Origin of the sequence: Catonella morbi ATCC 51271 (genome assembly GCF_000160035.2) — a bacterium.
In the GTDB taxonomy this organism is placed as follows: Bacteria; Bacillota; Clostridia; order Lachnospirales; family Lachnospiraceae; genus Catonella; species Catonella morbi.
The window spans coordinates 207,242-264,912 of the sequence record NZ_KI535366.1 but is presented as its reverse complement, the minus strand read 5'-3'; the positions used below and the strand labels follow the sequence as shown (position 1 = coordinate 264,912).

At 35.2% G+C, this 57,671-nt stretch carries 50 protein-coding genes and 1 riboswitch (2 of these 51 running past the window's edge); of the genes, 18 read left to right on the top strand and 32 right to left on the bottom strand.

Translation table 11 applies throughout. From position 1 onward, the window contains the following. The 10 genes from GCWU000282_RS01215 to rsfS form a co-directional block, all read left to right on the top strand. Positions 1 to 86 carry the end of an L-lactate dehydrogenase gene (locus GCWU000282_RS01215; protein WP_023353152.1) on the top strand. The gene continues 859 nt to the left of window position 1, outside the view, so the window shows 86 of its 945 coding nt (coding positions 860-945); its start codon lies beyond the left edge, outside the window; its stop codon occupies positions 84 to 86. 453 nt (positions 87 to 539) lie between these two features. After that, the gene (locus tag GCWU000282_RS01210; RefSeq protein WP_023353150.1) at positions 540 to 1,739 is read left to right on the top strand and encodes a Gfo/Idh/MocA family protein; all 1,200 of its coding nucleotides are present in this window, start codon (positions 540 to 542) and stop codon (positions 1,737 to 1,739) included. A 219-nt stretch (positions 1,740 to 1,958) separates the two neighbouring features. Further along, a complete protein-coding gene (rplU, locus tag GCWU000282_RS01205) occupies positions 1,959 to 2,267 on the top strand; it encodes a 50S ribosomal protein L21 (protein ID WP_023353149.1) in 309 nt (102 codons plus the stop codon). A gap of 17 nt (positions 2,268 to 2,284) precedes the next feature. Beyond that, positions 2,285 to 2,599, top strand: a complete 315-nt coding sequence (locus tag GCWU000282_RS01200) for a ribosomal-processing cysteine protease Prp (protein WP_207637268.1) — start codon at positions 2,285 to 2,287, stop codon at positions 2,597 to 2,599. Between the two features lie 4 nt (positions 2,600 to 2,603). Next, a complete protein-coding gene (gene rpmA, locus GCWU000282_RS01195) occupies positions 2,604 to 2,894 on the top strand; it encodes a 50S ribosomal protein L27 (protein WP_023353147.1) in 291 nt (96 codons plus the stop codon). Positions 2,895 to 2,965: 71 nt separating this feature from the next. After that, entirely contained in the window at positions 2,966 to 4,252 is a 1,287-nt protein-coding gene (gene obgE, locus GCWU000282_RS01190) for a GTPase ObgE (protein WP_023353146.1), read from the top strand. Positions 4,253 to 4,268: 16 nt separating this feature from the next. Further along, the gene (gene yhbY / locus GCWU000282_RS01185) at positions 4,269 to 4,562 is read left to right on the top strand and encodes a ribosome assembly RNA-binding protein YhbY (protein WP_035039316.1); all 294 of its coding nucleotides are present in this window, start codon (positions 4,269 to 4,271) and stop codon (positions 4,560 to 4,562) included. An 11-nt stretch (positions 4,563 to 4,573) separates the two neighbouring features. Continuing rightward, positions 4,574 to 5,194 carry a nicotinate-nucleotide adenylyltransferase gene (gene nadD / locus GCWU000282_RS01180; RefSeq protein WP_035038953.1) on the top strand — a complete coding sequence of 207 codons (621 nt, stop codon included), beginning with the start codon at positions 4,574 to 4,576 and terminating at the stop codon, positions 5,192 to 5,194. Position 5,195: 1 nt separating this feature from the next. Beyond that, positions 5,196 to 5,780 (top strand): bis(5'-nucleosyl)-tetraphosphatase (symmetrical) YqeK, encoded by a 585-nt coding sequence (yqeK, locus tag GCWU000282_RS01175; RefSeq protein ID WP_023353143.1) that lies wholly within the window; start codon positions 5,196 to 5,198, stop codon positions 5,778 to 5,780. Then, a complete protein-coding gene (rsfS, locus tag GCWU000282_RS01170; RefSeq protein WP_023353142.1) occupies positions 5,780 to 6,136 on the top strand; it encodes a ribosome silencing factor in 357 nt (118 codons plus the stop codon). The genes yqeK and rsfS overlap by 1 nt, the downstream gene beginning before the upstream one ends. Before the next feature lie 494 nt (positions 6,137 to 6,630). Here the strand turns inward: rsfS and lexA are convergent, their stop codons facing one another. Next, complete coding sequence (lexA, locus tag GCWU000282_RS01165) at positions 6,631 to 7,245, bottom strand: transcriptional repressor LexA (RefSeq protein WP_023353141.1); 615 nt, start codon at positions 7,243 to 7,245, stop codon at positions 6,631 to 6,633. A gap of 188 nt (positions 7,246 to 7,433) precedes the next feature. Between lexA and yneA the strand changes: the two genes are divergently transcribed. Continuing rightward, positions 7,434 to 7,787: a cell division suppressor protein YneA gene (gene yneA, locus GCWU000282_RS15680; RefSeq protein ID WP_023353140.1), complete on the top strand. Its 354-nt coding sequence runs from the start codon at positions 7,434 to 7,436 to the stop codon at positions 7,785 to 7,787. Positions 7,788 to 7,981: 194 nt separating this feature from the next. Here yneA and GCWU000282_RS01155 read toward each other — a convergent pair whose 3' ends face one another. Beyond that, positions 7,982 to 9,031: a tyrosine-type recombinase/integrase gene (locus tag GCWU000282_RS01155; RefSeq protein WP_023353139.1), complete on the bottom strand. Its 1,050-nt coding sequence runs from the start codon at positions 9,029 to 9,031 to the stop codon at positions 7,982 to 7,984. 312 nt (positions 9,032 to 9,343) lie between these two features. Here GCWU000282_RS01155 and GCWU000282_RS15675 point away from each other — a divergent pair, with 312 nt between their 5' ends. From GCWU000282_RS15675 to GCWU000282_RS01130, 5 genes are all read left to right on the top strand, one after another. Then, positions 9,344 to 12,061, top strand: coding sequence for an N-acetylmuramoyl-L-alanine amidase (locus GCWU000282_RS15675; protein WP_051384099.1), 2,718 nt, complete (start codon positions 9,344 to 9,346; stop codon positions 12,059 to 12,061). A 10-nt stretch (positions 12,062 to 12,071) separates the two neighbouring features. Continuing rightward, complete coding sequence (locus tag GCWU000282_RS15670; protein WP_051384098.1) at positions 12,072 to 13,724, top strand: glycoside hydrolase family 10 protein; 1,653 nt, start codon at positions 12,072 to 12,074, stop codon at positions 13,722 to 13,724. Positions 13,725 to 14,074: 350 nt separating this feature from the next. Further along, positions 14,075 to 17,239: an ABC transporter permease gene (locus tag GCWU000282_RS01140; RefSeq protein ID WP_023353136.1), complete on the top strand. Its 3,165-nt coding sequence runs from the start codon at positions 14,075 to 14,077 to the stop codon at positions 17,237 to 17,239. Positions 17,240 to 17,248: 9 nt separating this feature from the next. Beyond that, positions 17,249 to 17,914: an ABC transporter ATP-binding protein gene (locus tag GCWU000282_RS01135; RefSeq protein ID WP_023353135.1), complete on the top strand. Its 666-nt coding sequence runs from the start codon at positions 17,249 to 17,251 to the stop codon at positions 17,912 to 17,914. Positions 17,915 to 18,315: 401 nt separating this feature from the next. Next, positions 18,316 to 18,849 carry a hypothetical protein gene (locus GCWU000282_RS01130; RefSeq protein ID WP_156913097.1) on the top strand — a complete coding sequence of 178 codons (534 nt, stop codon included), beginning with the start codon at positions 18,316 to 18,318 and terminating at the stop codon, positions 18,847 to 18,849. A 94-nt stretch (positions 18,850 to 18,943) separates the two neighbouring features. Here GCWU000282_RS01130 and GCWU000282_RS01125 read toward each other — a convergent pair whose 3' ends face one another. From GCWU000282_RS01125 to GCWU000282_RS01000, 26 genes are all read right to left on the bottom strand, one after another. Further along, positions 18,944 to 19,315, bottom strand: a complete 372-nt coding sequence (locus GCWU000282_RS01125) for a BlaI/MecI/CopY family transcriptional regulator (protein WP_023353133.1) — start codon at positions 19,313 to 19,315, stop codon at positions 18,944 to 18,946. Positions 19,316 to 19,400: 85 nt separating this feature from the next. Beyond that, positions 19,401 to 19,985 carry a thymidine kinase gene (locus GCWU000282_RS01120; protein ID WP_023353132.1) on the bottom strand — a complete coding sequence of 195 codons (585 nt, stop codon included), beginning with the start codon at positions 19,983 to 19,985 and terminating at the stop codon, positions 19,401 to 19,403. 119 nt (positions 19,986 to 20,104) lie between these two features. Further along, positions 20,105 to 21,418, bottom strand: coding sequence for a phosphomethylpyrimidine synthase ThiC (gene thiC / locus GCWU000282_RS01115; protein ID WP_023353131.1), 1,314 nt, complete (start codon positions 21,416 to 21,418; stop codon positions 20,105 to 20,107). Position 21,419: 1 nt separating this feature from the next. Continuing rightward, positions 21,420 to 22,238 carry a bifunctional hydroxymethylpyrimidine kinase/phosphomethylpyrimidine kinase gene (gene thiD / locus GCWU000282_RS01110; RefSeq protein ID WP_023353130.1) on the bottom strand — a complete coding sequence of 273 codons (819 nt, stop codon included), beginning with the start codon at positions 22,236 to 22,238 and terminating at the stop codon, positions 21,420 to 21,422. 7 nt (positions 22,239 to 22,245) lie between these two features. Continuing rightward, complete coding sequence (gene thiW, locus GCWU000282_RS01105; protein ID WP_023353129.1) at positions 22,246 to 22,755, bottom strand: energy coupling factor transporter S component ThiW; 510 nt, start codon at positions 22,753 to 22,755, stop codon at positions 22,246 to 22,248. A 28-nt stretch (positions 22,756 to 22,783) separates the two neighbouring features. Next, on the bottom strand, positions 22,784 to 23,431 hold the full coding sequence (gene thiE, locus GCWU000282_RS01100; RefSeq protein WP_169730258.1) for a thiamine phosphate synthase: 648 nt from the start codon (positions 23,429 to 23,431) through the stop codon (positions 22,784 to 22,786). 4 nt (positions 23,432 to 23,435) lie between these two features. Further along, positions 23,436 to 24,176 carry a hydroxyethylthiazole kinase gene (gene thiM, locus GCWU000282_RS01095; protein WP_023353127.1) on the bottom strand — a complete coding sequence of 247 codons (741 nt, stop codon included), beginning with the start codon at positions 24,174 to 24,176 and terminating at the stop codon, positions 23,436 to 23,438. A gap of 61 nt (positions 24,177 to 24,237) precedes the next feature. Continuing rightward, positions 24,238 to 24,345, bottom strand: a riboswitch (TPP riboswitch). A gap of 124 nt (positions 24,346 to 24,469) precedes the next feature. Further along, positions 24,470 to 25,405 carry a CehA/McbA family metallohydrolase gene (locus tag GCWU000282_RS01090; RefSeq protein ID WP_023353126.1) on the bottom strand — a complete coding sequence of 312 codons (936 nt, stop codon included), beginning with the start codon at positions 25,403 to 25,405 and terminating at the stop codon, positions 24,470 to 24,472. Then, the gene (locus GCWU000282_RS01085; protein WP_023353125.1) at positions 25,402 to 25,872 is read right to left on the bottom strand and encodes a DUF6669 family protein; all 471 of its coding nucleotides are present in this window, start codon (positions 25,870 to 25,872) and stop codon (positions 25,402 to 25,404) included. The genes GCWU000282_RS01090 and GCWU000282_RS01085 overlap by 4 nt, the downstream gene beginning before the upstream one ends. Before the next feature lie 6 nt (positions 25,873 to 25,878). Further along, positions 25,879 to 27,486: a response regulator transcription factor gene (locus GCWU000282_RS01080; protein ID WP_023353124.1), complete on the bottom strand. Its 1,608-nt coding sequence runs from the start codon at positions 27,484 to 27,486 to the stop codon at positions 25,879 to 25,881. 7 nt (positions 27,487 to 27,493) lie between these two features. After that, positions 27,494 to 29,302, bottom strand: coding sequence for a sensor histidine kinase (locus GCWU000282_RS15665; protein WP_051384097.1), 1,809 nt, complete (start codon positions 29,300 to 29,302; stop codon positions 27,494 to 27,496). 145 nt (positions 29,303 to 29,447) lie between these two features. Beyond that, positions 29,448 to 32,543 (bottom strand): alpha-mannosidase, encoded by a 3,096-nt coding sequence (locus tag GCWU000282_RS01070; RefSeq protein ID WP_023353122.1) that lies wholly within the window; start codon positions 32,541 to 32,543, stop codon positions 29,448 to 29,450. Positions 32,544 to 32,554: 11 nt separating this feature from the next. After that, positions 32,555 to 33,919 carry a family 4 glycosyl hydrolase gene (locus GCWU000282_RS01065; RefSeq protein WP_023353121.1) on the bottom strand — a complete coding sequence of 455 codons (1,365 nt, stop codon included), beginning with the start codon at positions 33,917 to 33,919 and terminating at the stop codon, positions 32,555 to 32,557. Between the two features lie 3 nt (positions 33,920 to 33,922). Next, positions 33,923 to 34,849 carry a carbohydrate kinase family protein gene (locus GCWU000282_RS01060; protein WP_023353120.1) on the bottom strand — a complete coding sequence of 309 codons (927 nt, stop codon included), beginning with the start codon at positions 34,847 to 34,849 and terminating at the stop codon, positions 33,923 to 33,925. Between the two features lie 65 nt (positions 34,850 to 34,914). Then, entirely contained in the window at positions 34,915 to 35,847 is a 933-nt protein-coding gene (locus GCWU000282_RS01055; RefSeq protein WP_023353119.1) for a carbohydrate ABC transporter permease, read from the bottom strand. A 34-nt stretch (positions 35,848 to 35,881) separates the two neighbouring features. Next, positions 35,882 to 37,681 carry an extracellular solute-binding protein gene (locus GCWU000282_RS01050; RefSeq protein ID WP_023353118.1) on the bottom strand — a complete coding sequence of 600 codons (1,800 nt, stop codon included), beginning with the start codon at positions 37,679 to 37,681 and terminating at the stop codon, positions 35,882 to 35,884. Between the two features lie 39 nt (positions 37,682 to 37,720). Beyond that, positions 37,721 to 38,656, bottom strand: coding sequence for an ABC transporter permease (locus tag GCWU000282_RS01045; RefSeq protein ID WP_023353117.1), 936 nt, complete (start codon positions 38,654 to 38,656; stop codon positions 37,721 to 37,723). After that, positions 38,653 to 39,429, bottom strand: coding sequence for an endonuclease/exonuclease/phosphatase family protein (locus GCWU000282_RS01040; RefSeq protein WP_023353116.1), 777 nt, complete (start codon positions 39,427 to 39,429; stop codon positions 38,653 to 38,655). The genes GCWU000282_RS01045 and GCWU000282_RS01040 overlap by 4 nt, the downstream gene beginning before the upstream one ends. A 3-nt stretch (positions 39,430 to 39,432) precedes the next feature. After that, positions 39,433 to 40,365: a metallophosphoesterase family protein gene (locus GCWU000282_RS01035; RefSeq protein WP_023353115.1), complete on the bottom strand. Its 933-nt coding sequence runs from the start codon at positions 40,363 to 40,365 to the stop codon at positions 39,433 to 39,435. Positions 40,366 to 40,639: 274 nt separating this feature from the next. Next, on the bottom strand, positions 40,640 to 42,307 hold the full coding sequence (locus GCWU000282_RS01030) for a DUF4091 domain-containing protein (protein ID WP_023353114.1): 1,668 nt from the start codon (positions 42,305 to 42,307) through the stop codon (positions 40,640 to 40,642). Positions 42,308 to 42,627: 320 nt separating this feature from the next. Next, positions 42,628 to 44,604: an FtsX-like permease family protein gene (locus GCWU000282_RS01025; RefSeq protein ID WP_023353113.1), complete on the bottom strand. Its 1,977-nt coding sequence runs from the start codon at positions 44,602 to 44,604 to the stop codon at positions 42,628 to 42,630. A gap of 68 nt (positions 44,605 to 44,672) precedes the next feature. Next, on the bottom strand, positions 44,673 to 45,443 hold the full coding sequence (locus GCWU000282_RS01020; protein WP_035038941.1) for an ABC transporter ATP-binding protein: 771 nt from the start codon (positions 45,441 to 45,443) through the stop codon (positions 44,673 to 44,675). Positions 45,444 to 45,628: 185 nt separating this feature from the next. Beyond that, positions 45,629 to 46,537: a sensor histidine kinase gene (locus tag GCWU000282_RS01015; protein ID WP_023353111.1), complete on the bottom strand. Its 909-nt coding sequence runs from the start codon at positions 46,535 to 46,537 to the stop codon at positions 45,629 to 45,631. A gap of 48 nt (positions 46,538 to 46,585) precedes the next feature. Further along, complete coding sequence (locus GCWU000282_RS01010) at positions 46,586 to 47,266, bottom strand: response regulator transcription factor (protein ID WP_023353110.1); 681 nt, start codon at positions 47,264 to 47,266, stop codon at positions 46,586 to 46,588. A gap of 70 nt (positions 47,267 to 47,336) precedes the next feature. Next, entirely contained in the window at positions 47,337 to 47,657 is a 321-nt protein-coding gene (locus GCWU000282_RS01005) for a type II toxin-antitoxin system RelE family toxin (protein WP_023353109.1), read from the bottom strand. Then, complete coding sequence (locus tag GCWU000282_RS01000) at positions 47,654 to 47,977, bottom strand: type II toxin-antitoxin system Phd/YefM family antitoxin (protein WP_035038937.1); 324 nt, start codon at positions 47,975 to 47,977, stop codon at positions 47,654 to 47,656. Before GCWU000282_RS01000 ends, GCWU000282_RS01005 begins: the two co-directional genes overlap by 4 nt. A gap of 401 nt (positions 47,978 to 48,378) precedes the next feature. Between GCWU000282_RS01000 and GCWU000282_RS00995 the strand changes: the two genes are divergently transcribed. Next, a complete protein-coding gene (locus tag GCWU000282_RS00995) occupies positions 48,379 to 49,296 on the top strand; it encodes an Abi family protein (RefSeq protein WP_023353107.1) in 918 nt (305 codons plus the stop codon). On the opposite strand, the gene GCWU000282_RS00990 is transcribed toward GCWU000282_RS00995, so the two are convergent. From GCWU000282_RS00990 to alaS, 3 genes are all read right to left on the bottom strand, one after another. Next, entirely contained in the window at positions 49,289 to 50,758 is a 1,470-nt protein-coding gene (locus tag GCWU000282_RS00990) for a DHHW family protein (RefSeq protein WP_023353106.1), read from the bottom strand. The two genes, GCWU000282_RS00995 and GCWU000282_RS00990, sit on opposite strands and share 8 nt — an antisense overlap. 20 nt (positions 50,759 to 50,778) lie before the next feature. Beyond that, positions 50,779 to 52,209, bottom strand: a complete 1,431-nt coding sequence (locus tag GCWU000282_RS00985; protein ID WP_023353105.1) for an MBOAT family O-acyltransferase — start codon at positions 52,207 to 52,209, stop codon at positions 50,779 to 50,781. A 159-nt stretch (positions 52,210 to 52,368) separates the two neighbouring features. After that, entirely contained in the window at positions 52,369 to 55,035 is a 2,667-nt protein-coding gene (gene alaS, locus GCWU000282_RS00980) for an alanine--tRNA ligase (RefSeq protein WP_023353104.1), read from the bottom strand. 355 nt (positions 55,036 to 55,390) lie between these two features. Here alaS and GCWU000282_RS00975 point away from each other — a divergent pair, with 355 nt between their 5' ends. Next, entirely contained in the window at positions 55,391 to 57,070 is a 1,680-nt protein-coding gene (locus GCWU000282_RS00975) for an alpha-glucosidase (RefSeq protein ID WP_023353103.1), read from the top strand. Between the two features lie 120 nt (positions 57,071 to 57,190). Here the strand turns inward: GCWU000282_RS00975 and GCWU000282_RS00970 are convergent, their stop codons facing one another. Next, positions 57,191 to 57,671 carry the 3' portion of a DUF4127 family protein gene (locus tag GCWU000282_RS00970; protein ID WP_023353102.1) on the bottom strand. 1,019 nt of this gene lie beyond the right edge of the window, so only the last 481 of its 1,500 coding nucleotides appear in the window; its start codon lies off the right edge, out of view; the stop codon is at positions 57,191 to 57,193.

The following is a 57,671-nucleotide window of genomic DNA, read 5'->3' as shown; positions in this document are numbered from 1 at the left end:
CTATTAAGCTTGATGAGGATGAACTTAAGAGGCTTAGGGATTCAGCCGGTATTCTTAAGGGAATTATTGAAGAATTGGATATTTAAAACTTTAATTAATCTTATTTATTATCAATTTAAGACTGTCTGAGAAAAATATTTTCAGATGGTCTTTTTATAGTTAAATAGTTTCAATTAATGATGAAATAACTAATATTTTATGATAGAATTATTTTAGTTTTTGTATCAAAATATAAATGATGTGGGTGTCAAAAGTATTTGACACCCATTGATACAGGATTGCTACAGCTTCGCTTCTCGCAATCCTTGCAAAAATATTCGTAATCCGCTCATTTTTTTGCAAAAAATGGCTACTTACTCATATTTTTTGCGTGTCAAAAGATAATAAATTCTTTTGCAAGCAAGCTTGCACAGAATTTTTATACTTTTGACACTTGTATCATATAAATAATTTATTTGCAATTTTTAAAAGTTGCTATTGAATGAATTGTATTATCAGGGGTTAAAGGCTAATATATAATACAGAATAGGAGAAGTGAGATGAACAAATTAAGATTAGCTATGATTGGTCTTGGAAGCAGAGGGAAAGGACTTCTTGAAACAGCGTATCTTGAACATCCTTTGGCTGAGTTTACAGCTGTTTGTGATAAGTATGAGGACAGATGTAAGGAAGGTGCTGATGTTATTGAAAAAGCAGGATTTATCCGCCCTACAACAACAACAAATTATAAAGAAATACTTGAAATGAGAGATGTAGATGCTGTGATTCTCTGTACTTCATGGGATAAGCATATAGATATATGTATAGAAGCAATGCACAAGGGAAAGGCTGTAGGCTGTGAGGTGGGCGGAGCTTATTCGCTTAGAGAATGCTGGAAAATAGTTGAAGCCTATGAAGAAACAAAAGTTCCTGTAATGCTGCTTGAAAACTGTGTATACGGCAGGGATGAAATGCTTGTAAGCCATATGAAAGAACTTGGTCTTCTTGGAAGGATAGTTCATTGTGAGGGCGGTTACAAACACGATCTAAGAGGCGAAATTGCTTTTGGCAAAGAAAATCGCCATTATAGGCTAAATAACTACATACATAGAAATACAGAGAACTACCCGACCCATGAATTGGGACCGATAGCAAAACTGCTAAATATTAATAAGGGAAATCGTATGTTAAGCCTTACGTCTGTTGCTTCAGGTTCATTTGGACTTAATGAGTATATTAAAGAAAAAAAGAGTGATGATGAAGAACTGATGAATACAACATTCAATCAGGCTGATATTGTAAATACAATAATAAAATGTGCAAACGGTGAAACTATTCTTCTCAGCCTTGATACCACTTTACCACGTTACTATTCAAGAGGGTACACAATTCATGGCACAAAAGGCATATACACGGAAGATAATCATTCTATTTTTTTGGATAATGAGTATACGGAGAACGATCATTTTGAGTGGAGCAAGCATTGGAACAATGTTGAGGAGTATCGCAAAAAATATGAGCATCCACTTTGGAAAGAATACCTTGAAAATGGCGTAAAAAAAGGTCATGATGGTATGGATTATTTAGTATTTTCAGATTTTATTGATTGTGTATTAAATAGAAAAGAACCTAATATAGATGTATATGATATGGCTGCCTGGATGAGTATATCAGTGCTTGCAGAACAGTCAATAAATATGGGCGGAGCACCTGTTGCCATACCTGATTTTACAAATGGAGCCTGGATAAACAGAAGATAGGATATAATTATGGGAAAATTTAACCTAAGCTATAATGAAGCAGCAAAGTTTCGTTACGATAGACTTCCGCTTTCCGCTTGGAAGCGGTGAAAGACTAAAAAAACAGTTGACATCTTTTCAAACACATGCTAAACTATATTTTGTGCCGCACTGTATGGGTATAAGTTTGTCCAAATGGATGACACCTAGGCAGGCGAGAATTATAATAGGAGGAGCCATATGTACGCAATTATTGCAACAGGTGGTAAGCAGTATAAGGTAGCTGAAGGTGATGTTATTCAGGTTGAAAAGCTTGGTGTAGCAGCCGGAGAGTCTTATACCTTTGATCAGGTTCTTGCAATCGGTGGTGACAAGTTCGTTCTTGGAAACCCTGTAGTAGCTGGTGCTACTGTAACAGCTACAGTTGAAAAAGAAGGCAAGGGACCTAAGATTGTTGTCTACAAGTATAAACGCAAGAGTGGATACCACAAGAAAAACGGACATAGACAGTTATATACTAAGCTTAAGATTGAAAAAATCAACGCTTAATTATGATTAAGGTTGTTGTGTCTGTAGACAAAAACGGCGATTATAAGAGTATTGAATTTTCAGGGCATGCTTTATTTGCGGATTATGGCAATGATATAGTGTGTGCTGCAGTTTCTATATTAGCTCTGAATACGCTGAACTCTATTGAGGCATTGTGCGGAGATGAATTCAATGCTATAGATAACGCTGCTAAGGGTTATCTGAAGGCTGAATTTAAGGGTAAATTAAGTGAAAAAGCTGATTTACTTATGAAATCTCTGATGTTAGGTCTTGATGGAATATCACATGAATACGGTAAAAAGTTCATTACTATACTAAGGCAGGAGGTGTAATGCGATGTTAAGATTGAACCTTCAGTTTTTTGCTCATAAGAAGGGTGTTGGTTCTACAAAGAACGGCAGAGATTCTGAGTCCAAAAGACTTGGTGCTAAGAGAGCAGATGGTCAGTTCGTATTAGCTGGAAATATTCTTTATAGACAGCGTGGAACTCATATCCATCCCGGCACAAATGTAGGAATCGGTAAAGATGATACATTATTTGCAACAGTTGATGGAAAAGTTAAATTTGAGAGATTAGGCAGAGACAGAAAGCAGGTTTCTGTTTATCCTGTAGCTGTAGCGGAATAATAACTGGTAATTAGCTCCAAATCTTTGTGTAGCATAGATTTGGAGCATTTTTTATAAAAAGGAAATGAAAAATGTTTGCAGATAGTGCAAAAATATATGTAAAATCAGGTAATGGCGGTAACGGCCATGTAAGTTTCAGACGCGAGCTTTTTGTAGCGGCCGGTGGTCCGGATGGCGGAGACGGCGGAGACGGCGGAGATGTAATCATTGAAGTTGATAAAAATATAAATACACTCAATGAATTCAGATTTGTAAGAAAATATTATGCCAAAGATGGCGATGAAGGCGGAAAAAAACGTTGTCATGGAAAAGACGGCGAGGATATAATTATAAAAGTACCTGAGGGTACCGTGGTAAAAGAGGCAGAATCCGGAAAAGTTATAGTGGATATGTCAGGTGAGAACAAAAGGGAAGTTATTCTCAAAGGCGGCAGAGGCGGCAAGGGCAATATGAACTATGCCACACCTACAATGCAGGTTCCTACCTATGCGCAGCCGGGAAAACCGGGAATAGAGCTTACTCTGATATTAGAGCTTAAACTTATTGCGGATGTGGGGCTCGTAGGTTACCCAAATGTAGGAAAGTCAACCATACTTTCTCGTTGTACTAATGCCAAGCCTAAGATTGCAAACTATCACTTTACAACTTTACATCCGAACCTTGGTGTAGTAGACCTTGGCGGAGGTACAGGTTTTGTAATTGCCGATATTCCGGGACTTATAGAAGGAGCAGCTGACGGAGTAGGGCTTGGACATCAGTTCTTAAGACATATAGAGAGAACAAGAGTTATTGTTCATGTGGTTGATATCTCAGGCTCAGAGGGCAGAGATCCTATTGAAGATATAAAAAATATCAATAAAGAGCTTGGAAACTATAATCCTGAGTTATTGAAAATTCCTCAAATAATTGCTGCCAATAAAACAGACTTATTCTATGGTAATGAGGCAAAGGAAAAGCTTAAGGAATTTCATGAAGCCTTCGATAATGAAAATATTGCTATTTATCCTATTTCTGCGGTTTCAGGAAAAGGCATAAAAGAACTTTTGTATGCTGTGAATGATATACTTAAGACTCTGGACAGAAGTCCTGTGGTTTTCCATAAGGAATTTGATGCTTCTGACCTTGTAATAGAAGAGAGTCCTCTTGAAATCACCAAGGTGAAAGAAGGAGAATATCTTGTTAAGGGCTCAAAAATTGATAAGATGCTTGGTTACACCAATCTTGATGATGAAAAAGGCTTTGCATTCTTCCAGAAATTCCTTCGTGACCAGGGGATTATTGATAGGTTGGAAGAACTTGGTATAGAGGAAGGTGACCTTGTAAATTTAGGTGACTTAAGTTTTGATTATTATAAATAATAAAATAGGAGACAACATGACCAGTAAACAGAGAGCATATTTGAAAAGCCTTGCAATGAAGTTAGATCCTGTATTCAATGTGGGAAAAGCAAGTATAACACCTGAATTTACAACAGCAATTGCAGAAGTTCTTGAAACAAGAGAGCTTATTAAAATTGCAGTGCTTAAGAATTGCTTAGATGAACCAAAGGAAATAGCCAAGGTTTTGGCTGAACGCACCCATTCACAGGTTGTTCAGGTAATAGGAAAAAAGATAGTACTTTATAAGGAATCAAAAGATAATAAGAAGATTGAGCTTCCTAAGAAATAATGAGTGACAAAATGAAGAAAATAGGTATTTTAGGCGGTACTTTTAATCCGATTCATAACACGCATGTTGAGATTGCAAGGGCGGCTTTAGCTGATTATAATCTATCTGAAGTCTGGGTAATGCCTGCAAAGATTCCACCCAATAAACTTGGAATGGAAATTGTGGCTGACAGTCACAGATATGAAATGATTAAGTTAGCTCTTGAAGGTGAAAAAAATATATTCCCGTCTGATTTTGAGCTGCTAAGAAATGATATAAGCTACACCTCCGATACTCTTATTTTATTAAAAGAGAAATATCCAAATTCAGAATTTTACCTGATTATAGGAGGAGATTCTGTACTTTATCTTGAAGACTGGCACGAACCTCAGACTATATTTGACAATGCAGTCATATTGTATGCTTCAAGAATTGGAAGCGAGGCTGATAAATGCAAGGAACATATTGAAAATGTCTTGAAAAAAGCCTTTGTAAATGTACGATTAGCTGAAATTAATTTTGCAGTTAATTCTGTTTCCTCAACAGAAATAAGGAAACATATATCTGAGGGCATAAAGGATGCAAAGAAGCTCGAAATCAATGAAAAGGTTATGAATTATATTCTAAAAAACGGACTGTATAAGGAGAGCTGACATGGATGAAACCATAAGAATTTTAGATTTACAGAATAAACTTAGGGAAGTCTTGCCTGAATACAGATTCTACCATACTTTAGGTGTATCCTATACAGCAGCTTCTCTTGCAATGAGCCATGGTGCAGATATTTATAAGGCAGAACTCGCAGGACTGTTACATGATTGTGCTAAATACTTAAAAAGCTCTGAAATGATAGCTGAATGTGAAAAGTATGGAATAGAAGTGTCCGAGGCGGAAAGACTCTCACCGGGCTTGCTGCATACCAAGCTTGGAGCTTATTTTGCTAAAAATGTATATGGTGTAGATGATGAAGATGTGCTTTCGGCTATTTTATATCATACTACAGGAAGACCTGATATGAGCCTTTTAGAGGAAATTATTTATGTGGCTGATTATATAGAGCCCGGCAGACCGGCTTTGCCTTATATAGATGAGATGAGGGCTTGTGCATTTACCGATTTACACAAAGCAACCTTATATGAACTAAAATCAGTTATAGCAATGATAAATAATCATAATGGTGTGATGGATAAAAGAACCGAAGAAGCCTTTGAATTTTACAGAAAAATCGTGGAGGGATAATGGATAATATTTTAGATGCGGTAAGAATAACCTGCAAAGCTTTGGATGAACATTTAGCAAATGATATTAAAGTAATAGATATTGGGCATCTTACAACTATTTCTGAGTATTTTGTAATAGCCGATGCTAAAAATGATAATCAGATGAAAGCTCTGCAGGAGGCAGTAGAAGAAAGTCTCGGAAAAGCAGGAATTAACCCTGAAAGAATTGAAGGAAACAGATCAGAGCACTGGATTCTTATGGATTTTGGCGAATTTGTAGTTCATATTTTCTCGAGAGAAGACAGAGAGTTTTACAATATAGAAAGAATTTGGTCTGACGGTAAAATGCTTGATGTAGATATGCTTATTAAGTAAAGATACAAGCTGCTAAAAAGTGTGTAATTGTGAATATTTTGTACGAAGTAGGGTAAACTGCGTTGCTGCAAAATGTGTTTCTGTCAGAGAGATTCTTTATTAAAAGCGGCTGTCGAATTAAAAGTGAATTATACAGGATTGCTTCGGCTTCACCTCCCGCAATCCTTGCAAAAATATTCGTAATCCGCTCATTTTTTTGCAAAAAATGGCTACTTACTCATATTTTTTGCGTGTCAAAAGATAATAAATTCTCTTGCAAGCAAGCTTGCATCGAATTTTTATACTTTTGACACTTGTATCATAAAATAAAAAGCTATCATAAACAATATTTTATATTCTATACTGATTAGAAAATATATTATTTGTGATAGCTTTTAATAATTTAACCAAATTTATTTATAAAACTTAAGTAAATGCATAATTAAACAAAATATCTGAAATTACTCTTTTATGCTGATGCTTTTCAATAACTGTCTATGGTCAAAGATTGAAGATTAGTACATTCTTATAAGTCCGATAACCTTGCCTATAATATCTACATGATCTACAATAATCGGCTCCATAGAATCATTTTCCGGTTGTAATCTGAAATATCCTTTTTCTTTATAAAAAGTCTTAACAGTAGCGGAATCATCAACCATAGCTACAACCATATCTCCGTTTGAAGCCGTAGAGCATTTTTTAACAATGATTTTGTCGCCGCTGTATACTCCGACATTAATCATACTGTCACCCTTTACAACGAGCATAAAGGTCTCATCAGCAGGCATATATTCAGCCGGAATAGGAAAATATTCTGAGATATTTTCAACAGCAAAAATAGGCTCTCCTGCAGCCACAGTACCTATTACCGGAACACTTATAAGTTCACGTCTTGTAATGTTAAATTCATCATCTACAATTTCTATAGCACGTGGTTTGGTAGGATCACGTTTAATATAGCCGTTCTTTTCCAAAGTCTCAAGATGAGAATGTACTGAAGAAGTAGACTTTAATCGAACTGCCTCACAAATTTCCCTTACTGAAGGCGGATATCCTTTAGATAATACCTGAGTTTTTAAATAATCTAATATTTCTTGTTGTTTAGCACTGATTTTACCGTATGCCATAATAAACCTCCGAGAGCAAATAAATATTTGAACACAGTATAACTCATTTTATTTATAATGTCAAACGAATGTTCCAAAAATTTGTTCGATTTTCTATTGACAAAAGAATATCTGTTCGATATAATGAGAAACATAAGAACGGTTGTTCGCAAACATTTGTTTAAGTATTCCGGATATGGGGGTATAAAATGAGAAGAAGAGATTATCAAAAATCATCAAATGTAAGAAAAAATACAACTAAAAAAAGAACTAAAAGGTTACGTACCGGCTTTATTTTTAGTTTTTATCTGGTGACTATGCTGTTTACTTATATTTTAAGTTCATCTGATAACTTTGTTAAAGCAGATTCAGAGATAAAAACTGTTTATGTAGACAGCAGGGTAGTGAAACAGGGTGAAACTTTGTGGAGCATTGCTAAAAGTTATAACTCCGTATACTATAGAAATACCAAAGAATATGTTGAAGCTATCAAGGAGTGTAACAACTTATACAATGATGAAATATATGCAGGAACAAGTTTGATTATTCCTTATACAAAATAATTTAACCCAAATCATTCACAAAACATCTTGTAAAATATCGTAATCAAGCCTCCGGCTCCCAATTAGCATATTTTACAGATATTTGGTAATTTTACCCCATAGTAACAGTCCGAAAACAGATTATCCTACTGTACTATGTTTAATAAAAGATCTGTGCCTATGGTGTGAATAATTTGGGTATAATTATAAGATATTTATTCATTTCTGAGTTTTACTATATTTGCAGCCTTTCTTCGCCTGTCTTCCTCAATGGCAGCATAATGTTTTTTGGTGGTATTTACATCTTTATGCCCCAACACATCAGCAACCAGGTAAATATCCCCGGTTTCTCTGTAAAGACTGGTTCCATAGGTACTTCTTAGCTTATGCGGGGTTATCTTTTTTATTGTAGTAACGAGACTTGAGTATTTTTTTACAAGAATTTCAACAGCTCTTACACTTATACGCTTTTTTTGTATAGAAAGGAAAAAAGCATTTTTGTGACCGTCAGCAGCCTCTATAGTTTGTCTTTCCTTAAGATAATTTTTAAGTGCTGTTTCAGCTTCATCACCAAAATACACTACAGTTTCATAGCCACCTTTTCTATGGACTTTGATACCGTTAGTTTTAAAATCTATGTCATTAAGGTCAATACCTACACATTCAGACACTCGTATACCCGTAGAAAGCAGGAGAGTAACTATAGCCAAATCTCTGACAGAAGTTTTTTCATGGTATTTTGCCTGTGATGAGGAAAGCCCATCCCCCGATTCGATATTATCCAAAAGATTTGCTACTTCTTCCGGCTCTAAACGAACTATAGCTTTGTCATGCAGTTTGGGAGTGTCTACAAGGACACTTGGATTACTTTTAATTCGTTCTTTTTTATAATAATACTTGTAAAAAGTTCTGAGAGCTACAAGTTTACGTTTAATTCCTTTTTCCTTGTTACCATGCCCCTCTCCATCTTTTATATAATACCTTATGTAAGAAATGTATTCCTCTATATCTACAGCTTTCAGATTATCCAAAATACTGATATCAATATTTTGTATATCAGTACCGGAAAGAGACGGGTTAGCTTCTTTAAGCCAATTAAAAAAAACTATAAGATCATAGGCATAGGCAATTCTGGTTCTGGAAGATGTTGTTGATTCTATGCCTCTAAAAAATTCGGATGCAAATCTCGGAAGTCTAAGCAGCAAATTTCTTAGTTTTAATTCATTGTCAATGTCAATTTTTTGACTGTAAGTATGCTCTGCCATTTTAACTCCTTATATGGAAAATATTATAATATCAGTTTTAAATACTAAACAAACTATGCAGTACATAAGTTTGTATGTGAAGTATAGCATATAAGAAATGGATAGTCAAAACAGCTTATAGTATGAAACATATAGTTATAACTAAGTTCAGCTCAATATATGTTGTGGCAGAAGTTGAATTTATATAAAATGACTAATATTTAACATAAATTTAAGTTAAATGACATACTTTTACCACTTGATAAACTTACTATTTAACAGTAAACTTATTTGGTGATGTTGTTAAAGAGTAAATTGATTGGAGTGATTTTGATGAAATTAAGAAAAATTGTAACATTTGTATCTATACTTGGAATATTAAGCTGTAATTTTCCTGGAGTTTCTTATGCAGCTAATATTAATATAAAATATGATAATAAGAATATTAGTTATTCTGATACCCAGGTTCAGTATAAAATAAACGGAAGTAAAATTAAATCCAAATATCCGGGAATTATAATAGATGGTATTTCTTTAGCCAGTGCAAAAGAAGTATTTTCTGATTCTAAGATTGGTTTATCGTACAAATTCAATAAAAAGAAGAATACATTAGAATTAAAGAGGGATGGAAAAACTCTGGTACTTACACTTAATTCATATAAAGCCAAAGTAAACGGATCCGATGAAACTGTTCCTATAAAGCCAAGACTTGTGCAGTTTTCCGATAAAGCTTCTAAAGTATATGTACCCGCAAGATATGTAGCCAATACATTTGGGCTTACTTATAACTGGGATGCGGATTCCGGTATTGCGGATATGACAGGTAAAACCATAAATAAAAAGAAAACTAAAAAGACTGCTGACAATAAATCTTCCAAGAGTAAAAAAGCTAAAAACAGAAAAACTGCTAAAAATGAGAACTTCAGCTATAACGGTAAAATTTACAAAACTAATGGCAAAAAGGTTATATTCAGTATAGATGATATAAAACTTAATAACTCTAAGATTCCGGGGGTTTATGTCGGAAAAACATTAATGGCACCTATTAAAAATATTTTCTTGTCATATGGTGTGGAAGGAAGCTATTCTTTCAATAAGTCTAATAAAACCGTAAAAATAGGCTTTGATGATTATTATTTAACAATGAAATTAGGAAGTAAAAATGTTGAGTATGACGGAACTCAGGAAAAGCTCAGTAAAGCTCCTAATATTATTAAACTGAATTTTTCAGGTAAAAGTGAAGTCTATGCCCCAATAGAAGATATTTGTGAGTTATTTGATATAAATATAGAAACAAGTGGCTCAGTCAGCACCTTAAGTCTGCCAGAAGATAATAATATAGAAGATGTAGTTGACGAAGAAGATGATAGCACAACAAAGCCGGAGACAAAGCCTGATACAGGTAAGGATAAACCTGCTGTTACCAAGCCTACTGAACCTTTTGTGGCTAACAGCCTTCCTTTTAATTGGAAAGTAACAAACAATGTAAATACCCTGGCGGCTGCTCAGAATTTAACAGGTAATAATCAGGCAGGCACCTCATCTATTGTAGACATAACAGGTGCCAACTCAGATTTATCAGAGCCTTTTGACAGTTATGTGATTACTTCCACTAATGGGTTTAATGGGATAAGAGGAAATCTTGTTAATAATCAATTAACCATCAGCCTTGATAATATGAGTTCAAACAATGGTCAGGCATATACTGCCAATGTACGTACAGTAAATTATATAAATGCTTCATATAATGCTGCCTCTAATTCGTCCGATCTTAATTTTGGACTTGCTGAGGGAGTAATTGGCTATGATATGTCATTATCAAATGACAATAAATCACTTACGGTAAGGATATATAAAAATACTGTTACCGAGATTAACGGAAGCTATAACAACGGGACTTATACATTTACACTTACAGGACTTGCTCCTTTAACCATTCAGGAAAGCGGAAGCACCGGAAGCAATATAAACTTTACTGTACAAAATATAATTGATACTTTAGGTTCAGGTTCTTATGTTGATAATAGCGGAAATAAATTAACCTTATTCAATTATGCTAACAATGGTACAACCGGAGCAAATATATCAATTAATAAGTCTTCTAAACTCACATACTTAACCAGACAGAACGGTAACTCTGTCAGTATTATACTTTCGGAAGCTCCTGCTACTTCAAATGTTGATGGGGCTGTAATATCTCTGCCGGGCGGAATAGATGAAACTGAAATAGAAAATGAAGATAATTACTTTTCCAATAATTTTACAATAACTTTGCCCGGGGATTTAAGGAATCATTTTAACGCAAATCCTGTTAAATATGATACTAATAAGGTTACAAATGTAACAGCTACTTTAAATGATGAGGGAAATACAGTTCTTACTTTTTATACAACCACACTTTATGCCTACAAATTGAAAGTTACAAAGTCACAAATAAAAGTTGCGATAGATAGGGCTAAAAAGCTATATTCTAAAGTAGTGGTAATTGATCCCGGTCATGGTGGTCATGATTCAGGTACTAAAAGTCTGAATAAAATATATAAAGAAAAAAATGTAGTTCTGTCAATTGGTTATACATATTTTAGAAATTATCTTGACGATGAAGACTTAAAAGTATATTGGACAAGAAAAGATGATACATTTATGACATTATATGACAGAGCGGCATTTGCAAAAAAAGTTGATGCTGACCTATTTGTAAGTATACATATGAATTCAGCAGGGAATAATACTAAACCAAAAGGAACTGAAGTGTATTATTCTACCAGAAACAATATTTTACAGCCTAACGGACTTTCAAGCTATACTATGGCAAGCATGTTTTTAAAAAATATTACGTCAACCCTCAGTATGGCAAATAGGGGAGTGAAGAGTAATGTTTTTGTGGTAACTAACATGAATACAGTTCCTGCAGTGCTTATTGAATATGGTTTTTTAAGTAATTCAAGTGACTTAGAAAAGTTCAGTAAGCTGGAAGTACAAGATAAATCTGCTGAGATATTATATAATACCATAGAAGAGATATTTGATAATTATCCAACAGGTAGATAGGAGAGCAGTTTTGAATAAAAATATATTTAAAAGATTTTTTATAATGTTCATTATATTTCAGTTGTTTTTAGGTGTATTTAACAACTATGATATATATGCAAAAGACAATACAGAGCCGATTATTAAGTGCTCTGTATATAAAGATGTAAATAACGGCAAAATCAAATTGAAGATGAATGTGACTGATAATAAGGCTATTAAATCAGTTAAATATGCTTTAGGGAATCACAGAATAACATTTTTTAAGAATTCATTTTACTCTAAAAAGATTAAAAATGTTTCGGTCACATCAACAAAGAATATAAGTACGACATTGACTGTAAAACAAAATACTGTGTATACGATATATGCTATTGATAAAACCGGGAATAGCACTATTAAAAAGGTGAGGATTAAAATGAAAGTTAATAATGAATCATCTGATTCGCAAAACGACAATAATAACACAGGAACTGAAAATAACAATAGCAACAACAATAATAAAAACAATAATGCTAATAACAGCAATAAGAATAACAATGCTAATAATGCAAATAATACTGCGCCCGGTACAAATGAGGTCAGAGCAGTATGGATTACATTTTTGGAATTTAGCAGCAAAGGATATACAGTAAACAGCTTTACTAACCAGATAACAGAAATGTTTGATAAAATAGCAGCAAGCGGAATGAATGAAATCTATGTTCATGTAAGGCCGTTCAGTGATGCTATGTATCGTTCGGTTTACTTCCCTTGGTCTAAATATGCCTCAGGAAAACAAGGTGTAGATCCCGGCTTTGATCCGCTTGCTATTATGGTGAATGCCGCACACACAAGAAACTTAAAGCTGCATGCCTATATCAATCCTTACAGAGTGTGTGCGGAAGCAGATTTTGGCAGCCTGGCAGTCAATAGCCCCGCATACAAATGGCTGAATGATGATGATGAAGAAAACGACAGAAATGTGCTTAAATTTGGGAAAATGTATTATTACAATCCTTCATCAGATGACGTTATCAATCTTATAAATAACGGAGTTGCTGAGATAGTTAAAAATTATGATGTGGATGGAGTAATATTTGATGATTATTTCTATCCGACCTTAGGCAGTAATTATTCATCAAAGTTTGACTCGGAAGAATATGCCGATTATAAACTTAATACTGCAAATCCAATGTCTATAGTTGACTGGCGCAGGGACAATATCAATAAAATGGTTAAAACCGTATATGCCACAGTTAAAAGCTCCGGCAAAAACCGCACCTTTGGTATAAGCCCGGCAGGTAATTTAACTAATTTAAGAGCTAATGATAAGTACTATGTGGATATAGACAGATGGGGCAGAGAAACAGGTTTTGTTGATTATATCGCACCTCAGCAGTACTGGGGCTTTGAGCATAGTATCTGTCCGTTTGAGGATAATGTAAGTAAATGGATGGCTGTAGTTACCAATCCTAACGTAAAGTTGTATGTTGCCTTACCTATGCACCTTGCACAGGCTCAGGAAACCTCTGAATGGAAAAACAACCATGATATCCTGGGAAGAATGGTAACAAGCCTTAGAAACAAGTCACTTAGCGGTTTCTCAATCTACAGATATCATTATATTACACCTGATTATTTGAAGAAAAACGGCGCTATGGATGAGTACATCAATCTGGTGAATGTGGTAAAATCTAAGTAAAATATAAAAAAGTTCTGTTATCAGTTTTTTGGTAACAGAACTTTTTTGGGTCAAAATTTTCATCTCTTTATATTTGAAGTAATTTAATGTTCCATCATAATAAATACAGCAATATTCTGATAATATATAAAATTATTGAGTTGTTTTAATATATATATATAATGTGTGTCAATTTATAAATAATAATTGATTTATATAATATATTTATTTATAATATATATCAACATAACCTAAGTTCAAACTAAAATTCTTACATTTTTAGGCAAAACAACTAATATACCAAATTTACTTATAGGATAGTTTTTAATTTGTTATATTGCTGTTTAATTATTGTGACAGGAGGATATAATATGTATAACATAAAACTATTTTTAAAATCTACATTAAGAAAACCTCTTTTTGTGATTATCTATGTATTTTTAATAGCTGTATCGAGTATGGCTTTTACTTCCAATGCTCTGGAAACCTTGTTTGCCGTAAAATCAATAGATACTATAAAGAAGTATTATCGTCCTATCGGCTATCTTTCGGGAAACCCTGATGTGAGGGCAGGTAAAGAAATTATATCAAAAAGTCCATATTTAGATATTGAAAATGTCATGCTTAACTCAAGAGGAAAACTGATTGATATAGAGAACCCTGATGTAGATGGCGTGGGAGTGAAAAATGCTTATTATAAACATACCAATGAGGTTGTTTTTGCAGGAACTTTAATAAATAAAAGGAAGGTTGATAATCCTAAAGGAAGAGGGTATTATTATGAGATAGAATTTGAGGTAACCGGTATAGAAGCCGCATTTAAAGATTACATGTCAGTAGGTGAAAGCATATACATCCGCAGCCTGCCGGGAGTAGAAGAACTTCCTGATCCGAGTGTTCCTTACTATCCAACAGAGCAGGATGAAGATTTTGTAAAAGAATATAAAACTCTTTCTAAAGAAAAGAATTATATAGTTCGTGCTTATTATTATGAAAGTAACAAAATTAATTCAGTAGGAGTCGCACAAAGAGGTAGAGCAGGTTCAAATTTTATTATACTTCCGTTAATTCCTGATGAAAATACAGGATATTTTAAAGAGATAAAAAACGATAGTGATTATCAGGAGGAAATGCCTGAGAAATTAAAGGATTATGTGGAATATCTGAATTACAACAGAAAAATGCTTTCTATAATAGGTATGAAAGATGTTTCTCTTTTTCCTACTTTTCAGGAGAAAGCCAAGAGATATTATATCGTGGAAGGAAGAGCTTTAAATAGTGAAGATGATAGGACTAAAAACAAAGTATGTCTGATTCATGAGAACTTTGCGAAGTTAAGAGGACTCGGCGTAGGCGACACTATAAAAATGGAAGTAAAGAAAAATACAAGAGCAGAAGATGTAGATGGCTATGCGATGTGGGGGGATTGGGATATATGGAAGGATAGCCCGGGAGAAGAAGCGGAATTTGAAATAGTGGGCTTATTTAATGATATGGGATTTTATTATATTTCACCTTATGGACAGGGGATTTTTGTTCCTGCTTCATGCATTCCTGAAGGGTACAGTAGAAATTATTTGAAAGAAAGTGGTGAAAATAATTACAGTTTTGTCCTAAAAAACCCTGAGGATATAGAGAGTTTTATAAAAGAGAATGAGAAGAAACTTGGCAACCTCGGCTATACTATTATGTGGGTGGATAACAGTGCCGAAATGTTCTTAGGAGTTTCAAATAAGATAAAAGAATCGGCAGTAACGGGAGCCATTTTATCGGGATTATTGATGATAACGGTACTTTCAGCTGTTTGTATTATATATGTAAATCAAAGAAAAAAGGAATACGCTGTAGCAAAGGCACTGGGAGCTAAAACCGGATTCAGCTTTTTCTGCATGGATATGGCATTTTGCGTTATAGCTGTGCCGGGAATAATAGCAGGCTCCATAATCGGACAGAGGAAGATGTTAAAAGACTCGGAGGTACTACTAAAACCTTTAGAGGAGTATGCTAAGAGCGTTAAGTTATCCGCACCTCAGACAGTATGGCTTGTTTTAACCATGCTTTGCATATTGGCGTTTATTATTCTTGCTTTAATCATCTGCAATATGGTTTTAGGAAAAATTCCGCTATTTTCACTGTTACACGGAAACAGGAAAAAGAATACTGTTTATAAAGCAGGCACTTCCGTGAAGAGTAGTGCATCCGGTGCGAAAAGGAACTTAACTGAAAACACCGTTTTAAGCAGTCCGGATAGTAAAGGGCAGAAGATTATTTACAACGTAAGCGGTAATAGCGGCAGGTGGAAGTACGGATATATTTTTAAGCATATTGTAAGGACAAAGACAAAGACGGTATTTTTTATAGCCATGTCCGCAGGAGCGGTGCTGTTTTTCGGCTGGCTGAACGGCACGCTTCATAAATATAAGGCGGATATTGAAAGTTTTTATAAAGCTACGGTAATTGAAGGAGAACTGATAAAAACGGACGCTAACATAACTTTTACAGGAAATCCGGCAGAAGGTGTTATTCCGCCTAAGTTGGTGTCGGATTTGGAAAAGACGGATTATGTGTCGAAGGTATATACTGAGGAAACGACTTTAATAAATGAATTACACTCCACAGAGTACGGATTTGTCGATGAAAATGTACCGCCAATCAGCAGGAATACTATTGCCATCGGAGTAAATGACTGGGAGAAATTTATTACGGAAACCGGTTCGGGAATTTCCGTGAAATTTACCGGAGGCTATACAGGCGAATACTTCACAAGAGATAGGGAAGAGGGAGATGTAAGTGGACGTGAAATTATAGTTCCTGAAGAATATATGAAACTTAACGGTTTAATATCCGGTGACTTTGTTTATCTTCTTCATGAGTACTCCAATAAGCGCACGTATGGCTTTACTTGTACTATTGTAGGCTCTTACAAAGCGGTTCAGGGAGGAGAACGAGCAAAAAATATAGGAAATTCCGTTATAATCCAAAGTCAGACATTAAAAGACCTGGCTAAGCAGGATTACCGTTTTTTAACAGCTCGGTTTAAATTTAAAACAGAGAAAAATAGAGAGCTTATTAAAGATAAAAGCAAACTTACGAACCTTGTGAGCGAAAACGGAGCGGACTCGTACTTACGCCTTATTATATGGGATAAGGAGCTTAGCGAAGTGGTAGAGCCGATGGAAAGAGTAGTATCTTTATTTGAGGTTTTATACCCTTTCATTATACTTATAGTGGTCGTTATAGGTATGGGATTTCAAATCCTTATGCTTATGCGGCGTAAAAAGGAAGCGACACTTATGAGGCTGCTTGGAAGCGGTAAGAAAGAGGTTTGGCAGATTATGTTTACAGGGCACTTGCTATTATGTGTTTTGGGAATACCGATAGGTGTTGCTATTATGTTTTTGGTTTATAAAAATATGGCATTAAACGTTTTCTTGGCGACAGGACTTTATTTTGCAGGAAATGTAGCAGGCGGTATTATCGGAAACCTTTTGATATTGAAGTCATTTAAACTTGAGTTATTGCAGGAGAGTGAATAGGAGGAAGTTATGGCGGAGCTTAGAATTGAGAACGTTTTTTATAAGTATGGCAAAACGGGAGCGCAGGTTTTAAAAGGAATTTCAGCCTGCTTTGACGGCGGAAAACTTCATGCGGTGACAGGTCCGTCGGGAAGCGGAAAGACAACCCTGCTTTCTCTTATGATGGGACTTGATGTTCCTGCAAGCGGAGAAATATTTGCTGATGGAGAAGAGTTAAGTAAACTTGATATGGATTTATACAGGCGCAATAAGGTGGCAATGATTTTCCAGTCATTTCAGCTTTTCCAGTTGCTTACTGCTGAAGAGAATGTCTGCTATCCTCTGGAATTAAAGGGAGTAAGCAAGAAAGAAGCCATAAAAGAAGCGGAAAGACTCTTAGGCTTAGTTGAGATTACAAAGGATAAGTTAAAAAGATTCCCTTCGCAGCTTTCGGGTGGTGAGCAGCAGAGAGTGGCAATCGCGAGGGCGATAGCTACGGGAGCTGAGATAATCCTTGCGGATGAACCGACCGGAAACCTTGATAAAGAGAATACTTTGAGTATATTTAATCTGTTTAAGAAGCTTGCAAAGGAACAGGGATATTGTATAGTTGTAGTAACACACGACTTGGAGCTTGCAAGAATGTCAGATAAAGTATTCCAACTGGATGACGGTATATTTAAGGAAAATATATAATTATTCCAAATTATTCACGACATAGGTCACAGACCGAAAAAAATTTAATCCACACAGTACAGTAGGATAAATTTTTTTCGGTCTGTGACTATGGGGATATATTGGGGATTATATATGATATTTTCAGCCTGTTAAACCAATATTGAGGTTAATATCAGATTGCTTGGTATAACAATTTAATTACGGGATTAGATTTCGTTAAACTTGGGTTTCGCGAATAGTTATATATAAGTATTCATATTGCTATCCTTTCATTTCTTACAAATTTTCAGTAAATCATACAATATTATTACGGTTCTTAAGCTTTCCTAAAAGCTATTGCACATTCTCTCTTTACGTGTTAAAGTTAAAATATCATAAGTTAAATCACAATGCTGTTTCAAAAAAGGCAGGTGATGGATTTGAAACATAAAGTATATACAGGATTTAAAATACTTGATATCTCTTCAGTTAAATATTATAGAAAAGAAATTATCCTAAGTATTTTTGTATTATTTATAGCATACTTTATATTTTTATCAGGAAGGAATTATGTGATTACTCATGATCCGCTTCATGTACTACAGGAAAACTGGAAAATAGATTTCCCTCAAAGTACAGGAATTGTTGAACTTTATGACAATACTGACTGGCTTGGCGAAGGAACTAAATTATCTGTACTTAAGATTGATAAGGAAGATACCTTAAATACTTTCTTTGACTTGAAATACTTTCACACAGGTCTTTCTGTAGATGAACATGAAACAATGCTTGATTTGTTGAAAAATCTGTCAAAAACTGACTTAAAGAAAAATATCCTTAATGATTCTGTTAAGTTCAGAGAAACCGCTATAAAAAGTAAAGCCTGGGATGGAGCACTTGAGGATAGATGCAATCTTTATGTATGCTATGATGAAAAAACTGCTAATTACTATTTATTTGAAGTACTAGGATAAAATAGTACTAAGATAAATCTCCTTTTAAATTTAGTAAAGAGTGTAGTTCTGAAATATATTATTCAGACTGCACTCTTCTACTTTTTAAACTTCATTAAAACTTTCTGCTGGAATTCTTAGCTAACTTTTGTAGCTCCGCAATATCACCGGCTGAAAGCCTTTGATTCTTTAAATACTCACTTATAAATGTTTGCAATGAACCATTATAAAACTGATTAAGAAGTCTTTTGGTTTCTATCTCACGAACTGAACGCTGTGATACAAGTGCACTGCAGATGAAGCCCGGATCTGTTCTCTGTACGGCTCCCTTGTCTATAAGACGCTTAATTACAGTATAAGTAGTATTTTTCTCCCAGCCTATATATTCTTTTATAATTTTAGAAATATCCTTGGCTGCAAGCTCCTTATTGGACCATAGAAGCTCCATAATGTTTAATTCACCTTCATGCAATCTCAGTTCGCTCATAATTGACTCCCTACTCAAAGTTGTACTACTATTGTCTAACAAAATTTTTACTATAACAGTAGTATATAATCATTTATACCTAAAGTCAAGCGTTTGATGAAGATTTCAGTCTTTCAAAACACTCAGAACATACAGCCTTGTAAGAAATAAAATCAGAATCATCTATTTCTACCTGATTTCCTTTAAAAGTTGGTATACCATTTACCATTCTAAGATTGCAGGTAGCCTTTTTACCGCAGGAACATACATTTTTCATTTCGGTTATTGAATGAGCAAGCTCTAACAGCCTTGAGCTGGCAGGGAAGCCATCCATTCTGAAGTCAGTTCTGAGACCATAACATATAACCGGTATGTTAAGCACTACTGCTACCCTATACAACTGTTCTATCTGAGGTACTGTTAGAAACTGTACTTCATCCACCAATATACAATCCAACTTTGAATTATAATTTTTAAAATATTCAAACAAATCCAGTTCTTCACTTACAAGCAAGTCCACTTCTCTCTTAATCCCAAGACGGCTTGTTACACAAGCTTTCATCTTGGTATCTACGGCAGGCTTAATAATGATAGCCTTCTGCCCGCTTTCCGAATAATTATGTGCAGTCTGTAAAAGTGCTGTGGTTTTACCGCAATTCATTGCTCCGTAACGAAAATATAACTTAGCCATTAAAATCTCCTAAAAACATCATATTTGAGTAAAATAATTCTTTATAAAATACCCTCTAATATAATATCACAGTGTGGAGATTATTCAAGTTAAAATAGATTCAAATTATAAATATAACTTCATAATATATCTATAACCTCACCTGCTAAAGCTTTGTTCATACTTCTTACTGCACAGAATTTTCCGCACATACTACAGGTGTCGGAATGGTCATCTTCCGGTAAACGACTGTCTCTTATTGCTTTTGCAGTTGTCGGATCAAGTGCTTCTGTCCATTGTGCATCCCAATCAAGTGCCCTTCTGGCATTAGCCATTCTGTCATCCTGCTCTCTCGCTCCCGGTATTCCTTTAGCAATATCAGCTGAATGAGCAGCTATTTTGCTTGCTATTATTCCCTGTCTTACATCATCTACATTTGGAAGTGCAAGATGCTCCGCAGGAGTTACGTAGCAGAGAAAGGCTGCACCTGACCAGGCAGCTATAGCCCCTCCTATAGCTGAAGTGATGTGGTCATAGCCCGGTGCTATATCTGTTACCAAAGGTCCAAGTACATAAAATGGTGCACCCTTACATATTGTCTGTTGAATCTTCATATTAGCAGCTATCTGATCCATAGGAACATGTCCGGGACCCTCAACCATAACCTGTACATCCCTCTTCCAAGCCCTTTCTGTAAGTTCTCCAAGCTTGATTAACTCCTCTATCTGCACTCCGTCAGTTGCATCTGCCAGGCAACCCGGTCTACAGGCATCTCCAAGGCTGATAGTCATATCATATTCACGACAAATCTCAAGAATTTCATCATAATATTCATAAAAAGGGTTTTCTTCACCAGTCATGCTCATCCAGGCAAATACAAGACTTCCCCCACGACTGACTATGTTCATTTTTCTACTACCACTTCTTATCTGTTCAATTGTTTTCCTTGTGATTCCACAGTGTAAGGTAACAAAGTCTACGCCGTCCTCACCATGAAGCCTTATTACATCTAAAAAGTCCTTCGCAGTTAGTTCTTTTAAGTCTCTTTTAAAATGAATAACTGAGTCATAAATAGGTACAGTTCCTATCATTGCAGGGCATTCTTTACATAATTTTCTCCTAAAAGTTGTGGTGTCACCATGACTTGAGAGATCCATAATTGACTCAGCTCCAAGTTCAACAGCCTGCATTACCTTTTTCATTTCTATGTCATAATCCTTGCAGTCACGACTTATACCTAGATTTACATTGATTTTTGTTTTAAGCATACTGCCTACTCCATTGGCATCCAGACATTTATGATTAATATTTGCAGGAATTACAATCTTACCTTCTGCAACCAATGGTAAAACTTCCTCTATTCTCCTATTTTCCTTTGATGCAACTTTTTTAAGTTCAGGAGTAATGATTCCCTTTCTTGCTGCTTCCATCTGAGTACAATATTCTCTTTTCATTTTACTTTCCCTTTCTTAAAATATATCCGTGATCCAAAGGACCACTGCCTTTTCCTAAATTCAAATCTGATTTCAGTATTTCAGTTATATAGTTTTTCGCAAGAATCACACTTTCATTCAGAGTATAACCTTTGGCAAGGTTAGCTGCTATTGTACTTGAAAGCGTACAACCACTTCCATGTGTATTAGGGTTGGTTATTTTATTGCTTCTTAACCAGGTTATTTTACCGAATTTTTCATATAATAAGTCATCACAAGCTCCTTTCCTATGACCACCCTTGACAAGTACATTGCACTCAAAGCTTGAAGAAAGCTTTTCAGCCATTCTCTCTATATCAAAATCTGTAGTTTTATCTTTCAAGTCATATTTTTCACCAAGTATTTCAAGTAAAGTACTAGTTTCTAACAAGTTTGGAGTAATAAGCTTAGATATAGGAAACAGATATTTTATCATGGCTTCTACTACATCTTTATTTGCCAGCTCTGCACCGCTTGTAGCAATCATAACAGGATCAATTACAAGATTTTCAACTTCATATAACTTCATTAGATCAGCTATCACTTTCACTTGCTCAGGCGAAGCAATCATACCGGTTTTAACTGCTTCTGGCTGTATGTCAGTAAATACAACTTCAATTTGTTTTTTTAGAAAATCAGCCCCTACATAAGCTATATCTACTACACCTGTAGTATTCTGGGCAGTAAGTGCTGTAATGGCAGACATGGCGTATACATCATTTGCAAGTATTGCTTTTATATCTGCCTGAATACCTGCACCACCACTGCTATCACTTCCGGCTATTGTAAGTACGCTTTTCATATTTTACCTATACCTCCATTTGATGTTTCAGCATGTTTATAAGTTTCATTTTTTCCATACTAAAGATTAAAAAGGCAGCAATCAGGCTTCCTCCTGCTGTACTTACTAAAAATGGGATTACAAAGGCAAACATTGCAACATCTTTACTCATAATAAGGCTTGCAACAGGAAAAGCTAGAATCCCTCCTATGATTCCGGTTCCAATAACCTCAAATATACAAGTTGTCCAAAGCATCTTTGTATATTTATATGCCATTCCGCAAAGGAAGGCACCTACCATACTTCCTGGAAAAGCAAGCAAGGTACCGGTTCCTAAGATATTTCTAATCAATGATGTGGCAAAAGCAGCTCCTACTCCATAAGCCGGTCCTAAAAATACTGCCAAAAGAACATTTATTATATGTTGAGTTGGAAAGCATTTTGCTACTCCTAAAGGAATATTAAGAGGTGAAAGAGCTACTCCGACGGCTACAAACATTGCTGCAAGTACTAATTTTTTTACTTTTAAATTTTTCATATTTTCCTTTCATTTTTAACAATAATTTTTACCAGTTTTTAAGTTTTTCTTTAAGTAAGCTTGTATTATGTTTAATGTCTTCTCCATTAAAAATTGCAGAAATCGAAGCTATTCCCGAAAGTCCTCTTCCTGAAAGCAAATCTATATTTTCATAGTTAATACCTCCAATGGCAACTACAGGAATTTTAACTGCCTGGGTAATAGCATTATATTCATCAAGCTGAATTTTAACTGCATCAAACTTAGTTTCTGAGCCGAAAGCGGCACCTGAACCCATATAGTCTGCTCCTTCTTTTTCAGCCAGTAATGCCTCTGTAAGATTATGAGCAGTAGCACCTATAATTTTTTCATTTCCAAGTATTTTTCTTGCTTCTTTAATTGAACCATCCGACTGCCCAAGATGTACGCCATCAGCATCAGACAAAGCACAGACTTCTATGCTGTCATTTATAATAAGTGGTACTCCATAAATATTACAAATCTCTTTAATTGCTCTTGCAAGTTTTACTTCATAGCTTATGGACATATACTTCTCCCTAAGCTGTAATATAGTCATACCACCCTCTAAGGCTGATTCTACTTTGATACAGATGGTTTTAATATATTTATCAATATCTCCTGACTTATATCCTCCTATAATTCCGTACAACTTATAGGTTTCTTTTAATATTTTCACAACCTTACTTACCCCTTTCACTTAGTCTGTCTAAAAGATTGATTAAATAACTTCCTGTACCATTTTGTCCTTTAGCTATAAGATCAAGCTCAGCTTGTTTTGCGGCAGTATTAAAATAACTAAATGCAGATACAACAGTTTCTTTATAATTATTTTCCTCAGCCAAAAATACTCCTATTATACCTGTCAGCATACAACCACTTCCTGTTATTATATCAAGCAATTTGCTACCTCCCGGTATTTTAGTTATAGTATTTTGGTCTGATATTATATTCACCTCCCCTGTAGCTGCTATAATTGCCCCTGTTTTGTCTGATAAGAGCTTTAGGTCTTTGTGGCAAAGCTCTGTTACATTGCTGTCAACTCCCACAGCATTAGAATTTATTCCACAAAGTTTAGCTATCTCTGACTTGTTACCCTTTATACAGGTAAATGAAACCTTTTCAAGCAATTCATTTACAATACTGTGTCTAAATGCAGAAGCACCTACACCTACAGGATCCAGTACTACAGGAATACCTATTTCGTTTGCCCTTTTCCCTGCAATTAGCATAGCTTTAAGCTTTTCTTTGCTTGGCACACCTATATTTAATACAAGTGCCTTAGAATTTGATGTAATTTCAAATACCTCTTCAACCGCAGTTGCACATATTGCCCTTCCACCTGCTCCAAGAATGACATTTACAACATTATTAAGAGTTACTTCATTGGATATTAAATGCACCAATGGTCTTATATTTTTCATTATTACCACACTTTCTCAACAAAAAAAGGCAGGTAATACCATAGCATTACCTGCCTATATTTTAATATAGACTTATATTTCCTACGTTGGCATTATCCAAATCAGGTATGAAGGTCGCAGTCCATTTCAGAACTGCCTCTCAGCAATTATAGCTCCCTTATATTCTTTATTTAATTTTACCGACTAATTCTACACCTAAAGTTTAATTATGTCAAATACAGTTTTGGCTATCTATGATATTCTATCTGTCAATATATAATAAAACTTTAAATTGTAATTATTAAATTCACTAATTACAGATGAATAACAGGCGATATACAAACAAGGTTTTCTATACTTGTATCCTTAACAAATAATTTGGGTATAATAATCTTATCTTCCTCATTTTTGAATGAATGAACAGGCAGAGAAAGTTCAGAACCCTCTTCTATATCTGTTGTAAAAGATTTAGTTTTAGTCTTAAAATTTATAATATATTTACCGTTTTCAGAAGGAATAAATCCCGGTTTTTTAGCATCCAAAAGTTTTATTTTTAAATACTCTCCTTTATCTGAAACGCTGCATATAAGAAGCATTCCCTTAGATACCCAGGTATTACCCGTATGTATGGCTTTTTCCAGTTCAGCATCAATATTGCCGTCAGGCTCTCCTTCAATATAAGTTGCATATTGATTTCCCATATCCCAATGTCCATGAAGATCCATCCCACAGGTGGCGGCTAAGTGCTTACCTTCTAAAACTAGTTCTTCCCACCAGAGAAGCCCCTTTTCATTTACTTCATGAAGAGGCTCAGGATTATTAAATACCTCAATAAAGTCTACAGAAGAAAAATCATTCACCTTCATTTCAAACTTACAGCCTTTTGCAAAGGGAGCTCCAAAAGAGAAAGGATGCGCAATACCAACCAGTGCTCCCTTACTTTTTGCTGCATTAAATAAAAGTTCGGGCTTAAAAAAATCAATGGAATCCCAAGGCACGTATACCGGAAGATTAAGACAGAGAATATGCCCGTAATATGTGGTATATTCCATACCATAGATACACTTTATCTTATAGTCTCCTTTGTTTAACAACTCCTTGATTATAGAATGTCCCGATATAGTGTTGTGGTCGGTGATTGCAAATACATCCACTTTATCATTTTCCATTAATTCAATCAATTCTTTACAGGTAAGTGAACTGTCCGACTCGGTTGTATGATTATGAAGCTCTAATCTCTTAAACATCATTTCTCCTCCCTGTTTATATGTACGCTTACTTCATAAGGAGTTTCGTCCATAAGCACATTAAATACCAATATGGTTACCTTGAGTACACCTTCGAGACTATCCGGCCTTACACAGCCTTCTGACAGTTCTGATGCTGAAAATATCATATGTCTTTCCAATTTCTGCTTATGTATACAGCCTATAAACTCATCATTTAATGTTGCCATAAGATGAATTTCCGTTTTCATATTGTGAAGGCAGTTATCTAGTGCTTCATCATCATTTTCTCCGAGGCTGATCCCATATTCTTTCTTACAGAAATCTTTTAATTCCTCTAAAGGAACTAAATCAGCTGAAGGAAAATGCTGTTTTGAAAATTTCATGCAAATATCCAGTTTACTGCATTTAGCAGGCAGACATACAGTGTAGGTAATCTGACCGACAAAACCTGCATTTAATAAACCCTTAATCTTATATAGTTCTTCCATCAAAGTTTATCCATCCTTTCTTTCACGTTTTCTGTACATCAGCGGAGTAATACCTTCTGATTTTTTAAATACCCTAAAAAAATACTGTGTATCCTCATAACCTACTTTTTTAGAAATATCGGCTACATTTTCCTCTGTGTTTTTAAGATATTCTTTTGCAGCCTTCATTCTGAGTTCAGTAAGAAAATTTATAGCTGAACGGCTTGTTTTCTTCTTAAATAATACTGAAAAATAATTTATATTCAAATTATACCTTTCTGCAACATCATTTATACTTATATCTTTATTATAATTATTTTGCATAAATTTTATAGCAGATGAGATTTTATCATCAACAGTCTTTTCTTTATCGACTCCCTTTTTAACCGATATTTCTATTATAGAGAGAAGTTCTGTCCTCATTTCTTCTATATTTTCAAATTTTCCGGTTTGAGAAAAACCTGACAGTACAAGTTCAACATCATTTTCATCATAATCGGATGAATTTCTTAATAAGAGATTAAGTACTCTTACCCACATAACTCTAAGATAATTAATACCGTATTTTTGAAGTGCTTCTTTTGAAAATATGCCTAATACAGTATTTTTTGCCTTATCTGTTTCTTTTCTTTTTATATAAGTTTCAAGATTGTTAAGTTCGGAAATAGGAAAACTTTCAATCGGTACAGTCTTCATATCCTCGTAAAAATATATATTTGCCTTACCGAAAAGTATTCTCTGATTCAAGGCTTTTTCTGCCTGTTTTTTGCATTTTTCATTGATAATCTTGGAGGGCTTACTTATACCGAACGATAAAATTATATCCATATTTTTTTCAAATACAGCCTGCATACCTAAGAAAATTTTTTCCGCATCCTTTCTTAATCTCTTTTCATCATAAGAATACAGTAGAATGAATAATTCTCCTTCATTAGTCAGATTATTTACAATTAATTTATCAGATTTGGTATTAAGCTCATTAAATACGTTTTTTATGGAAAATCTCAAAAGTCCGTTTTCGTTTTGGGTAAAACTTCCGCTTTCATAACTGCTCTGATTTATGCTTATTATACCCAGAACAAAATATGGATTAGTGTCTGCATTTTTACCGACCAGAGCCGGGTAATTTTTTTCAAGAAAAGGATAATTTCCGGTTTCAATACTGTTTACCAGCAAATTAAAATCTTTTTCAAGAAGAAATTCAGCTTTTTCCCTCGAAAGTATTTCTTTATGAATAGAAGTATCTTTTATTTGCTTTTCATTTTTTAATTCAGCAATAACCTTATCTATACTCTCTTTTAATTTAGATGAAGAAACGGGTTTTAATAAATATTCAGATATTCCGAGCGATATGGCTTTCTGGGCATAGGAAAACTCCGCATAGCCGCTTAAAAGAATAAACTTTGTATTCTTTTTGGCTGACTTTGCGGTTTCGACAAAACTAAGACCATCCATTTCGGGCATTGATATATCCGTAATAACTATATCAGGTTTTAATGTTTCCGTAATCTGAAGGGCTGATTTTCCTGTATCAGCTTCAAATATTTCTTCAAATTCATAGCCAAGAAAATCAAGTTGTGCTATTATACCTTGTCGTATAAGGCATTCATCATCTACTATTAAAATCTTGTACATAATAATCCTATTCTATTTTCCCGGCAGGAAAAGAAATTATACAACTGCTGCCAACATTAACTGAACTTTTTAATTTTAAACCATATTCATTACCATAAATAAATTTGATACGTTGATTTACATTTCTCATTCCCACACCTGTACTATCTTCATTATCAGTCATCGGACTATTTATTGCAGCATTTATCAGTTCCGCATAATCACTATCCATTCCTATTCCATCATCTTCAATCCTTATAACAAGCTTGGACTCTTCTAAACTTACATTAATCTCTATGGTACCTCCGGTAGCTTTTGGAGCTATTCCATGTAAAATAGAATTTTCGATTATCGGTTGTAATATAAATCTTGGGATAAGGCAGTTTTCCACACCGTTTTCTATATCGTAGAATACCTCAAGTTTGTCACCATATCTGACTTTCTGGATAAAAATATAGTTTTCTATGTGTTTAAGTTCATCATTAAGCGAAACAAAGTCTCCATAGTTTTTACCAAGGCTGTATCTGAATATTTCACCTAATTTTCCTGAAATATCACCAATGATAAACACCTTGTTTACGGCAGCAATACTGCTTATTGTTTCAAGGGTATTATATAAAAAATGGGGATTAATCTGTAATTGCAAGTTTTTAAGTTCAAGTTTTTTTCTGTCAAGTTCCTGAACATAATTAGTTTTTATCAGCTTATCCAGCTTAACAAGCATATGACTGAAATGTTCATCAAGAATTGAAATCTCATCATCACCTGATATGGCTTTTTTTACGCTTAAATCACCTGTTTCGGCGGATTTGAATTTATCCACCAATAAGTTTACCCTCTTTGAAAAGCGTTTTGCAAAGAGACCTGATACCATAACCACTATGCAAATAAGAACAAATAATACAGGAAAAAATATGTTTATAATTTGACTTTTTTTGCTGATTAATTCTTTGTTTCCAAAAGCAAGTAATACATTAAGCCCAAGATTATTTAACTTAAAATTATATATTACATAATCATCAATGGTAAAGCTTTCACTTTCATTAAGTGAACCATTACTCAGTATTTTTTTCTGAATTTCTTTATCCATTGCAGTTTCAGAATATAAAATATTGCCTTTGTTATCGGACAGAATTACATCAAATGAGTTACTTTCCCTGTCTCTTGAAGTCAATCTGAACATTCTGTTCAGGTTAACATCTAATTTGACAGCACCTATATTATTTTGTACAAGGGATTTGGTGTCAAGATTATATATTTCATATACTATGGAAGCTATATTTATCTGAAGATTTTTATTCGTCAGAGATGGATGGATGAACCATTTTCCGGGGGTATTTTTATAATAACCATACCAGCCTTCTTTTTTTGCAACATTCCATGTAGAGGCACTTCTACCGTATATATCGCCTCCTTTAACCTTGGTATATACCATGCAGTTATTTATTTCATTTCTGCCTTCAAGCAAGAGACTCTTAAAAATTTCTTCACTAACCGATTCCCCCTTGATGTAGGGGGAATCGGATTTACTTAAAAGCTGTTCTGATATTATTGTATTTTTTGAAACTACAAGTATACCTGTTTCAAGTCTGGTAAACTTATCTTTAATATTATTGATGTATTGCAGTCCTATCTGCCTATACGAGGCATTAAGCTCTTTCTCAGCAGTATTTTCCAGATTTTTAAACAATATTGTACTGGCAAGAATAATCGGTACAAGACTGATTAAAAGAGAAAATACAAGAAACTGCCTAAAAATTGTTTTGGGGTGTTTTCCGGTCTTGCTCATTTTATAAATATTACCTGTCCATTCTGATAACCATCCAAAATCAGTCATAATACAGTCACTCTTCTCGCAACCATTATAACCCTCCAATTTACCAAACATCTGTAAAATATCGTAATTTTAGCCTGCTGCCTGATTACAATATTTCGCAAGATGTTTAGCGAATAAATTGGGATAAATTATTTGAGGTTATTGATTATTTAAACATTATCGTCTTAATTTCATAAGGTTTCACCTTGACTTTAACAGGCAGAGTTTTCCAAGCTTCAATAGGATTTTCCATAAGGTCAGCCTCACACCAGCTGTTAAAATTTAACTTAGTATCAATGTTTATTTCATTTCTTCTGCCTGTAAATTCATGGAAACGAAGTATAAAAGCTTCTTCATTTTCAGCTTTTTTAAGTGCATCCACTACTATATTAGGCTTATCAAAACTTATAAGGCTGTTATCACTGAAACCTGTCTCCCCCTCAAATACAGTTACAGGAGAGTTTAAGTCAAAAGCTTCTTCCTGAAGTCCTGATTCGTACCATTCCTCTTTATGCGGATACAGACTGTAAGTAAATTCATGTGTACCATAGTCAGCATTGTAGTCAGGATCGGTAGCGGACTTTAACAGGGATAACCTTATTGTATCTTCTTTTATATCATAACCGTATTTACAGTCGTTAAGAAGAGCTACTCCATATCCTGTTTCAGACAGTTCAGCCCATTTGTGAGCAACTACTTCAAACTTGGCAGCTTCCCACGAGGTATTCCTTGTAATAGGCCTTACTATATTACCTTCCTGTATATCATATCTTGCAAATACACCTCTGATATCTACTGAAAAAGCTGTTTTAAGAATTTTTTGGCGTTCTTTCCATTCTACAACTGTCTTAAAGTCAATTCTTCTCTTGTGATTATAGAGGCACATAGTCTGTATAATCTTTGAATCATTATAATTATAAGTGAAATGAACAAAATAACCAAGTTCATTTTTAGTTTTTATAATATTGCCGTCACAGAATATTTCTTCTTTTTTAAGGTCAATCGTTGACTCAAGCTCCCAGGCATCAAAGCAACGTGGCTTATCTTCAAAAATCTGAAAAACATTGGCAGATTTTCCTTCAGGAATAACTTCACGCTCTGCTGATTTATCATATAATCTTACAAGTCTTCCTTGCTTATCCCAAGCAACTATATAAAATGGTGTTTCTATACTGTCTTCGGTAAAAACTTCCTGACTTGCTTTATTATCTATAACATTTCTGCTAATTACAGTAAATGAAACAGGCTTAAGTTTATTGGCATAAACCAGGTCATTCTCTCCTGACTTATGACAAGGAAGAATGTTGCCATTACTGTCCTTATATTCGTAACTTGTATCACCTGCAGGTATTTTAACTATAGTATCTCTTTCCCAGTTTGCCTGATTAAACAGTGTAAATACATTGTTTTTATTTGTTACAAATGCGGAAGTTGAAGTTTCCTTTACATTGTCAATGTAAGAAAGGGCTCTTTCATATTCAAGATGGCTGTCTTCATAAACTTCGTGAATGGATGAACCCGGAAGTATATCATGAAATTGCTCACAAAGTACTATCTTCCAAGCCTTAAGCAACTCTTCTCTATTATAAGTTACTGAACATAACTTTTCCGCAAATACTGAAAGCATCTCCTGTTCTCTTAGTTTATACTCCATAAAACGGTTCATTTTTTTATTATAGCCTTGAGAAGTATAAGTTCCTCTGTGAAATTCCAGATAGAGCTCACCATCCCAGACAGGAATATAACCATTATACGGATTTTCTTTAACAGTATTATTAAGTTTTCTGAAATATTCCGTAGCTCTGCCTGTATCTACCTTTGGAAGTCCAGGCATAAGTTTTGCTGCCTCTATATATTTTATCATTTCTCTGGTAGGTCCGCCACCACCGTCTCCCCAGCCGTATGAAATAATCAAATCTCTGTTTAAGTCTTTATTCCTGTAATTATCCCATACACCTTTTATTGCAAAAGGTTTGCTGTCACCATTATAGGTATAAGAAGTATCGTTTAGTTCGGTAGTGGTTATAAAGTGTGTGGTAATTTCACTTCCGTCCATTCCGCGCCAGATAAAGGTATCGTAAGGAAGCCTGTTGGTATCATTCCAGCTTATTTTGGTAGTCATAAAGGTATTAACACCTGATTTTTTAAGAATCTGCGGCAATGCCCAGGAATACCCGAATACATCCGGAAGCCATAAAAATTCACTGTCGAAATCAAATTCCTTCTTAAAGAAATTTTTGCCGACTAAAATCTGTCTTATTATAGATTCGCCGGATGTTAAATTACAGTCACATTCCACCCACATAGCACCGGATGGCTCCCATCTGCCCTCTTCTACTCTTCTTTGTATATGTTCGTATATATCAGGGTAATCTTCTTTAATATAATCGTAAAGCTGAGGCTGTGTCTGTATGAAAACATATTCAGGATACTTTTCCATAAGTCTGTTTACGGTAGAAAAAGAACGAGCTGATTTTTCCCTGCTATGTTTAACTCTCCAAAGCCAGGCTACATCAATATGCGTATGCCCCAACATGGTTACATGTACGTCAGGTTTTCCCTGACCGGTAAATTTTTCTCTCAGATAATCAAGGGCGGTTTTTAAACTCTTAAAATAGTTTTCGCTTCCGGTACAGGTAAAATCAATCAGCCTGAAGGCCTCTACCAGTTGGTTAAGTATATATGGTTTATACTCATTATTTGCCTCAAGGAGATTCTGTGTCTGCAAAGCCGTCATTGCAAGATAATAAAAATCATCAGCAGCAGTATCAAGTATACCAAACTCAGCCCTTTCTATGGTCATGGTCATATGCTTCGGTCTTCCGCCTCCGCTTAACCCCGACCAGAGCCTGAATTTTAAGTCTAACTCTCTTCCTGTTTCTTTCAGATTGAAGAATACTTCCTTATGATTACCGTCTACGCCCTGATAAGGTTTACCATTTACATACAAAAGGCTTTCAAAATTACTGGTATTTCCCGTTTCCATAGGTACGCCAAAATCAAAAATGGCTAAGACATTCTCTTCTCCCATAGTTACAGGTATAGATATCTTTGTACAGAGCCAGTTATATTTATCATAACCTTTTGAACTAAATCCAACTCCGACCTTAACAGGAGTACCTACAGGCTCTCTGTTTCCTATCTCACCATCATCTTCATACCAGTCAAATTCTTCTATAGGAATAAGATTCTTATATCTGTTATCCCTTATTTCTTCAAGGAGATTGTAAATTCTTTCTTCATGTTTAAAGTCAAATGGCATAAGCTCCTCCTTTAATTATTAAAAAGTTTTTTATTATAAGCGGTTTCATAGTCTTCTATCAGCTTCTTTGCCAGCGAATAAGAACTTATCAGAGGATGTTGCATAAGTGCTCTTATTGCAAGACTTCTTGAATCTTCATAAAGAGCTTTTACCACCAGATTTTCATAGTTTTTAATCAGCCTTATAAGAATCATACAATCCTCAGGTACATCCGTAATTTTTACAGGCTCAATTCCATTTTTAGAAACTTTACAGGTAATTTCAATCACATCATCATCTTTAAGTTCAGGAATACTTCCATTGTTCTCAACCGAAAGTACAAGGTATCTTCCTTCATCTGACTGTAAACCTTCTATGCAGTCAAGCATTACTCCGGCATACCCCATTCCGTCAGGAACTTCAAGACTGCCTTTTGGGGACATAGGTCTGTTTTCACTGCCGGTTTCGGCAGACATATAAGAATTTTCCCTAAGCTGCATATAATATAAAAATGTCTGCAACATTTCTTCTGCCTGAGTATCCGGATTCATTCCTTCAAGTTCTTTCATCATGTCTGTATTTATCTTTTCAATGCTTTTTCCTCTGGCAGCATCAGACTTAAGCATATTATCAAGGGCTTTCTCCCTATGATAATAATAATATAAATACTCATTAGGTAACAACCCTATATCTTTTAACAAAGCCTTATCAAACATTTTAAATTCTTCCACATCATTTAAGAACTTATCATCCTGTAACAATTCCTGTAAAATTTCTTTTCCATTGCTTTTTACACTTCTAATCCATGAGAGGTGATTAAGACCGTAAAATTCTACATAGAGGTCTTTTTCGTCTACGCCAAGTTTTGCAGCCATTCTGAATTTACAACTGCTTGGTGCATCACAGATACCGATTACATTTTTATAACCTGCATTTTTAAGTGCCTGTGTTACAAGACCTGACGGATTGGTAAAATTAAATATAACAGCGTTTGGGGCGTACTCTTTAATGAGTTTACAGTAATCAAGAAGTACAGGGATAGTTCTTACAGCCATAGAAAATCCGCCTACACCTGTAGTCTCCTGCCCTATCACACCATCATTTAAAGCCACAGTCTCATCTATAACCCTTGAATGATCTCCGCCTACTCTGAGAGTGGTAACAATATAGTCTGCACCTGTAATTGCGTCTATTATATCTTCGTATACAGAGAGTTTTAAGTCTTTACCTTCACGTAAGATAACTTGTTTGCAGAGTGATTCTATTGTTTCAAGCTTTTTATAATCTATATCATATAACACAACCTCTTCTATATGCAATGCTTTATATCTTTTTAGTAGGCCGTTTATAAAGATAACGGTTCTTACCCCCGCACCCCCAATTACTGTAATTTTCATATATTACCTCTTTTCTGTAAACTCTTTTAATAATTTTATGTCAGGAAAGGCTGTATTACCGCCAAGTCCGGTACAAGAAAGAGCACCGCAGCCATTTCCGTATCTTAATGCTGTATTTATATCCCTGCTTACCAGATAGCCGTAGATAAATCCGGCATTGAAGGAATCACCCGCGCCTGTTGTATCAATTACATTTACCGCAAATCCCTTTTCAATATATAAATTGTCGATTTCCACAGCCAATGCTCCCTTTGCTCCAAGTTTTAATACTACAGTTTTAGCATATTTTGAAAAATCTTTGGCAGCTTCTTCAATATCCTGCTTTCTGCTATAGTGTAATGCCTCGGTTTCATTCATAAAAAGAACATCAAGATAAGGGAAAATATCGTATATCGAAGTATTCCATTCTTGTGTTTCATCCCATCCTACATCAAGGGAGATGGTTGTGTCAGTATTTTCTTTAATTTTTCTTATTAAATTATAATAATCATCATGATTTTTGCTTCCCATATATCCGGTTATATGTATATGTTTTGCAAGTTTCACTTCCTCAAGCCTGATATTCCTGATATCAATAGTATCGTTAGTTCCTCTATAAGTAAGGAAAGATCTGTCGTTTTTATTTGTAAAACTTAAAGATACACCTGTATTTTTATCTTCTTCAGTAGTAATAAGCGAAGTATCTATGCCAAGTTTGTTAAAAGTATCTTTAATATATTCTCCATATAAATCACTACCTACACTCCCCTTGAATACGGTTTTTAACCCTAATTTACCGATTCCCAGGGCAAACAGCGCCGCTCCCCCGCCTATACAGGTTTTTATTGTATCCACTTCCCATTCCTGACCGGGTGGCGGTATTTTATCTGCTTCCTTTATAATTGCATCAATATTTACATCACCATAAACATAAATATCCCATTTTTTCATAATAATACCCTTATATTCAATATGGGCTGCCTAATATATCAGACAGCCCTTTATGTTTCTCTGAATCAGCCTTTTACCGCACCTATCATTATACCGCTTGCAAAATATTTTTGTACAAACGGATAAATAAGCAAGATTGGTACTGTTGTTATAACTACAGCCGCCATCTTAAGTGAGTCGGAAGTTACTGTGTTTGCACCCTGAATAAGAGCCTGTGCCACACTGGTTATATCTTTTTGAGCCGCTGACATAGCTCTGGCCAACATCTGCTGTAATACAGTCTGAACAGGCCATTTTTCACTGCTTGTCATATAAAATGCACCCGAAAACCAGTCATTCCAGTGATTTACCGCTGTATACAAACCTATAACCGCAATTACAGGTTTTGAAAGCGGAAGTATTATTCTGAAATATATACCGAAGTAACCACAGCCATCAAGTTTAGCCGATTCTTCAAGACTGGACGGAATACCTTCAAAATAAGCCCTCATCATAAGCAGGTATGTCACACTTACAAGGCTCGGTATTACATATACCCAAAAATTGTTGAGCAGATTAAGATTCTTGTATTGTACATAGGTAGGAATCATTCCTCCGCCAAAAAGCATTGTAAATGTTATCAGTATGGTAATAAGCTTTACTCCCGGAAGATTTTTTTCTTTAAGTGCAAAAGCAGCCAGTGAGGTTACACAAAGAGTAAGAAAAGTTCCTATAACCACTCTCATTATAGTGTACTTGTAGGCTTTCATTATACTTCCGTCACTAAAAACCTGTTTGAAATTTTCAAGAGTAAATATTCTCGGAAAGAAGTATACACCGCCTTTAGCTGCATCTGCACCGTCATTAAAGGAAAGAGCAAGTACATTTATACAAGGCAAAATAATAACAAGGCAGAGTGCAAGTATTATAAGAATGATAAAACTTTGGATTATTTTATCACCTAAACTCTGTTTTATTTTATTTGTCTTTGAAACAATTATTCTATCAGCTGCTTTCATAACTATACCTGCTCCTTTTACTGAAACTTAATCTTTAATAGAACTGAATTGCCTGATTATCTTCTTTGTAAATCTCTTCCAATTTTGCCTTAAACTGTTCATTTCCGGCTGCCTGAAGCTGATTTCTGAAAGATTCAATTATTGACTTAACTTCATTATCATCTTTAGCGAAAAATGCCTGAATAAGTGTATCCTGATAGTTAAGTAAATCCATCTGAGCCTTAATATCTTCAAGTCCCGGAGAAGTTAAATATGCAGTTGCCTTAAGACCCGGAACAACCCTGTATTCTCTAGGAAACTCTTTTGCTATTTCTACACTTCTCTTGAAAGCTGAGCCGCTTCCCGAACCCGGTCTTGATTCACCGAAATTATCAATATGATTTACGTTAGTAAGCATGAACTCGAAGAAATAATTGGCAGTACCGCCAAAAGCAGCACCAACGCTGTTTATAAGCCAATCTATATCTCCGTCATTCAACTTTTTGGAAACCTCTTCGGTTATAACCGGCTTTCCGTCTTTTAAGGTATATGAAAGTCCTTCTACACCGTATTCTGCAAGTAACTGTCCTTCAGTTGTGGATAAATAATCAAAGAATTTGAATATTTCTTCAGGATTTTCAGCCTGAGAAGAAATAGCCCAGCAACCACGCTGTCCCTTGCCGGAAACAACACCCTTGTTATCACCCGATACATTGTTAAGAGGTCCGAGAGGAACCCAGTCATTTGACTGATATATTATATTTTCATAGTTGTGTACATCTGCTATTATGGCTGAATTATGACTCTTACTTACTTCTTCCGCTCTTGTCTGATCCATTGTAAAATACTCAGGATTCATAAGTCCTTCTTTGATGAGCTTTCTAACAAAGTTAATTTTGTCAAATACATATTCTGTTTCAGCTTCATGTTTAATTTTACCGTCTTTTTTATCGATATTATATCCGCCAAGAGAGCCCTTACCGCTTACTCCCCAATTTAACTCTCCTATATTGAAGGCAAGTGAATCATAAGAACCGCCCCAATACTTAGGTCCCAAAGGCCATACGTCATTTCCGTTATCATCTTTAAAACCGCCCTTTTTAATCTTCACAAGCAGGTTATAAAAATCCTCAGATGTTCTGACAGATGTAGGGTCAATTCCTAACTTATCCACTATTTTCTTCTGAATATAAGGTCCGCCAAGATAAGCATCTTCAGGAATATATTCTGCTGAACGATCTACCTCTTCAATCTTCATAGGAAGCAGATAAACAGCATCACCGAATTCTTCTCTGAATACTATGTTCTTGTAACTGTCTCTTGGAAGAAATCCGTCTTCATAATATTTTTTGTATACCTGAGAATTTTTCATCATTGGTGCAACGTCTGCAAACATTCCTTCTTTAGCTGCTTTTAACAGGAGAGGGAACTCAGGTCTTGTGGAGTCGTCAAGATAGGAAATGATCACATCAGGTATAGTTCCTGCCGCAAGCTGTGAAGCCAGTACCTTGGAATCACTGTCGCCCGGAGTATATTGTACATTTAACTTTATTCCGGTACGCTTTGTAATTTCCTGCATAACCGGCGTATTGTTAAAATCCTTTGGTAAACTATAACCGATATCATCCACATATGCCTGAATGTTGATGGTTCTGTCCGCTATCCAGGTTGCAGGCTTTCCGTCAGGAACGGTATTGCTTGCTACCGAAGTTTTACCTGAAGAAGCAGAACTTTGTACTTTTGATGCTTTTTCTCCCTTATCAGCCTCAGGTTTGCTACAGGCACCGAGCATGCTGATTGCCATACCTCCTACTAACATAAGAGAAAGCATTCTTCTTAGATTTTTGGTTTTCATAAACTACTACCCCTTTCTTTTTTGTGTATTATTAAGCCATTACCAAAGACTGACTTCTGTAAGCTTCTTACAGATTTTGTTGGTAATGACAACAAGTACCAATCCAACCAAGCCTTGAATAAGTCCTATGGCTGTGGCATATCCAAATTGTCCTCCTTGTAAGCCCACTCTTACCACATAGGTATCAAGAGTGTCTGCAAGCTGCATATTTCCGGGTGTCCTAAGCAGGTATATCTGTTCAAATCCGGATGAAAGAAGTCCGCCTACACCCATAATGAAAAGTAAACCTATAGTACCTCTTATTCCCGGAAGTGTTATATGCCACATCCTTTTTAATTTACCGCAGCCATCCATCTGCGCAGCTTCGTACAAAGACGTATCCACGCTGCTTATTGCGGCTAAATAGATGATGGAATCCCAGCCTATATTTCTCCACAAATCCATAGAAAAAAGAATTCCCAGAAAATATTTTGCTTCCATAAGAAAGAAGGTGTCTCCCTCTCCTCCGAGTCCTGCAATAATCTGATTTATTACTCCGTTATTCGGTGCAAGAAGCCTCTGAATCATAGTAACTATGATTACGCTTGATAAAAAATGCGGCAAATAAGTAATCGTCTGGCTTACCTTCTTAAATTTCATATTTTTAAGTTCATTTAAGAGAAGCGCAAGTATAATTGCAAAAGGAAATTCAAGGATACATTTAATAAAGCCGACTGTCAGCGTATTTTTAATAAGCCTTATACAGTCATAGCTTTTAAAAAATGCTTCGAAGTATCTAAGTCCTACAAAATCGCTTCCCCATATACCTTTTTTGAACGAATATTCCTTAAATGCAAGTATATTTCCTGCCATAGGTACATAGCAGATTAAAATATAGTAAATAATTGCAGGAAGAAGCATAACATACAGTGGCCAGTATTGAAGCATCCTGCTTCCAAGACTTTTTTTATTCTTTTTAACAGCCGTGTTCTTCATGTAATCCCCCCATTATTAATGCTAATATCCACCTGTATAGGATAGTGGTCGGATATATATACCCCGTTTTTAACATCATCCCATTTTTCTGTTTTTTTACAGGTAATGTTCCTACTGACAAAAATATAATCAATTTTTTCCTTAGTTTTTCCGTAATCATGGAAAGTAAAGTCTATACCGGCAGTCAGGTCATAATATTTTTCTGAAGTAATTACAGCCTGCATTTCAGGCGAATCGGGTTCGGCATTAAAATCCCCAGCTATAATTACGGGTATATCAGGAAATATTATTTCTTCATCTATCTTTTTAAGTAACTGATTAAGTCCCAAAAGCCTTGCTTCACTGCCTTCATGATCCAAATGAGTGTTTAATAACCTGAACATATTCTTTTCTGCAATATCATACAGCACTACTTCAGTAGTTACTCTTGGACAAGTACTCTGTTTTTTGTACCTGCTGCCGGGAATATAAGGAGTTTCCGACATCCAGAAAGTAGACATATTAACCAGATTAAATCTGTCTTTCTTAAATGCTATTGCTTCCTGTTCATCAGCAAAATCTTCACTTCTTCCGCAACCTACAATATAGTAATCAGTAAATGTAGCCTTAAGCCAGACAGCAACATGTGGCAGCACTTCCTGAAAGCAGATTATATCAGGTTGCGTACTGTTAACTTTATCAACAATCAGAGGTTTTCTGAAAGCAAAGTTATTGATACCATCCTGTTCATAATCGCAGCGAATATTAAAGGTAACAAGTTTAATATCTCCCATAACTTACCCCTCATCCCTTCTGCAAAGCGGCACATATCCCCAAGGTTCTTTTATAACATCCCCATTTTCAAGGTATACATAGGTTTCAAAACTTTCTGTATTGTTTTCATTCAATATAAAAATTCTTGCTCCCTTCATATGATCAGGAGCGCCATAAGTACCATAGCCTCCGGCACGCCCATAGCCAAGGGTAATTCCGAACAAATTACCGTAATAATCGTTTGCATGGTCATGTCCCACAAAAAGCCCCTTTGTATGTCCGGCTTCAAGCATGGCATAGAATAAACCGGAGTTTACTCTTGGACATCCGCAGCCTTCACGCTTTATTCCATAACATTTTTCATACTTAAATACATCTAAGTGTTCAGGAACAGCTATATGCTGAAAGGCAAGTGCGGAAAAATCTCCGTATTTGTCTTTAAGTTCATAAATTTTATTCTGATACCAGTTAATCTGGTTTCGGGTAACACAGGCATAGCCGCCTACTTGTTCCATAGGGTTATAATCCCCTGAATCTATGGCGAAAACAGCCCATTTAGTCTTATTATTCTTATCTTTAATTTCAATTATATGGTTACCTACACCGTCAATTGAGGAAGAATCATGTGAAGCCATACAGCCCTTCATCTTCATTCCGGCTTCCAGAAGTTCTGTCCTGCTATGTCCCCATTCAGAATCATGATTTCCGAATACAAAAGACCAGGGACATCCACTTTCTATGAGGGGAGCAAATACTTTAGGCAAAAACTCAAGATTATGTTCACCGTAAACCATATCTCCGGTAACTATAACAAAATCCGGTTTTTCATCTTTCAGAGCCTGTCTCATAAGAGCAACTGTTTTATGGTCAGCCTCATCATCATTAGTGTAATGTAAGTCAGTAAGCTGCATTATTTTTATATTACCGTCTTCATTAAATCTTAAATCGGAGTCCATATTATCCTCCCTGCATTTTAATTGATATAAAACTTAATCCAAATTATTCACAGGATGTTTCGCGAACAATCGGTATTCAATTATAGTTTAAGAAAATTATTGATTTCAGACAATGGACTTTTTTATTATTTAGAGTGGAAAAATTTATACTTTATTTCTAAAATACATAATTTTATTTAGTTCGGAGTTTTTTTTATGAATATGGAACTGCGGAGAAATTTTCTATTGCATAAAAAAACAGGCAACACTCTAAGTATTACCTGTAAATCTTTCATTATTCCCTGCTGATTTTTAGATTTATTTTTCTTCTTAATTCCTCGATAAAATTAAAATCAGTAGGGTAATCTTCCATTGTAAGCTTACCTCCTGCAAGTTCTTCTATTAAAGATATAACTTCTTCTCTCCCTGATAAGGTCTCCATTTTTTTCAAAGCCCTAAAATCCTGCATAGCTTCAAGCATAGATATCATTCTCAGAGAATCTTCCGGTTTGCCGTCTTCTCCCGGATATACAAGAAAAGGATCGCCTGCCTGAAAAATTCCGCCCGCATCTGTAACCTCATACGGATTTATTTTCTTTAGAGAATATTGAGTATTATAAAAATTGTAACCCCAATGTAAAAATCCCTTTATGTCAAAATAATACAGCAATACTCCAAGTACTCTTGTACGGGCTGACGGCATCGACATAAATCTGTTGGAAACCTTATTTCCCTGTGCACAGCAGTAATACGTCCACAGGCCGGGGATTTTATTTTCTAAAAACGGAGTAAGGTGGCTGTTTGCAGGTACAGGTCTGTCAACTATTCCTCTTTCTGCAAAGCTGAATCTTGAAACTGCATCAAGTATAGGATAATCACCTAAAAATGAAGTAATTTTATTTTTCAGACTACTGTACTTTTCTATACAGTTATCATCAGGCTCATCTGATAAGTGAAAAAATACTTTTCCCTTAAGCCCCCATTCTTCAAGTTTTACTATGAGCGCAGGGATGTACTGACCTAAAAAGCCTATGTATTCTTCTCCTTCAGAATCAGTTTCCCAGCCAAAAATTTTCTTAAGTTCTCCGGCTTCATTAGCCATAATCTTGGGTGCTGCATTTGCTCCCCATTGAGTAAATAAATGAGCAATTTCAAAGTATTCAATACCGTTTCTGAGACAAATATCTATAAATCTTTTAACTTTATCAAAATTAAATTTGTAGTCAGTACCATTTTTATCCATATCCACAAGTTGAACTGTAGTTCTCTCTCCGCCTATTTCTGTATCAAGCGGAAGTGTGAAGGTTGGCACAAGAATAGTATTCATACCCGATTTAGCATAATGCTTAATGAAATTCTCAATTATTTCCCAATGTCTTTCACTAAGGCTTTCCACCTTATAATAATCCGCAAGACAGTCAGGATGAAACCACTCTGTATGATAAATATCAAGTTTTGGAAGCTCTTCTTTCAGAAGTTCAAGTACAATTTCCTTTTTATACTCAGCTTCATCAGTCTTAATTTTCACAATAAGATTATTTTTACCCAAATTAAATCGGGTTTTATCCGCCTCTCTTAAGTCAACAGTGAAATGAAGTGACTGCCGGTAGCCGTTTGTAAGTCTAAGCTTATTATCGGTAAGTTCTCTGAGTAAATCGGGATAAAGCCCCGGTGCCTTTCTTAAATATTCACCTTCATCCTTGAATTTAGCTGCAAATTTTACGGGTACGGAAATTACTTCTCTTACCTTTGTAAAAGGAGCAAGACTTCCTGAAATCTCAATATCCGCAAAATCATTGTCGCCGTCTGCTTTCGACTTTAATCCAAGCTGAAAACTGTACACCTCATTTACAAAGAAAGAAAGCTCGGAATCTTCTATACTTTCCTTTGGCTCTTCGTCTGCAAAAACCTTAGCCATAGAGCTAAGCCATAATAATTCAGATATGCTGTCTGTTGTTTCCATTATGCCTCCAATACATCATATATAATCTATCAGAACCCTGTTCTTCACTGTCATATTGTTTTCGTGTTAAAAGGTAATAAATTATTTTGCAAGCAAGCCTACATCAAATTTTTATACCTTTAACGCTTGTATCATTATATTTTAGAGTTTGAATAAATACAAGTGGTAAATATGGAAACAGGCAGTAAACCTAATCTGATTTACTGCCTGCCATCTTCAATAATATTTAACCCGAATTATTCACGAAACATCTTGTTTAACATCATAATCAAGCCGTAAGTTAGAAATTATGATATTTTTCAAAAACTCACTACAGCATCCTACCTCACCTGCTTATAATAAACATTAGAAGTAATCTTAAAATTAACAAAATAAACCACTGCAAATACACCGCCTACAATCAAAAGATTACTTCCATAATCCATAAAAGTCCTTACTCCGAACATACCCAGAAGCTGAAAAATTATCTTTGAAGAAACAATGGAATGTATGGCAGCTACAGCTAACGGAAGAAAGAACATCCATACTACCTGTGAAGCAGTAGTTTTCTTTATAAGTTCATCAGGAAGTCCCACTTTTTTCATAATCTGATACTTTTCCCTGTCCTCACTGCCCTCACTTACCTGCTTATAATATGTAATCAGCATAGTGCCTGAAAGGAAAATAATACCTACAATAATTCCTAAGAAAAGAAAACCACCGTTAAATTCATAAGAGCTTTTTCTTATATCTGAAATTTCAGCCAATTCATATTTACCTTCACCAAGTGCAAAAAATGCTTTTTCAAAGTTTGCCTTATCTGTAGTTAAATCAAAGTGTGCAGTTATGTATAATGGTGCAGGGAAATTGCCTTTCTCATCATTTTTATCCATCAGATAAAATTTTGTGAGTTCATCCATTGTACTTGTATTAGGAAGTATAATTTTATAAATTTCTATAGCGAAATTCCCCGGAACAAGTCCTTCCACCATCCTTGTTTTATAATTTTTCCCTCCTAAATTTATAGTACTTTCTATAGGCAGGCTGCTACTGTTAGAGGAAATGATTACTTCATCATCAGCCAGCTTCACATTTTGGTTAAATTCTGAGTTATAAGCTTCTATTGTAGAAAGTATTGCCGGTACAGGGTGATAATCATTAGCATTGTCACCTAACAGAGGTAAAAGTTCACTACCTTTTTGTAAGGCATATATCATACCACTCAGTTCGGAAAAAGAATTTACTATATTTTTCTCTCCGCCGGCAGCCTTTGCTATGATATCCATAAGCTTCTTCTGCTCATCTTTATAATTATCAATGGTTACATTTATCGCAACATTACTTATCTTATATTCCCTTGGTATTGTTGAAGTCACCACAGCTTCAATGCTTCCATATATGGAAAGTGTGGTTGCAAGAGTAACAATTACACCTGTACTAAGAATGGCTATAGAGGCTATACCTACAGCACTGCTTTTCATTCTGTATATCATACCTGAAACTGAAAGAAAATTTTTAGCCTTGTAATAAAAATTCTTATTTTTCTTTTGTATTTTAAGCATAAATATTGAAAAAGTCATGAAAAGAATATAGGTAGCAATTATTACCAGGACAACTGCAATAAAAAATGCTAAAAGGCTTTTAAGTATTCCGTTTATTGTTAATGCAATATAATACCCGACTACTAAAAAAGCTAAGCCAATCAATAAAAGCACAAGCCTGTTCTTTGGTTCTCCCTCTCCGCTGTGTTCCCTGCCTAAAAGCTCCACAGGGGAAGCATTTTTAATTGATAAAGCATTAAGCAGATATACAAACACAAACAGGAAAAGTACATAGACAAGTGTGATAGCCGTAGCCTGAGTTGAAAACGGATAGTCCATTATTTTTACTGCTGTATCCTTCATCAGGCTGTTAAGCCCCATAAAGGCAAGCTTACCAAACACGTATCCGCCTGAGATTGCTATTACCGCAATTAAGCTGTAATTAATAATATGTTCAATTAAAATGATTTTTCTGATATGTTTCTTTTCAAGTCCCAGTATGCCATACAGAGCAAACTCCTTATTTCTGCGTTTTATAAGAAATCTGTTTGCATAAACCACAAATATAAATGTAAATATAAATGCCACTCCGGTACCCATACTTATAAAAGTAGGCAGTGTTTTATGCCTTGTAAGTACATATTCATTTTGTATAAGTGAAGCCATTATATTAAACAAAATTAACATTGTACCTGTAGCAAGAATAAACGGTATTTCAAGATATCTGTTGGCTTTTAAGTTCTTTATTGCAAAGCCGCCCGCAAGTTTTAGATTCATTACTTTATCTCCTTAATCATCAAATTATTCTTTCCCATTTTAGGCCATAGACTATTTTTATTATGTGTTTACTTGATGTTTCGTGAATAATTTGATGTAAAAAGCTGTTTCTGGGAATTATTGATTCTTTCCGTAAATTCCTCAAGGCTTTCTTTATCGCCCTTGTAAAGCTCATGATATACTACACCGTCTTTTATGAAAATTACACGCTTTGCAAAAGCTGCAGCTCTTAAAGAATGTGTTACCATAAGTATAGTCTGACCTGTTTCATTGATTTTCCTAAATAAATTAAGAATCATTTCGGTAGAAGCAGAGTCAAGAGCTCCTGTCGGCTCATCAGCAAGTAAAATACTCGGATTAACTATAACAGCCCTTGCTATTGCAATTCTCTGTTTCTGTCCACCCGATATTTCATAAGGAAACTTATCAAGAATGGCTGCAATTCCTAAAATATCCTTAATTTTATCCAGCTTAGCCTCCATTTCACTCGGACTTACACCTGAAAGCACAAGTGGAAGGAAGATATTATCTTTATTTGAAAACTGGTCTAAAAGATTAAAATCCTGAAATACAAATCCAAGTTCATTTCTTCTGAAACTTGCTATTTCACTGTCTTTTAACAGACCTATGTTTTTATCCTTAATAAAGACATTTCCTGAAGTAGCCTTATCAAGAGTTGCTATTATGTTAAGCAGGGTTGTTTTACCGCTGCCTGACTCGCCCATAATGGAAACAAATTCACCTTCTGAGGCTGAAAAATTAATTTCTGTAAGTGCTTCTGTTATTACACTTTTAGTCTTATATACCTTTTTTACATTTTCAAGATTTAATATAGTCACTGTATTTTTCTCCTTTGTTAAAATATAGACGTGCTGTAAGGAAAACTTCTTTATCACAGGCTGTACATCCTTTGCAGAGATTTCTTAGTTAATAAAAATAAGCCTGTATGTACCTTACTTTACATAAGATACCATACAAGCCTTATTTCTGCATTTATTTTAACTTACAAAATGGGGAGTTAATCTTACAATTTTGAAAGATTGAAATGAAGTCCGAACTCACTTCCTTTTCCGACTTCTGAATTAACCGTTATTTCTACCGATAACCTCTTTCCTATTTCTTTTGCAAGGAAAAGTCCCAAACCGCTTGACTTCTCATTCATTCTGCCATTTAAGCCGGAATATCCTCTGTCGAATATCTTAGGTATATCCTCTGAGCGTATACCCATACCTGTGTCCCTGATATAAAGAACAGAGTTTTCCTTGTCATAACTTATAGTCACACTTCCTTTTTTAGTATATTTTAAGGCATTTGAAACAAACTGCTCTATCATAATGCTGAGCCACATTGCATCTGAAACCACTGTTTCTAATATAGGTTCATAATTTAGCGTAATACGGTTTAATATAAAAATAGTAGAGTATTTTTTAAGAATTGATTTGATTATCTCATCTAAGTTTAATTCTGCTATATCCATATCGGTTTCGGTATTCATCAACTTGAGATAATTTATTGCCATATCGCAGTATTGCTCTATGTACATAATCTGAGCTTTAACCTTTGTTTCCCTGTCATCCACATTGTTATCAAGTATAAGTTTGGCAGCAGTTATGGGTGTTTTAACCTGATGTACCCAAAGCGAAAAATAATCTTTAAGCTCCCTCCTGCCGGAAATTATACTCATATGAAGTCTTTTATTTTCTTCCAAAAGCCTCTCATTTTCTGCTTTTATGGAAAGCTCTTCTTTATAAGAGAAAAAGGCAATTATCAGGTAAATAACAAAGCCGAATACAGCTATCTCAAAGCCGATTTTATAAAATGAAAGTTCTAAACTCCCTAAAGCAAAAATCAGTCTAAACAGCAAAATCAAGGCAAAAAAGATTATAAATTCGGGCAGTTTAGTCAGAATAAATTTTTTAATTGTATTTATCATATCTTAACCTATAATCAAAACTTCTTTGTTTATACTTTACATTTTATCTTAAGACAACTTATTATTCAAAAAATATCCTATCCCTTTTTTGGTCTGTATAAAGCCATCCAGTCCTATCTCAGCCAGTTTTTTACGTAGCCTTGTCATATTTACTGCAAGGGTATTATCATCTATAAAATTCTCTTCCTGCCAGCATTTATCCATTATTTTATCACGCTTTGATACAGCTCCCTTATCCTTAAAAAGAGTTTCAAGTATCATAAGCTCGGTTCTGGTAAGCTCTGCAGCCTTTCCCATAAACTCAAGCTTTGCAGCCGAAAGCAAAAGTTTTATATTTCCAAAGGCTAAATAATCAGTTTCTTCTGCAAAATCATAACTTCTTCTAAGGAGGGCAACAATTTTAGCCCTTACTATCTGAATATTTATCGGCTTAACTATATAATCATCTCCGCCAAACTGCATAGCCTGAACTATGTCAATATCTTCGCTTTTTGAGGAAATAAACATAAGCGGAACCTTTGAGATTTCCCTGATTTTCTGACACCAGTAAAAACCGTTAAAATAAGGCAGAATTATATCCATAAGCACAAGTTCGGGCTTTTCAGCCTTAAACTCATCCAATACATTGTTAAAATCCTTTACGCAGACTATATCATACCCCCAGACAGAAAGCTCACCTGCAAGGATTTCAGCAATGTCATTATCATCTTCTACTATAAGTATTTTCATTATTTAATATCCCCAAGATAATCTGCTGAGTTTACCCTAAATTATTCGTAAAACATCGGAAATTTCGAACTTACTTATTTTTTCTTTTAGCAGCTTCTTTATACACCTGTTCATCTATTCTTGCCGAAATTACAATAATTTTCATAACACTTTCAGTAATTTCTATTTTATATACAACTCTTATTCCAATATTTTTAAACTTTATTTTCATTAAATTTGTAAGATTAATTCCTAATTTATGTCCAAGCGGCTTGCCGTATCCTCCCTCACTTACCGGCAGAGGATTCTTGCTTACCTTATTTATTCCTTTTAAAACCTGTATTTGTATAGAATGATCTAAATGTTTTAAATCCTCTTCAGCTTCTTTTATGAATTCTATCCTCCATATCATTCTATATCAACATCCTCACTTTCTAAAAGTTCAGCATCTGTTATTCCTAAATTTGACATAATTTCACTCATTGATATAGTTTTTTTAGAAGTATTACTTTCAATTCTTTTGTTTGCTTCTAAAAGCAAAAAATATTCTTCCTCTATTTCAGTAAGTCTTAAATACTCATCTGTTGATAATATAACTGCAGATGGTTGGTTATTTTTTAAAACAATCAATTCTTTCTCTACACTGAGCCTGTCAAATATTTTTGATGCCTGACCTTTATTAAAATTAGAAACAGGGATTAAGTTATTTAATACATTCGCTACAAGTGCCATATTGTACCTCCCTAAAATTAAAATATTATATTTATATATTACAATATACATTAAAAAAATACAATATGTTTAACAACAAATTGATTAGATTTGTAACTATTCAGCCCTATAATAAATATGTTGAGATATGACACATGAGCATGACATAGTGACTGCGAGTGGGAGAAGGCTGAGTAGTTACTTAACTTCTATTAGTTTATCTTCTACTATAAGTATTTTCATTATTTATCCTATATCTCCTTATATCTCCTATATCTCCTGTGTTATATAATAATCAGAACAGTCATTGACAAATATAGTAATCAATAATATAATATTAGCAACAGAACCCACCACGCTTAGTTTTACTTGTGTAAAAATGCGCAACCCGGTGGGACTTTCTATACTAAGAGGTAATCTAAATGTATCAATATCCGAAAAAATTTTTATCAGTTGAACAATTAATACAAAAGCTCATTGACTCAGGAATGGTAATAACTTCACTGAGTGAAGCAAGAACAGCATTGACCACAATCGGGTATTATAGGCTAAAAGGTTATAGTTTTCATAAATTTGACTCTTCAATTAAAAAATATGTTAAAAACACTACCTTTTCTGATGTTTTGAAGCTATATTATTTTGACTCTGAATTATCACATCTCATTTTCAGCTATTTAACCCAAATAGAAATTGCTTTAAGAACTCGTTTGGTTAATTCATTTCAAATTACACAAGATGCATTAATTTTAAATGATCCATCATTTTTCAAAGATAAAAATTTGTATTGGAAAAATTATACCAATATTGCATCTGAAATCAATCGTTCTAACGATATTTTTATAGAACACAATTTTAACAACTATGATGGGGCAATCCCCATTTGGGCAACAGTCGAAATAATGTCTTTTGGCACTATATCAAAAATAATTAAGAACCTAAAAACCGGAAATAAAAGTATGTTTTCCATATTAGTACAAAATTATAAATTCAAAAGTAATGCCGGAAATGAGATTATCCCATCTAAAGACATGTTTACGTCATGGCTTCAGGCAGCTTCCGTAATGAGAAATATTTGTGCTCATAATAGCCGAATATACAATCGGAGCATAAGTGTAAGACCGCAACTTATATATTCTGATATTATAAGGCCACAGCCACGCTTTTGCGGACTATATCAAATTATGCTCTCAATGAAATATCTTAGTCCGACCAAAGAATCTTGGGATAACTTTATTTATAGTTTTAAACAACTTCTTGGTAAATATTCAGGCATTTATGATATATATAGTATGAATTTTCCGGATGATTGGGAAGACCACTTTCAACTACCTACTACTTAAATATCCCCAACATCTGTTTTGACTTTTCTACACTTGTAGCTGCGGTATTATTTAAGAAAACTATATCAGTATCAGTGTGCTTACCTGCAAGCTTAGTTACATTTCCGGTGTAATGCCTGTAATCCACTACGTATACATATTGATAATGGTCTACAAGGAAAGGCACAAAGGCATTGCCGTAAGACTCCTTTATTATTATGCAGGCACTGTCATCTTTTAGATTAGGATTATTTATTTCAATTAAAGGCTGGTCTCCGCCGATAAAAGCAAGATACTTATTAGCTGACGAGAATTTGCTTGCATCACTGATTATATCATACTGATAAGGCTTGCCTTCACGAGGAGTAATCTTCTCTTTGTTTGTGGCTATAGGTATATAAGCCTCCACTGTATCAGGATTCTTTTTAAGAGCCTTGGACTGGTTGCTGTAAGCATAAAATGAACCTAAGAAATCAGGAAATTCCTTTTTCTTGTAATCACTCAATTCATGGGGAGTAATCCCCTTGGTTTCGCAGAAGCTTCTGTACACATAGTATGCTCCGAGCGCAGTCCAATGGTGGTCAGTCTTAAAATAAAGATACTCTGAGTTATGACTTCTTAGCTGACTATAGGTTTCTATGGTTTTTATTGATTTACTCAGCTTCTTATAAATATAATTTATAGCCTCACCCTGATTTGAAGTATTCATACTTTTTTGTATGTCTTCATCCAGATTTACACCAAAGCTGTTCGGTACGATTATATCGTAAATAGTAGCAATATTTCCTACCTTTTTAGCCACTGTATTTAACATGGAAGCATATAAGTCAGCTCCTTTTTTATAGAAATAATACAGTGTAAATCCTCTGTTTTCCGCTATATATACAGTTCCTGCAACCTCAGGCTGAACCTTGACCGTACCATCTTTAGCAGGCTTTTCTTCCTCATCAGCTACATCTGATGAAGAAGCCGTATCTTTATTTTCTGCCTGAACAGAGGCTTCACTTGCAGGATTGGTTGCAATAGCTGCGGATGAAGCACTATCATTATTACCATCGGTTAAAGAATCATTTTCATTAATTTTTGAAGAATTATCTAAGTCTTCATCTTCAATGGCTATATCCGAAATAATAGGGGCAGCTTCACCGTCTTCCTCAGGAATATCATCGGCAGTCTGTCCTGTATCACCATAGATTACGGTATCTCTTATCCCATACAGTTCTTCGGTATTTGACTGAAATGCAATCATCTGCTCTCTCAGAGGATAAGTGTCTGCATACCATTTTGAAATATCAGTGAAAAAGCTTCCGTCAAGTACGGTAGCAAGTGTAGGAGTAGGGAAGACAGCCAGTTTTCTTTTCTCAAGGTCAGATTCGGTAGGTCTTAAGAAAAGCAAAAAACCCGTTATCATAAGTGCCATAATGATTACAGACATAACTGTTATTCTAATTTTATGCCATTTATTAGCTTTATTTTCGTTCATACAAACTCCCTTCCAAAGCTTTAAAACTGATTATACAAAAATGGTGTAAAACTGTTTCCTGCCATAGCAATTAATGACAAGCCAAGTAAAGCTATACAGATAAGAATTTTAATACTATGAAGCAATCCGACGTTCACAGTACCTTGTTCGGACTTTTCTGTCAGCTTTTTGTCAATTACGGAAAACAGCGGAGTGCAGGCAAGCACACAGACAATCAGCAGAAAAATATTATTCTGTATATTGATATTAACTGTAGATACGGTAAAGCCGTTATTCTTGATTCCAAGATAGACGGAAATCACATCAAAAAACTGATTTACATCACTGTATCTGAACAGCAGCCATCCGAAATTTAATATAAATATTGCAAGGATATGCCTGAAAAATCTTGGAAGTACCGGTAATTTTTTCTTTTTCCACCAGTTTTCAATAACTATAAAAGGCAGATAAAACAAGCCCCAAAGTACAAAGTTCCAGCTTGCTCCATGCCAAAGTCCGGTAAGTATCCATACTACAAGTAAATTAAAACTTGTTTTAAGCAGTCCCACTCTGTTGCCGCCTAAAGGTATATACACATAATCCCTAAAGAAACTGCTTAAGGTTATATGCCATCTGCGCCAAAAGTCTTTTACAGAGGTTGCGGCATAAGGATAGTTGAAATTCTCAGGAAAATGAAAGCCAAAAATACGGCCTACTCCTATAGCCATGTCCGTATAAGCAGAAAAATCAAGATAAAGCTGCATAGCATAGCAAAGAGAGCCCAGCCATACCGCTAAGGTAGTAGCTCCCGAAACAGCTTCACTTACAGGTGAAAGTGTAGCCGCAAGCTCTCCTATATGGTCGGCAAGTACAGTCTTTTTAGCAAGACCTATACAAAAACGATAAATTCCTTCTGATACATCAGACACCTTGGTTTCTCTGTTATAAATCTCAGCTTTAATATCTGAAAATCTTTCAATCGGTCCCTGCAAAGCCTGCGGAAAAACAGAGGTATATAACAGCATCACCCAATAATACTCCTCAGCCGCATATTTTTCCATGTACACATCTGCCACATAGGAAATCAGCTTAAAAGTATAAAATGATATACCTATCGGAAGTGCAATAGACAAAGGTTTCCACTCTATTCCGGCAAATCCGGTAACTGTTCCCACAAGGAAGTTCGTATACTTAAATATCCCTAGTACCAAAACAAAGATAACAACAGAGGAAACCAGCCACCGCTTCTTAGCGGCTTTATCGTTTGCAGCTTCTATCTTTAAGCCCGCAAACCATCCTATGGCTGTCATTACCATAAGTAAAACAAGATATCCCACACCGCCGAAGGAATAGAATAACAGTGAGAAAAATATCAGCAAACGATTCTTATACCCTGCTACCGGAGTAAGAAAATATATTATTGCTACAATAGGTAAAAAACAAAGTATAAAAAATAAGCTCGAAAGCGACATACAGACTCCTTAAAATATCATAAAGTGACATCATAGCTACAAACAGCAAATATACATAATCTATAAATATAATCTATAACATACTGCAAAGAAGTCACTATAAAAATACAGATAAAATTATAGTGACTTCCATTATATGCAATATTATCAAATCAAAATTTAAGCACCCAATTGTTTTTTTACTTCGTCAGCTACAGCTTTTACGGCATCAGCCTTCTTCTCAGAAAACTTTCCGCCGGCCTGAGCCATATTTGGACGACCGCCGCCGCCACCGCCTACTATAGGCGCCACTGTCTTAATAAGATTGCCGGCATGAACTCCGGCCTTTACAGCTCCGTCAGTAGCCATAGCAACAAGGTTTACCTTGCCGTCTTTAGCAGAAGCAAGGAAGATAAGACCTTCTCCGAGCTTATTCTTAAGTTCGTCCCCAAGATTTCTAAGCTCGTTGCCATCGGTATCAGGGATGTCAACAGCAAGTACCTTAACTCCGCCAATCTCAACAACCTTATCCATAACATCACCTAAAGCTTCCTTAGCAGCTTTATTTTTGAGTGACTCATTCTCACTTTGAAGAGACTTAAGTTCTTCCATAAGATGCTTAGCCTTCTCAACAAGCTTATCAGGGCTTGCTTTAAGCATTTTGGCAGCCTCGGCAATTGTATTTTCAAGATTTTCATAATACTTGATTACATTATTGCCTGTGATGGCTTCTATTCTTCTGATTCCGGCAGCTACACCGCTTTCGGAAATAATCTTAAACTGACCTATCATTCCCGTATTCTTTACATGAGTACCGCCACAGAACTCTTTGGAGAAATCTCCCATACCAACTACGCGGACTTCATCACCGTATTTCTCACCAAAAAGAGCCATAGCTCCGCTTTTCTTAGCCTCTTCAATGCTCATTACTTTAGTATCTACAGGAATTGATTCTGCTATTTTTTCATTTACAAGCTTTTCAACCGCCTTAATTTCCTCAGGTGTCATAGCCTTAAAGTGGCTGAAGTCAAATCTTGTTCTGCCTGCATCCTGGTAAGAGCCTGACTGCTCCACATGGGTTCCGAGTACTTCACGCAAGGCCTTCTGTAAAAGATGGGTAGCACTGTGGTTTCTACAGGTAGCCATACGGTTTTCCGCATCTACTTTAAGCGTAACTTTATCACCGATCTTAAACATACCCTTTATAACCTTACCGATATGGGCTATTTTTGAACCTGCTACAGGTATGGTATCTTTTACCTCAAATACAGCATCTCCCACTGTAATTACACCGATATCTCCGAGCTGTCCGCCTTTTGTAGCATAAAAAGGAGTAACATCAGTAATTACAGCTCCTGTCATTCCGTCTGTAAGAGCCTCGGATATAGCACTTTCTTCTCCGTCTTCTTCCGAACCGACACTTACAAGAGCAACTATCTTTCCTTCCGCCTCTGTCTTATCATAACCGATAAACTCAGAGTTAATTGCCGGATCAATCTGCTCATAAATAGTAGCATCCGCTCCCATATAGCTTGTGGTTTTTCTTGCATTTCTGGCAGTATCTTTTTGCACCTTCATAGCCTGTTTGAAGGCTTCCTCATCTATATCCATTCCCTTTTCTTCAAGAATTTCCTTGGTTAAGTCGATAGGGAAACCATAGGTATCGTAAAGCTTAAAGGCATCTTCACCCGACATAGTCTTAACACCCTTAGCCTCCATATCCTTCTGTATACCTTCAAGTATCTCAAGTCCCTGATTTATTGTCTTTTCAAACTTCTCTTCTTCCTGCTCTATTACATTCAGGATGAAATCCTGCTTCTCGGCAAGTTCAGGATAACCGTCTTTACTTCCTGCAATTACCGCTTTGGCAAGTCCTACAAGGAAGGCTCCGTCTATGCCGAGTAACTTTCCATGTCTGTCAGCTCTTCTGATTATTCTTCTGAGCACATAGCCCCTTCCTTCATTTGAAGGCATAATTCCGTCAGATATCATAAAGGTTGCTGAACGGATATGGTCAGTAATTACACGGATTGAGATATCATTCTTCTCGTTATCCTTATACTTTTTGTCTGCTATTTCACAAACCTTGTTTCTGAGTGCTAAAAGTGTATCTACATCAAAGATGGAATCAACATCCTGTACTGCTACAGCCAGTCTTTCAAGTCCCATGCCTGTATCGATATTCTTTTGCTCAAGGTCTGAATAATTTCCCTTACCGTCATTATCAAACTGTGAAAATACAACATTCCATACTTCCATATATCTGTCGCAATCACAGCCTACTGTACATCCCGGTTTTCCACAGCCATACTTCTCGCCTCTGTCAAAATAAATCTCTGTACAAGGACCGCAAGGACCTGAGCCATGCTCCCAGAAATTGTCCTCTTTGCCAAACTTAAATATTCTCTCAGCAGAAATATTCATCTTTTTATTCCATATTTCAAAGGCCTCATTATCATCTACATAGACTGATGGATAAAGTCTGTCGGCAGGGATACCAACTGTCTCGGTAAGGAATTCCCAAGCCCATGGAATAGCCTCCTCCTTAAAATAATCTCCAAAAGAGAAGTTTCCGAGCATTTCAAAAAAGGTACCATGTCTTGCGGTTTTTCCTACATTATCAATATCGCCCGTACGTATACATTTCTGGCAGGTACAGACTCTTTTACTTGGCGGTATCTCCTGTCCTGTAAAGTATGGCTTAAGCGGTGCCATACCTGAATTTATAATAAGTAAACTGTTATCATTATGTGGTACAAGTGAAAAACTATTCATTTTAAGATGTCCCTTTTTCTCAAAGAACTCAAGGAACATCCTTCTTAACTCATTAACTCCGTAAGATTTCATATTTATCCTCCATAGGGCTTTTTACATTTAAAGTCATCTCTATATCTTAACATTTAATATAAAATTTTTCAACTATGACAAATCGTTATTTTTAGAAAAATTTCCCTTGTAAAATATACTTTTTTCATTTAAATTTTGATTCAACTCTGTTATGCTAAAACCATGAGAAATTTAACAATTAATTATAATAAGTCTTGATATAAGCTGACTTTTTATTATAATATGTTACAAGTGTCAAAAGTATAAAAGTTCTATGTAAGCTTGTTATTATCTTTTGGCAATCTATGGTACAAGTATGTAAGCCGAATAAGAGTTGTAGGCTTAGACTGTTTGATTATTATTTAGGAGACGAAGAATGAAGAAAAAATGGTGGCACGAAAAGGTTGCATATCAGATTTATCCAAAAAGCTTTTTGGATACTAAGGGAAACGGAATAGGTGATTTAAGGGGCGTAATTAATAAACTTGATTATTTGAAGGAGCTTGGAGTTGACATTATCTGGCTTTCCCCTTGTTACCCATCTCCTCTTGCCGATCAGGGTTATGATATAGCTGATTATTATGATATAGATCCGCGTTTTGGCAGCATGGCTGATATGGACGAATTGCTTGCAGAGGCTAAAAAAAGAAATATGTATATACTTATGGACTTGGTTATAAACCACTGTTCAGATGAACATGAGTGGTTTAAGAAGGCTATGGAAGACCTTGACAGTGAGTATGCAAAATATTTCTTTATAGAAGAGGGTGTAAACGGTAACCCTCCGAATAACTGGCGCTCCTACTTCGGCGGAAGCGCTTGGGAGAAGATTGAGGGTACGGATAAATATTATCTTCATCTCTTTCATAAGAAGCAACCTGACTTAAACTGGGAAAATCCAAAGCTCCGAGAGGAAATCTACAAGATGATTAACTGGTGGTTAGATAAAGGACTTGCCGGCTTTAGAGTAGATGCCATTATGAATATAAGCAAGGCACTTCCGTTTACATCCTATAACTACCCTCCTGATAGGGGAGACGGAACCGTTATCTGTGCCAAAATGCTTGAAGATGCAAAAAATGCAGATAAATATTTACAGGAACTCAGAGAAAATACCTTTGACAAACATGATGCTTTTACAGTCGGTGAGGTATTTACTGACAGAACTGAAGATATTCCTATCTTCATAGGTGATGAGGGACATTTCTCAACCATGTTTGATTTTGAAGAAACAATATTCGGAAAAAGTGATAAGGGTTGGTATGATGCAAAGCCTATAACTCCTGATGATTATAAAAAATGCTGTTTTACGACGCAAAAAAGGGTGGGCGATTTAGGTTATATCTCTACAATAATAGAAAACCATGATGAACCAAGAGGTGTAAGTCATTATCTTCAGTGCTGTGATATAAATGATGATTCTAAGAAACTCCTTGGAACTATGCAGTTTATGATGAAAGGTCTTCCGTTCATCTATCAGGGACAGGAAATCGGTATGGAAAACACTGATTTTACAGGTATGGAGGAAATAGATGATATTTCTACTATCGGAGAATATCAGACAGCCCTTGAAGCCGGCTTAACCCCTGAGGAAGCTTTTAATGCCGTTAAAAAGTTCAGCAGGGACAATGCAAGAACCCCTATGCAGTGGGATGACAGCAAGAATGCAGGATTTACAAGCGGTACTCCTTGGCTGAAAGTAAATCCTCAGTACACTAAGATTAATGTAGAATCTCAGATTAATGACAAGAAATCCGTACTTAATTACTATAAAAAGCTTACTGCTCTAAGAAAAAATGAGACTTACAAAGAAACCATAGTTTACGGAGAGGTTGTGCCTTATCTTGAAAATGAACATAATCTTATGGCATTTTACAGACAGGGTGAAAACCGGACCTTACTTGTACTCGGAAACTTTGATGCTTCTGAAAAAGTGGTTAAACTTGAAAAGAAGTGCAAGGCTATGCTTCTGTCCAATATGGAAGATGTAGGATTTGCCGGTGAAAACGAGATAAAGCTTAAACCATATCAGGCTGTTATTTTAGAAGTTAAGTAAATATGTTTTATAAAAAGAAGCTGTCGTACCCGGAAAAAGAGATACAAAATATTGTGATTAGTTAATGATAAATTTACTATATTTTGTAGGATTTTCCTTTAATGCGACAGCTCCTTTTTATTAATTTTCATATTTCACAGTTATATCCACTTCAAACATTCTTCTCCATGGCATAATCAATTTGGAAATCTGTAAATTAGCCGATATTGATGACAATTCATTTTTTATAAATTCTTCCAGTCTTTCTTTTACAATCTCACTTATGATACCATCCTTCTCTTTAACATCAAAATAATTCATTTCATATTTTTGAAGCTCATTTGTAGCCTGTTGTCTGACTACAGAGCAATACCCTGCATCTTCAATATATCTAAGCCCTAAAAAGTTCTGATGTGTCGGTGTAAGCTTAAAATGATAGGAGTCCACCGCCTCCGCAATGGCTGTACCGACAGTATTTGCAGAGGTATTCCACCCCGCATAACCATCTACCTTCATAAGCAGTTTATTTGCATTGAGAAGCCTTATTATTTGTAAATCACCACCGTTTGCATAAGCATTATCCGCTATGGTTACAATTTTACCTTCTGCCAGCCTGTATTTT

Coding starts and splice junctions, on each gene's coding strand:
- GCWU000282_RS01070 (WP_023353122.1), bottom strand. CDS start 32,543: ATGCCATTTGACTTTAAACATGAAGAAAGAATTTACAATCTCCTTGAA.
- GCWU000282_RS15675 (WP_051384099.1), top strand. CDS start 9,344: ATGAAATTAAGAAAAATTGTAACATTTGTATCTATACTTGGAATATTA.
- GCWU000282_RS01210 (WP_023353150.1), top strand. CDS start 540: ATGAACAAATTAAGATTAGCTATGATTGGTCTTGGAAGCAGAGGGAAA.
- GCWU000282_RS01035 (WP_023353115.1), bottom strand. CDS start 40,365: ATGGACTCCGATTTAAGATTTAATGAAGACGGTAATATAAAAATAATG.
- GCWU000282_RS01025 (WP_023353113.1), bottom strand. CDS start 44,604: ATGAATCTAAAACTTGCGGGCGGCTTTGCAATAAAGAACTTAAAAGCC.
- nadD (WP_035038953.1), top strand. CDS start 4,574: ATGAAGAAAATAGGTATTTTAGGCGGTACTTTTAATCCGATTCATAAC.
- GCWU000282_RS01005 (WP_023353109.1), bottom strand. CDS start 47,657: ATGATATGGAGGATAGAATTCATAAAAGAAGCTGAAGAGGATTTAAAA.
- GCWU000282_RS01040 (WP_023353116.1), bottom strand. CDS start 39,429: ATGGGAGATATTAAACTTGTTACCTTTAATATTCGCTGCGATTATGAA.
- GCWU000282_RS01155 (WP_023353139.1), bottom strand. CDS start 9,031: ATGGCAGAGCATACTTACAGTCAAAAAATTGACATTGACAATGAATTA.
- GCWU000282_RS01030 (WP_023353114.1), bottom strand. CDS start 42,307: ATGGAAACAACAGACAGCATATCTGAATTATTATGGCTTAGCTCTATG.
- yneA (WP_023353140.1), top strand. CDS start 7,434: ATGAGAAGAAGAGATTATCAAAAATCATCAAATGTAAGAAAAAATACA.
- thiW (WP_023353129.1), bottom strand. CDS start 22,755: ATGAAAAATTTAAAAGTAAAAAAATTAGTACTTGCAGCAATGTTTGTA.
- GCWU000282_RS01060 (WP_023353120.1), bottom strand. CDS start 34,849: ATGAAAAAATGGGATATTTATGTTTATGGTGATGTAAATATTGATGCA.
- GCWU000282_RS01140 (WP_023353136.1), top strand. CDS start 14,075: ATGTATAACATAAAACTATTTTTAAAATCTACATTAAGAAAACCTCTT.
- GCWU000282_RS01090 (WP_023353126.1), bottom strand. CDS start 25,405: ATGATGTTTAAGAGATTAGAGCTTCATAATCATACAACCGAGTCGGAC.
- obgE (WP_023353146.1), top strand. CDS start 2,966: ATGTTTGCAGATAGTGCAAAAATATATGTAAAATCAGGTAATGGCGGT.
- GCWU000282_RS01125 (WP_023353133.1), bottom strand. CDS start 19,315: ATGAGCGAACTGAGATTGCATGAAGGTGAATTAAACATTATGGAGCTT.
- GCWU000282_RS00985 (WP_023353105.1), bottom strand. CDS start 52,209: ATGTCGCTTTCGAGCTTATTTTTTATACTTTGTTTTTTACCTATTGTA.
- rpmA (WP_023353147.1), top strand. CDS start 2,604: ATGTTAAGATTGAACCTTCAGTTTTTTGCTCATAAGAAGGGTGTTGGT.
- lexA (WP_023353141.1), bottom strand. CDS start 7,245: ATGGCATACGGTAAAATCAGTGCTAAACAACAAGAAATATTAGATTAT.
- GCWU000282_RS01085 (WP_023353125.1), bottom strand. CDS start 25,872: ATGGAAGAACTATATAAGATTAAGGGTTTATTAAATGCAGGTTTTGTC.
- GCWU000282_RS01045 (WP_023353117.1), bottom strand. CDS start 38,656: ATGAAGAACACGGCTGTTAAAAAGAATAAAAAAAGTCTTGGAAGCAGG.
- GCWU000282_RS00995 (WP_023353107.1), top strand. CDS start 48,379: ATGTATCAATATCCGAAAAAATTTTTATCAGTTGAACAATTAATACAA.
- GCWU000282_RS01080 (WP_023353124.1), bottom strand. CDS start 27,486: ATGTACAAGATTTTAATAGTAGATGATGAATGCCTTATACGACAAGGT.
- GCWU000282_RS01055 (WP_023353119.1), bottom strand. CDS start 35,847: ATGAAAGCAGCTGATAGAATAATTGTTTCAAAGACAAATAAAATAAAA.
- GCWU000282_RS00975 (WP_023353103.1), top strand. CDS start 55,391: ATGAAGAAAAAATGGTGGCACGAAAAGGTTGCATATCAGATTTATCCA.
- rsfS (WP_023353142.1), top strand. CDS start 5,780: ATGGATAATATTTTAGATGCGGTAAGAATAACCTGCAAAGCTTTGGAT.
- yqeK (WP_023353143.1), top strand. CDS start 5,196: ATGGATGAAACCATAAGAATTTTAGATTTACAGAATAAACTTAGGGAA.
- GCWU000282_RS01065 (WP_023353121.1), bottom strand. CDS start 33,919: ATGAAAATTACAGTAATTGGGGGTGCGGGGGTAAGAACCGTTATCTTT.
- GCWU000282_RS01015 (WP_023353111.1), bottom strand. CDS start 46,537: ATGATAAATACAATTAAAAAATTTATTCTGACTAAACTGCCCGAATTT.
- GCWU000282_RS01120 (WP_023353132.1), bottom strand. CDS start 19,985: ATGGCTAAGTTATATTTTCGTTACGGAGCAATGAATTGCGGTAAAACC.
- thiC (WP_023353131.1), bottom strand. CDS start 21,418: ATGAAAAGAGAATATTGTACTCAGATGGAAGCAGCAAGAAAGGGAATC.
- GCWU000282_RS01050 (WP_023353118.1), bottom strand. CDS start 37,681: ATGAAAACCAAAAATCTAAGAAGAATGCTTTCTCTTATGTTAGTAGGA.
- alaS (WP_023353104.1), bottom strand. CDS start 55,035: ATGAAATCTTACGGAGTTAATGAGTTAAGAAGGATGTTCCTTGAGTTC.
- GCWU000282_RS01135 (WP_023353135.1), top strand. CDS start 17,249: ATGGCGGAGCTTAGAATTGAGAACGTTTTTTATAAGTATGGCAAAACG.
- thiD (WP_023353130.1), bottom strand. CDS start 22,238: ATGAAAAGCGTACTTACAATAGCCGGAAGTGATAGCAGTGGTGGTGCA.
- GCWU000282_RS00990 (WP_023353106.1), bottom strand. CDS start 50,758: ATGAACGAAAATAAAGCTAATAAATGGCATAAAATTAGAATAACAGTT.
- GCWU000282_RS15665 (WP_051384097.1), bottom strand. CDS start 29,302: ATGACTGATTTTGGATGGTTATCAGAATGGACAGGTAATATTTATAAA.
- thiM (WP_023353127.1), bottom strand. CDS start 24,176: ATGAAAAATATAAGACCATTGGTGCATTTAATATCCAATGAAGTAACT.
- yhbY (WP_035039316.1), top strand. CDS start 4,269: ATGACCAGTAAACAGAGAGCATATTTGAAAAGCCTTGCAATGAAGTTA.
- rplU (WP_023353149.1), top strand. CDS start 1,959: ATGTACGCAATTATTGCAACAGGTGGTAAGCAGTATAAGGTAGCTGAA.
- GCWU000282_RS01000 (WP_035038937.1), bottom strand. CDS start 47,977: ATGGCACTTGTAGCGAATGTATTAAATAACTTAATCCCTGTTTCTAAT.
- GCWU000282_RS01010 (WP_023353110.1), bottom strand. CDS start 47,266: ATGAAAATACTTATAGTAGAAGATGATAATGACATTGCTGAAATCCTT.